Genomic DNA, 41,357 nt, shown 5'->3' with positions numbered 1-41,357 from the left:
TTGATATAATTCTTGTATCATTCTCGATTGGTAGGTCGTATTGACAATTTATGACCTATCTTTTTTTACCATAATTCGCTCAATTTAATATATATCAAGGGTTACAGGCCGCTTGTCGCCCCCCCAGCTCATTTACTCAAAGAGCGTAGGAAATTTCCGCGTCATATCACCTTACTAAATTATCAGATAGAAGGACTGATTTCAGATCAAAATGATTTAGTAGTTAATCTGAGTCAAGGCGGTGGCAAAATTTACATTAACAAACCATTAAAAACTGGGGAGCATAAAAAAATTCAGTTCTGCTTACCAGGAATAAGTTACACAGCTACTTCTATGGTGAAAATTGCCTGGCAAAGGAAAATTGGTTTAGATTCACCAGCTAAATATGAAGCAGGAGTGAAGTTTTTAGATATCTCACCAGTCAAGCTTAATACACTATTAGAACGGAAACAACTTATCTTCAGCAATCACTTTCAGTTCAAAGTATTACTGAAAACGTTTGCTGCTGCTGCCTGTATAGTTTCTGCACTTGCTCAGTCAGCTAGTAGTCAAACCGTTGCACCAGGCTCTATTCTCAGTATTTTGCTGGAGGGTCTTAATGATCGTATCTCTTGGGTAGCAAGTCAAAATCCCACTGATGAAGCTAGCTTCAGCTGGGAGCAATCTCCTAGGCAGCATCCGATTGGATTTAAGTTTAATCAATCTTTAGTGAGTGTTGATGATTTAGAGTCTGCTCCTGAGCCAATAACAATGGCTAGTTTGGTCTTATTAGGTGCTACATTTCTGATCCCATGTCGTCACCTAGAGTAATAATACCAAGTTAGATTAATTATCTATTTTGGCAGGATTATATTAAGGGTTAAGGTTATGAACTTAAGCTTTCTGTTTTTATTTGCCCTATTTTCACAAAAAATTCCTGATAAACCAATGGGGGTTGTTAAAAATTAATCATTTTAGTTATAGCAATTAATTTAGTTTAAAATTATTAATTTTAGTGAGGATGTGCCATTATTTAGCTACAATATAGATATGAGCACTTAGGTTAAATCCCCTGCCTGAAGGCAGGGGATTTCTTAATGGTATTAATTAGTTTAGAAAGTAAATACAAAATAATCAGTTAACTATTGACCCATACTCGAACATGAACACACCAGGTAGAAATTCCAGGTTGAAGCTTGTTTGCTTGTTCGCGTAGCGTGGCCGAAAGGCCAAGGTTCAGAAGATAACCTTTAACCTAGCAACCTATAGCAATCCTATCTGATTCGTGAAAGAAATGGGCTGCTTTAAGGCAGAAGGCAGAAGGCAGAAGGCAGAAGGAACAGGGTGCATCTCAATGCATGCAATTAGGCAAAAATTATAATAAAATCTCCGCGCCCCCGCCCCACACTTCCCGCGCCCCCGCCCCACACTTCCCGCGCCCCCGCCCCACACTTCCCACACTTTCCTTATTTTTTACAAATATGAGATGCACCCGAAGGAACAGGAGTTGGAGCTAGTTTTTAAAAAGTCCAGTGATTTTACAAATGATTTAGGATTGCTATAGTAACCTGGTAATAGCTTTTCCGTTTACATCTGAATTGTAAACATTGATGGAGGCATGGGGGGATGGGAAGAAAGTTAATTGAGGCAAATGCAAGTTGTAAACAATTCCGATGCTATCAGATTTGATATAGCAATCCTATCTGATTCGTGAAATAAATGGGCTGTTTTAAGGCATTTGGCAGAAGGCACCCACCCCTAACCCCTCCCAGGAGGGGAATGGCAGATGATACCGGAGTTAGAGCTAGTTTTTAATAAGTCCAGTGATTTTACAAATGATTTAGGATTGCTATATAACCTGCAACCAGTAACCTGTAACCTGTAACCTGTAACCTGTAACCTGTAACCTGCAACCAGTAACCTGCAACCAGTAACCTGCAACCAGTAACCTGTACCCTGTAACCAGTAACCTGTAACCTGTAACCTATAACCGGCTAACCTATAACCAGTAACCAGTAACCAGTAACCAGTAACCAGTAACCAGTAACCTGTAACCTGTAACCTGTAACCTGTAACCTGTAACCTGTAACCTGTAACCGGCAACCTAAACCTGCTCACCATCTATCGCTCGAATAAATCAAATTAGGATAAGGTTTACCTTATGAATAAGGTTTAAAGTTATAGCCCTAAAAATAAAGTAATTATGAATACGGATTTTGTACAAAATTTATTTATACAAAAAATCTACATTAAAAATACATTTTAACCTTTATTTAAACCTGATTAAAAACACTATTTTTGTAACTTCTCAATAACCGCTGTGGGGTGAAAAAGATAGGTATAGAGTTAGCCCCCTTGTCAAGAGTGCATAAATCTGGTTAAACAAAGGTATGCTTGAAAACTCTGTGCAAGTAAAAAATGAGCAACTCAGCGAGCTTCATGAGGTCGATGAGCTGCGTGCGCTTGTCAGACAACAGGCTGAAACGATAGCAGAATTAGCCAAGCACAATCAAGAGTTAAGCAAGCGCATCCGTGAATTGGAGGAAGAGTTACGAGCGAAAAAGAAACTGAATAAAAAGCCCCAACTGAGTGCGAGTAAGCTCAATGAAGGGAAGCATCTAGAACTTAAGCAAAGGAAAGGTAAACGTCCGGGTTCAGTCAAAGGTCGTAAGAAAGATAGCTTCGTGGTGGACACCGAATGGAAAATAGAACCCTCTCAACTGCCAGTTGGGGCAAAATTCAATGGATACCGAGAATATTTGTTCCACGAACTTCGCATAGAACGAAATAACATCCGCTTCTTGTTAGCCGAATATGTGTTACCAGATGGAGGAGTAATCAGTGGTCAATTACCGCCAGAGTATCAGCAATTCTGGACATTATGGCCCGCAACTAGTGGGATATATCTTGCACCAGTACTATCACAATCGAGTGACGCAACCAAAGATTCATGAGCAGCTACTGGAATGGGGTATCGAGATATCGGTCGGTCAAATCAATTCATACCTCAGGGCAAAGATAGATGTGTTTCACACTCTCTCAGGCATCGGTTTTAGGGGCAGGATTAAAATGCTCAGAGTATGTTCACACGGATGATACCGGAGCACGACACAGTGGGAAAAATGGGTATTGCACGGTGATTGGTAATGAATGGTTTACTTTCTTTGCGAGCACCCCCCGCAAGACTCGACGCAACTTCTTATCAGTATTACAAGGCAATGCCCCGATTTATGTACTCAATCAGGATGCCCACCAATATTTAGCTTCCTATCAGTTAGCCGACAAGCATATGAACCGATTGAGCTTTGGTTCAACGGTGCTAGGGAATAGCCCTGAGCAATGGCAGGACTATTTAGAGTCGATTGGCATTGTGCAGACCAAAGTGGCACAGAGGGTCACCGAAGCCGCTCTGCTGGGTGGATTAATCGAGAGTGGCATTAACCGAAAATTGTTGATTCATGCAGGATGGAGCCAGACAGTTCAATATTCTCATTCATGGGTTGTGTTGGGTTCATGCTGAACGAATCATCCGCAAATTAGAGGGGAGTACCGCTGAGTTTCGAGAGAACATTGAGGAAGTCCAAACCCTTCTATGGGAGTACTACCAACAGCTTATTTGCCTATCAAGATCACCCGAGTGCCGAGCAAAAGGAGTACCTATCTGTTCGCTTTGATGAAATCTTTGGTCGGTGTTATCTGCACCACCCCACTCTGAGCAACGCATTGAACCAATTTAGACAAAACAAGGAGCAATTGCTCCGGGTGCTCGACTTTCCCAATATTCCTCTGCACAATAATGCCGCCTTTTCTGACATCCGAGAATTTGTGACCCGTCGAAAAATCAGTGGTGGCACTCGCTCTGAGGCCGGACTTCAAGCCAGAGATACCATGATTGGTCTGAAAAAGACCTGTCGCAAATTAGGGATTTGTTTTTGGGCGTATTTACTGTCCCGCTTGCGAGGGGATGACAAAATCCCCCCCTTACCAGATTTGATTCGACAAAAGGCTATAGAGCGTGGACTGGTGGGTAGCCCTGCCTGATAATTTGCTGATCCAATTTATCAACCAGCGATTATTGAGAAATTGCCTATTTTTTGATGATGATTTTAGATAAAAAAAATGTAATTGACTGATTTATCCACCATGACTAACCCTATGGCTATCCCATAAAGCTACGGTTTACTCGTCCAATTGCATCACTATTATGGTCAGCTTGTAGAACTTTTTTGAGCTGGTTTGGCAAGCTCAACAGAGTCGCAGTGGTAAGTACCTGGAAATAAATCAAGTTAACGTTGTCAATAATTGTCAAGGCATTGAATCCCTTTATGTTTATTTTTGCCTTGTATTAAGTTACATTTTATTAACAGTTAAATTTAATTTAATCCTACTACTTAACCGCTTAACACCATCTATAATTACAAACCCGTACAACTCCGGTAATTCCTAAATAAATTTTCAGCTTTTTGTCGGAAATCAGGCAATTTATGCCATCGCTAGATTTGCTTAGTTCAAAGAGAGACAAATTAGCTCTCCACAGGACTTACGCAATTACGCTATATATAGCGTGTCAAGTCGAGGAAAAACAAAATTAATCCCTAAAGGGGAAAAACAGATAAAGTAAATGATAAGATCAAGGGAGAAACCAACTAAAAAAATAATGGGAATAAAGATTGGACAAGCTAGATTACTGTCAATATTTGTTGAGTAGCCAAAACAATTACACCATAACTAATTTGGCAGAGCATCTACCAAAAATAAGTATCAAATTAACCGATATTTAAAAAACGAAAAAATTAATCCTAAGACGTTGTGGTTAAATGTCAAAGAATATATTGAAGTAGATGAAAATGGCTATCTAGTATTTGACGATACAGTTTTGGATAAAAACCATTCCCCTAAAATATAATTGGTGCGAAAACAATACAGTGGAAATACTCATAGTGTGGTTCGAGGAATAGGAGTAGTAAATTGTATATACGTTAATAGTAAAACCGGTAATTTTTGGGTGATAGATTACCGGATATATGCTCCAGAACAGGATGGAAAAACCAAACTAGACCATGTAGAAGACATACTCATAAATTGTTTCATAAGAAACTCCCCTTTAAAAGAGTATTAATGGATAGTTGGTATGCCACTCAAAGACTAATGGCCTTAATTGATAACTGGGAAAAAATCTACTACTGTCCCTTAAAAAAGAATCGATTGGTGGATGAAACAGGAGGTAAGGAAAAATCCCAAATAATTGACTCATTGGAGGGTCGTGAGTTAGATGTCAAACCAGGGAAATTGATTAAACTAAAAAAGTTTCCTGACCAGAAAAAGGTGAAGTTGTTTCGGGTTACTATTTCTACCAATAGAACGGAATACATTGCCACAAATGAACTAACTGCCTCAGATATTGAACAGGTAAAATCCACTTGTTCTTACCGTTGGAAAATAGAGGAGTTTCACCGGGAACTTAAACAAGCGATGCAGCGCGGTCTTGGGGAGGCAGCGCGGTCTTGGGGGTTCCCCCCATGAGCGACTGCCGTGGTTTCCCCCATGAGCGACTGCATCAAGACATTGACTGGCAGACAATCTTGTCAGTGTCGTAAATCTCGAATCCAAAGAAACCATATTGCTTGTGCTATTTTGGTGTGGAATTTTCTGAAAAGACTAGCTTACTTGACTAAATGTACAGTTTATAAAATTAAGCCCCAAAGTTTATATTCATATTTAACTAAAGAACTTAAAAAACCTTCTTTAGTTATGAATTTAGTCTGATCAGAATCTACTCCATATCTGGTGTCTTTGCGTAAGTCCTGTCTCCAGCTAAATCCGAAGTTGGAGTGACTTTTACAGAGATATGACCAGAAGACCTTAATCACTCGTTAGTACCATGACTCAATCCACAGCAAAAACCTATTCCCGTCTGAAAGTATTTCTAGCAACTACTGCGACTACTTTGGCTGGTATGCTGGCGACTACTGGTGCAGCTAATGCAGCTAGTATCACCCATACTCAGACCATTGAATGGCGACCGACAACTGTTGATAAATTTTTCATTCTCCCCAAATTCGATGAGGCTTTGGGGACTCTCGAAAGTGTCACGATTGACCTGATCGGATTTGTCCAGGGAAATGCCCGTGCGGAAAGTCAGGAAGGCGCTCCAAGTACAGTAACCTTGGATCTGGCATCTAAAATTGCCTTAATCTTGAGTGAACCTGATATTACCCTAGTTGAGGTGAAGCCCCTAGTTTTAGAACAGGTTGGTCTCTCTAGCTATGACGGTGTACTTGATTTCGCAGGATCTTCTGGAGTCACATTGCCTGAGCGTACCGCTTCGGATAGCACAAGTAATACGTTTATGTCTGGGCTAGGAAGAGTTGAAAATTATTTATTATTGCTTTTGCCATAGTGTATCAACCGAAGTTCCACTAAACTGGAAACTTCGGTTTTATGTTGTTTAGTGATTATAGTCATTTCAAATAACAATGGAACACTTTTTCGTATGAAACCCTTTTATAGCAATAAATAGTTTTCTCAATATAAATTGAAATCACTATAGCTTCCGGCAAAAGAAGCCCCACAACGAACATGCGCAGCATGAGTGTTTAAAGTTACCGTAAGATCGGGTCGCTTTTATGGTTAGTCGGTTATGGGTAAAAGGGTTAAATCTTTTGTAATAAAGCGACCCTATCTAAGGTTTCGTCTCCAGGGATGAATTTTGCACAGAGTCTTTCACTTTAGACCAATCGATGTGTTATACTGGAAATACTGACTTTCAAAGCCGTTCGCGTAGCGTGGCCAAAGGCCATAAATGCTGGAAAGTTGGTCAAACATTATTAAACAAAAGACCAAGAAAACAGAGCGGCAGCGATGCAGCGCGGTCTTGGGGAGGCAGCGCGGTCTTGGGGGTCCCCCCCATGAGCGACTGCCGTGGTTTCCCCCACTCGCGCTTTGCATCAAGAGAGGGCAGTCCGTTCTTAAAGCCCAGCGCCTCCGCGCGCAATAGCTGGATTGGCGCTTGTTGCCCACACTGAACTCAAAGAGTCAGTGTGGGAGCTGTCACTCATCTGGTAAGCATTCAGCTATCAGCTATCAGCTATGAGCCATTGGCCTGTGGCAACGCTACTGTTCGCGCAGCGTGCGCGTAGCGCAATCGATGTTTTTGAATAAAATAACCTGTTCGCGTAGCGTGAGCCTTTGGCTCAGCGCTTACGTCATCTGACCAATGAACAATGGCTAATCACTAATCACTAATCACTAATCACTAATCACGCTTTGAAGAAACTATTCCCACTCTATGGTTCCAGGAGGTTTGGAGGTAATATCATATACTACCCGATTAACTCCCTTGACTTCATTAACAATTCGGTTGGAAATAGTTTCAAGTAAGTCATAAGGTACTCGTGACCAGTCAGCGGTCATACCATCTTCACTCGAAACAAAGCGCAATACAATCGGATGAGCGTAAGTGCGCTTGTCCCCCATTACTCCCACACTGCGTATTGGGAGCAACACGGCAAAGGCTTGCCAAAAGTCGTTATACATCCCCTGTCGGTGAATTTCATCTCGAACGATGAAATCAGCATCCCGCAGAATATTCAACCGTTCTGGGGTCACTTCACCAATGATGCGAATCGCCAATCCTGGTCCGGGGAAGGGATGTCGGCGCACAATCGATTCTGGCAAGTGGAGGTCACGACCAAGTTGGCGCACTTCGTCTTTAAATAGCTTGCGTAATGGTTCTACCAGCTTGAAGCGTAGGTTTTTGGGTAAGCCTCCGACATTGTGATGGCTCTTGATTTTCACAGCTACCCGCTCACCGGTTTTGGGATCAACGTTGGTATGGGCTGATTCAATTACATCCGGATAGAGGGTACCCTGAGCTAAATAATCAAATGGACCAAGACGTTGGGATTCTTCTTCAAAGACGCGAATGAATTCGTGACCGATGTGGCGACGCTTTTCTTCTGGGTCAGTGACACCAGCAAGGCGAGCCAAAAAGCGATCGCGAGCGTTCACATACTCTACTCGAATACAAAATTCTTCCTGAAATAGCTTCACTAACTGCTCTGGCTCGCCTTTGCGCATGAAGCCTTGGTCAATAAACATACAAGTTAGTTTATCCCCAATTGCGCGATGGAGTAAGAAGGCAAGGGTAGAGGAATCTACTCCACCAGACAAAGCCAACAGAACCCGTTTTTCCCCAACCTTGGCACGCACTTCTCGAATCGCTTCCTCAATAAAAGCAGCAGTGGTCCAAGTGGGTTCACACTCGCAGATGTTGTAAACAAAGTTACGGATTAGGGCAAGACCATCGGTTGAATGCACAACCTCTGGATGGAATTGCACGCCATAAAGTTTTTTATGATAGTTAGCGATGGTCGCACAAGGGGTATTCTGAGTATGGGCAAGGACTTCAAAGCCATCTGGCAAAGTCACACAGGAATCTCCGTGGCTCATCCACATGGTTGAGTGGTCTCGCACATTGCTCAGTAACTCAGTGGGGTGATCAATGAGTAAGGCGGCTTTACCATACTCAGCTTTCTTGGCTCTGGTAACTGTTCCGCCTAGTTGTTGCACCATCAACTGCATCCCATAGCAAACCCCTAGCACGGGTATACCGAGATTCCAAATTTCTGGGTCACATAGGGGGGCTCCATCGTCATAGACGGAATTGGGACCTCCAGAGAGAATGATGCCCTGGGGATGAAGCTGCTGTAGCTGTTGAGCTGTGGTCTGATAGGATAGCACCTCGGAGTAAACGTTAGTCTCGCGAATGCGACGAGCAATCAGTTCCGAGTATTGAGAGCCGAAGTCCAGAATCACAATCATCTGGCGATTCAACTGCTCTGCTAGAGAGGCTACAGCCAATGCCTCTTTCTGGTAAGATAGTTTGTTGGTCCTTAGGGTTACTGCTGTGTTCGTCATGTTTAGTTGTGTGAATGTACGAACAGGTCGCTGCCTAGGTGTGCTTCTGGGCAGCATAAATTGATTGCTATGAACAGATAGGTTGAAAGCTGATGGTTTCCGTAAATTAATCCTTCAACGCCCCAACACTTTGATGTGGATGGTAGCGCTGGCATTAACCAGTTAGTCTGAGTCGTAGACTCTCATCGACGATACAGAACTCAATCTGTTTACGGTTATTTCAGTTTCCACTCCCACACGCACTTCATAGACCTGCCTGGCAGTGGTATGTCTGTTGACAATCTCGTGACTTCTAGTCAGAAGATTTTTCAGGGTTTCAGTCTATATGTCCTGAAATGCGAAGTTTCAGCTGATAATCAGGTTAATTTATCATACATTGGGTTCGGCTACAAGATCCGCCCGCCAATATATTAAGATTTATAAAAATTTATCACAAATTTGAAATCAATGTCCAACCTGTGGGACTGGTAACAATAATTTTGCGTCCGCGATCGAACAATACAGAGCCCACCTGGATATGCTGCTCACTGTGTTTGCGGATGTAGTCAAAGCAGCGTTGGTCAATGGTCAATGCGATCGCATGATAAACCTGATTTACCCAATCAGTGCCCTGAGTCTGATCCCATTGACGCAGACAATTGAGAGCAGCTTCAGTGGTTTGACTGCCAAATACTTGCCTGATCAGTGGGGTTGGTACTCCTAACTGCGCACAGTGAGCGGTGAGTATTTCCAGTCGTCCATCAGCTAGGTGGTGGTGAGTATGAAAAATTCCTCCTGCCAGTTTAATTAACTTACCATGATAGCCAAATAACAAAAGTTCTGGCACCTGGGAGTATCCAGCTGCTACCAACAACGGTCCGAGCCAATTGGCTGTTTTAACCAGCCGCTCGGGATTAATCCCCAAGCCTCGCGCCAAATCTAAGCCATTTTCTCCGACACAGAACACTAGTGTTGTCGAATGTGAGGAGGCTTGCTCTTTTAGCAATTTGCTGGCTTTTGCTTTTAATTCCTCCTGGTAAGCAGCTAATTGACCAGGAGCACTCAGAGGCTGGGAAATGCCAGTAGTTCCTAGTAGGGAAAGTCCTTCTACTACACCAAAGGCAGAATTAGAAGTACGCTGTGCCAACTTCCGCCCTTCCGGCAAGATAATCGTCACCTGAATTTTCTCTGACGGTGCTAGCAGACAACTCAAGTTATGGTGCAATAGTTTCTCGGCATAAGCATAGATGGCTGGTTTGCCTCCGGCATTGATTTGTCGTCCAATTCCTTCACCCCCTAATAACTGTATCGATTCAGTTTGCTCCGAGGAACCCCATTCTACGACTGCCCAAATTGGGGTATTACGGGTAAGGTCAAGGTTATCACCAGGGTTAGAGTGAGTAATAGCTAGCGCTACCCCTTCTCGAATCCTAGCCACTTGCTCAATGGGAATGTCTACGGTTTCAGGAGGGTTAATTAAGTCCACTGAAACCGTTTCCAAGGGTTGGCCGTTGCGTAACTGATGGAGGGCGGCTATTGCTGAGGCACAGGCGAATACCGGTAAGGTATATCCAGATTGAGGTAGGGACATATCAATTGGTACTTACAACTATTTCTTTTCCTAAAATGTGAGTCCGTCAGCATATTCTAGGCATTACCCGGTGACTTTGGCTTCTGAGGTCAATCTTGCCGACCTATCCCTTGCGGCTAACTACCTACTCTAGTATCGACCTTCATCAGAGCAAATACAGAGGTTACTTCGTTCCTGATAACCATTGATTGGACTTTTAGGGCGGTACTGTTCACCGAGGATAGTATAGTGGAATCTCTAAAAGGAGTAGAACTTTTAGTCAAAATCCCATTGACTTTTGTCTGTGGCGATTGCTGCCTATTGCGCCACGTGAGCATGACGATGATTTAAACATACCTTCGGTGTGTACCCATGAGTCGAAGCCTGTTACTAACACCACATGATAGCTGGCAGTGCTTCACTACTTGACCCCGCTTTATCAGTAAGCAAGTTATGTCTTACTAATAGGGGTAAGGCTGTCACTCGGATTCCGCTCCGGCTGGGCTAACACCTGCATGGTTATCAAGTTGTAAGGGCTCATGTGTCAAGGGCAGCAAATCCCCCATACCCTGATCGGGTAAGGTTTCTAGCTAACGAATCGCACCTACTCCCTACTCCCTGTTCCCTTTGCTATCAGAAAATGTCGTGATTCATCTCACCGCTATAATCTTTGATTTAGCGGTGAGATGAATCACGACTAATAAATTAACAACGGGATAGCGTTACGGTTGAAAGTATTGGTGTATCTAATTCTACTCAGAATATCTGGTTTTGATAGAATCATGTTAAAATAGGCTAATGTTGACACTAACCTACGAGTACAAGCTAGTCCCGACAAAAGATCAGATCGCAATCATTGAAGAAATGTTAGCGGTCACAAGAAAGGTTTGGAATTATGCCTTAAGGGAGAGAAAGGACTGGTATAACAGTAGAAAGTGTTCGATAAATTCTTGTTCGTTACAGCAAGAATACATCATCCCAGCGAATGCACCTTATCCGGGATACAAAGAACAGTCAGCAGGTTTAACCAAGGCTAAAAAGTCTAACCCCGAACTGAAGCGTGTTAACGCACAAGTCCTACAACAAGTGCTTAAGACACTGGACAAAGCATTTACAAGCATGAAGAATCAGGGACATGGGTTCCCACGATTCAAAAATAAGTATCGAATGCGGTCTTTTGTCTTCCCTCAGTTTAAGGCTAATCCCGTAGTCAATGATTTGATTAAATTACCTCAAATTGGGATGGTCAAGATGCGATTATCACGACCAATACCTGAGGGGTTCAAAATCAAGCAAGTGAGAGTGGTTAGACGAGCCAGTGGTTATTTTGCAATGATTGCTTTGCAGAGTGACGTAAGTGTTCCTGATACACCAGTATGGGGGCATCCACTGGGGATTGATGTTGGGTTAGATAAGTTCTTAGCAACTTCTGATGGTGAGTTAATTGAACGTCCAAAGTTTTTAACAAAACTACACGGCGAGTTGAAATTACTGCAACGTAGACTGAAGTTAAAGAAATTGGGTTCAGCGAATCGACATAAACTCAATCATAAAATTGCTAGACTACATCAAAAAATCACAGATACCCGAAAAGACTTCCACTTTAAGTTAGCTGATCATTTGTGTGACCAAGCGGGCATGATATTTGTTGTTGGCGAAGCCTGTCCGAAGGACATAGACTTAGACTTTAGAACCTGGGCAAAAGGAATGCTGAGTAAGCATACTCTTGATGCAGGTTTTGGTCAGTTCTTCAATATTCTGGCTTGGGTGTGTTGGAAACGGGGTATATATTTTGGCAAGGTCGATTATAGGTATACGAGTCAAATTTGCCCCAATTGTGGGGCACATACAGGCAAGAAAGATTTATCTGAACGACTCCACAAATGCCCTGAATGTAGTTATGAAATTCACCGAGATGTTGCAGCCGCCCAAGTGATTTGTCAACGAGGTATCGCTGCGGTCGGGCAGACCGTGGAGGAAATTGACTGTGTAGGCGTTCTGTCAGGGGTTGGTAACAACCTAGATAAGTGCCGCAAAAGCAGTAAACCTAAGTCGTGAGGTTTAGGAATCCCTCGTTATAATCTCCGATTTAACGAGGGAGCATGTCAAAGTCCCAAGGGTTTGATATAAGGCTTGATTATGTATCCAACCTACAAAACCACTGTAGAGACAGTCTCCTTCAGGGCTAGCCACAAATACATGGTGTATTAGTAAAGGATTCTTCCAAGTCCGAATGGAAATGCCATTTTTAAATGTTATATAGGTCTTGGCTCGGTGAAAATCTCTACCATGACCATCAGTCATACCTGGGACTGAGTGTAATTGTTGAATTAAGCTAGTAATAAAGTCTCCTGGTGGAGGAGGTTGTGTGATAACTGGATTCGCCCAAAATTTCTGGATTTCTGCTGCGACTAAAGGATGATTTTTGAGAGCAGCATGATGCACATTAGGTAAACAAACGAATTGACTACGAGAAAACTTGGTTGTCTCTATTGTAATCGTGCCGTCGCTACCGTGATCACTATCACCAGCTATTACTAATGTGGGAATCACTGCGCCAATGGACTCTGCTAGTTGTCGGCGGTTGATACCTAAATCCTTTGCGATACCAATACCAATGCCCAAGGGGTCAATAATTCTAGCTACATCTGCACCACCAATAGGAGAACCAATCAACACTAAGGATTCTACTTGTGACCACCAGTCTCGGTGACGGCTGAGGAGTTCTAGCCAAATTAAGCCACCCATGGAATGACCAATAATTCGGATTGGTGTCTGGGGATAAGTGACAATGGTATCTAAGACAATGTGTTCGAGTTGGTTGATTAGGGGTTCTATCCAGAGCCAAGTTTTGAACCAACCGAGATCGGGAGTAATGATGGCAGTGCGGGATGTGGCTAAGGATTGGGCAAGGCGTGCCATCGCTTTAGAGTTATCCGCCCATCCGTGTTGTGCGTATAGAAGAAAATCTGGTTTGTCGGTCATTTCCCCTAAATCTGGAATACTGGTAGTTTCTTATCGATTTTAGGTAGGGGAGGACACCATGAGTAACCAATTGTGACACTCCCTTGAGGGACACAGAATAGGCTTTGCAAGAAAAGGAATGCACCCTAACAGTTGCAGTATCACTGGATTCTTGGAAAGAGATGCTGCATAGCATTAGCTACAAGGGCTGAGGGACATATTCCGGAATAGGTATAACCTATTAAGCAGGTACACAAAATTAATTACACATTTTCCAAAACTCAAAGCCTTGCAGGGTAAAGGTTACAGAGATTTGGAGTAGGCGATTAATTCTGTGTAAGTGCTTACTCGAGTTCCCAACACTGAAAGCCCCGCGTCTAAAGACCGGGGATGAAAGTGACTAGCGACTAAAGTCGCGTAGAAGAGAATCTTGATTGATACTTGAAAGTTTTATACGATTCTGTTAGTATAAATATATATCGAAAGAGGTCGAGATTCGTTCGGGTAGCGTGACCGTTCGGGTAGCGTGACCGAAGGTCAAGGTCAAGGTCAATGATTATACTAGAGTTTAAAGCGAAAGGTAAAGAGTCCCAATATTCAGCAATAGACGAGGCGCTCCGGACGGTTAAATTCATTCGTAATAGCTGCATTCGTCTATGGTTAGACAATAAAGGGACAGGGAAAAGTGACTTTAGTAGGTATTCTAAAATCCTGGCTAAAGAGTTTCCCTTTGCTAATGAATTGAACTCTACTGCCCGTCAGGCTGCCTCTGAGAGGGCATGGTCATCGATTGTTCGCTTCTACGATAATTGCAAGAAAAAAGTCCCAGGTAAAAAGGGTTTTCCCAAGTTCCAAAAACATGCTCGGTCTGTCGAATATAAGAAGTCAGGATGGAAATTATCCCCTGACAAGAAATCAATAACGTTCACGGACAAGAAGGGGATCGGAAAGCTTAAGCTCAAAGGTACCTGGGATTTATGGCGCTTCGACAAAAAGCAAATCAACCGAGTTCGGATAGTTAAGCGAGCTGATGGGTACTACGTTCAATTTTGCGTTGCAGTTAACGTAAAAGAGGAAATAGAGTACACAGGTGAGATGATTGGGCTGGATGTAGGACTTAAAGAGTTCTATACAGATTCCAATGGTCACTCCGAACCAAATCCCCGATTTTATAGAAAAGGGGAGAAACGCTTAAAGTTTTATCAACGTCGAGTTTCTCGAAAAAAGAAAGGCTCATCCAATCGCAGGAAAGCGGTTAACAGATTAGGCAGGCAGCACCTTAAAATAAGTAGGCAACGTGAAGAACATGCTAAGAGACTGGCACGTTGCGTAATCCGGTCTAACGACCTGGTCGCCTACGAAGATTTAAGAGTTAAAAACCTGGTTAAAAACCACTGCCTTGCTAAGTCTATTAATGACGCTGGTTGGTATCAATTCAGGAAATGGTTGGAGCACTTTGGGACTAAGTTAGGCAGGGTAACTGTCGCAGTAAACCCCGCCTATACCAGTCAAAACTGCTCTGAGTGTGGCGAAACTGTCAAGAAATCCTTATCTACTAGAACTCATGCCTGTAAATGTGGGTGTGAACTTGACAGAGACCATAATGCCGCTATCAATATCCGAAATCGAGCCATAAGTACGACGGGGCACGTCGGAACTTGGGTCATAGACCCGAAGGCTTCAGGAGATCTGACCTCTACTGTTCTTGGTTCCGGCCAGGTTCAGCAAGTCGGGTCGTTGATTGAAGAATCCCCGCGCCTTTAGGCCGGGGAGTGTCAACAAAACCCTTTGAAACCCCATGATCCGGTGCAATATATGAATACTGTAGACTATCTCCGGATTAGCTTGATTGACCGCTGCAACTTCCGTTGTCAGTACTGTATGCCTCAAGGAGCAGAGCTTGACTATATCCTACGGCAAGAATTACTCACTGATCAAGAACTGCTGACTCTGGTCAAGGAGGTGTTTATCCCGGTCGGATTTAGAAAGTTTCGCCTCACGGGAGGTGAACCCCTATTGCGTCCAGGTGTAGTGGAGTTAGTCAGAGCGATCGCATCTTTACCGGAAACACAAGATTTAGCGATGACTACCAATGCCTTTTTACTGGCTGGTATGGCAAAGGAACTCTACCAGGCGGGTTTACGGCGGATTAATATTAGTCTGGACTCCCTCAATCGAGAGACATTTGACAAAATTATCGGCAATCGGGGACGTTCGCGCTGGGAACAGACTTGGGAAGGGATAAAAGCTGCCCATCAGGTTGGATTTGACCCGTTAAAGCTGAATGTGGTGGTAATTCCAGGAGTTAATGACCAGGAAGTGCTGGATTTAGCTGCTCTAACCATTCACCGCTCCTGGCACGTTAGATTTATCGAGTTTATGCCCATCGGGAACTCCCAGCTATTTGGTCAGCGGGCGTGGGTACCTTCGGAAGAATTACGGCAACGGATTCACTTACGCTGGGGTTTGATAGAATCCAGTGTCCGGGGTAATGGCCCAGCTGATGTGTTCCAGATTCCTGGTGCCAAGGGCACCCTGGGATTTATTAGTCAGATGTCAGAATGTTTTTGCGATCGCTGCAATCGGATGCGTCTATCTGCTGATGGTTGGCTGCGTCCCTGCCTACTTAATGAACAAGGTCAAGTTGACTTAAAAACTGCTCTACGCAGCGGCGTTGATACCGCTGACTTAAGAGAGCAGGTCAGACAGTTGCTGATGATTAAACCAGAAATCAATTTCAAGGAGAGAGACTCTGGTATCGATGGTTCATATACAAGGACGATGTCACAAATCGGCGGATAGTTTTTTAGGTTGCAGGTTAGCAGGTTAGCAGGTTGAAGGTTAGTCAAGTTGAAGGTTGAAGGTTAGTCAAGTTGAAGGTTGAAGGTTAGTCAAGTTGAAGGTTGCAGGTTAGTCAGGTTGAAGGTTGCAGGTTAGTCAGGTTGAAGGTTCCAGGTTACAGGTTAGCAGGTTAGCAGGTTACAGGTTACAGGTTAGCAGGTTCCAGGTTATAACCTTCAACCTACCCTACAGGAACGCCACAGGCGAACAACCTGTTAACTTTCAACCGTTGTCAACCTTCAACCTGTTAACTTTCAACCGTTGTCAACCTTCAACCTGTTAACTTTCAACCGTTGTCAACCTTCAACCTGTTAACTTTCAACCGTTGTCAACCTTCAACTCGGGTTAGACTTTCCTGGAGTAGTACTCAACCACCAGTAGCTCGTTAATTTGTAATGCCACCCATTCCCGATCAATAATCCCATTCACCTTCCCGGTGAAGGTGTTCTTATCAAACTCTAAATGGCTAGGAAGGTTTGCTAAGCCAGGAAATTCCAAGTTACGTTCTACTAGACGGCGGGATTGATCACGGTTTCTAACCGCAATCACATCGCCAGGGCGACACTGATAGCTAGGAATATTGACTACTGTACCATTTACTGTAACATGACCGTGACTCACGAGCTGACGAGCCGCTGGGATGGTACCTCCCATACCCATGCGGAAGACTGTGTTATCCAGTCGCATTTCTAGCAGTTGCAGCAAAGCTTGTCCAGTGGAACCGGTGGCTCGACGAGCTTTACGGACATAGCGAATTAACTGCTTTTCAGTCACTCCGTAGTTATAGCGCAGTTTCTGCTTTTCTTCGAGACGGATCGCATATTCTGAGCGTTTCCGACGGTTTTGACCATGTTGACCTGGGGGATAGGCACGGCGCGGCGTTTTACGACTTAAACCGGGCAAATCACCCAGACGGCGAACGACCCGCAGACGCGGGCCTCTATATCGAGCCATATAACTTCCTCTTTACTATTTTGTGTACTATCTTGACTAAAGATTTCCCAAAACTATTATCATACAATTTATTAGGGCCGTGGGCATAAGGAAATTGCCATGGGGAAGATTCCGGGCAGGTGTTAGCTCAATAGCCCTATCTACGGGAATTTCCATAGTGCAAACCACCTGAGAAGGTCAGCTATCAGCATTCAGCTATCAGCATTCAGCATTCAGCGATTGGCCTGTGGCCACGGTACTGTTCGCGCAGCGTGCGCGTAGCGCAATCGGTGCTTTTAGGTGCGACCCGTGGCGAATTTAATAATTAGATGCGGAAAGCGCACCTTTGAATAAAATAAGCTGACCGCTCAATGATTATGACACAACTACCATAAATAATCACTTCTAGGGTTATATCATGTCCGGATAATTAGTGATAAAAAACCATCTCCGATTAAACCTTATTCCTTTACTTGTGCCACATGCCTTCGATTGGGCCAAGGGTGTAAGTATTCAACCGGACATGATATTAGTGACCCAGGACGTAAGTAAAAATCAGCGGAGCTACAATTGATGCATCCGATTCAATCACGTAACTAGGGGTGTCCGTATCAAGTTTGCCCCAACTAATCTTTTCACTAGGTAGTGCGCCACTGTAGGAACCGTATGAGGTGGTACAATCGCTAATTTGGGCGAAGTAACTCCACAACTTACAGTCTTCCTTGAGATCCTGGTGGATCAGTGGCACAACGCAGATGGGAAAATCTCCAGCAATTCCACCCCCAATTTGAAAGAACCCCATGGAAAAATCTCTAGTATTTTCCTGATACCAATTCACAAGAAATACCATCAGCTCCAGACCGCTCCGCACAACATTCAAGCGACTGATATTGCCTTTGATAACTTCAGAAACAAAGGAATTTCCCAGAGTTGAATCCTCCCATCCAGGAACAAAAATAGGAATTTGTTTCTGCCATGCTGCCATCACCCATGAGTCACAAGGATCAATTTCATAAGAGTCTTTAAGCTCTTGACTTTCAATAAGTTGATAAATGAACTCGTATGGGAAAAAGCTTTTGCCAGATTGATCAGCTGCTTGCCACAGTTTCACCATATGCCGATCAATTTTCCTCATCGCTTCTTCTTCAGGGATACAGGTATCAGTAACTCGATTCATACCGGACTCAAAAAGAACCTTTTCCTCTTCTGGTTTCAGTGAACGATAATCCGGTACTCTCTTATATTGAGAGTGGGCAACCAGATTGAAGATATCCTCTTCAAGATTCGCTCCGGTACAGCAAATGGCATGTACCTTGTCTTGGCGAATCATTTCAGCCAGAGAGATACCCAGCTCTCCTGTACTCATGGCACCAGCCATAGTCAGAAACATTTTATTACCAGATTCCAGGTGTTTCACCCATCCTTCAGCCGCCTCAACACACACAGCTGCATTAAAGTGTCGAAAATTTCTCTTCATGAACTCTCGAATCATAGTTTTTCCTCCAATAGTGGGTCTTACAGTTGAGTACTTTACAGAACTATAGATAAACGTTTTAGAAACAGCAGAATCACCCATTGATAAAATGGTAAAAAAACGGAAGCAGCAGTTAGTTAACAGCCTTGATTAAAAACCTGCTAGTGCGAACTTGAACTCTCCCTCAGTTAAAGCAGGAAGAAAACAAGCTAGGAGATCAAGTCTTCATATAATTTAAAACATAGTACCGTTGGCTCCGGAGCAAAACTCCCAGGGCTGACTTTGACTATACTTAAGCCTTGATGCAGTCTCTCAGGGGGAAGCAGCTAGGGTTTTTTTCACCACCAAACACTGCTATAAAATCCTGATCTAGTAAACTAGCTTTTGACGTTTATGATTCCTCGCCACAAATTTCGTAGACAAGGAAAATAACGCCCCTAAGTTGTTTTTATCCCCGCCGCTTGTACACAAGGGGTTTCAACTGCGTTTGAGATCAAGAAATGCCTGATCACCAGCAACGGTTCTCTATTTGGTGTTGTTTTTAACAATTATCACAATCTCTTATTGTATATCAATCCGGTAACACCTGTCTTGAAGGTCACTGGTGGAGCGGACAGGGAAATAAGTGACCTCCCTCATCTGGCGTTGCTTTTGTTGTAGGATGATTGAAGGGAATGGACAGCTAGTAAGTGTTTTGCTATGGTTAGTCTAAAATCTAGAGTAGAATCGGCTGTGGGTTTGAGGCACTGATTGCCTGTTCATCCACTACTCCTACCTCAGTCCTGATACAATTAACGCCATGACAGACTTGATTAGTGAAATTTTAAGTAAAGTAGGGTCAGTTGCTCCTCAAGTACCGCCATACTTTGAGTCCCTAGAAACCTACGCTGTTAAGAAAGTTTCCGATGCTGACACTATTGATGTGATTGATGCCTCCGGAGAAGACATTACAGTGCGGTTCGTTTACATTGATGCACCAGAAACTCCTAAGGGGTGGGGTTACAAAAAACTTGAGGATAAAAATCAGGACAATGCGTTCTATCAAAGTCAATTTAAGTGGGGCAACGAAGGGAAAGACTGGGTCAAACAGTTGGTAGAAGAAAACAGGAATAAAGTTAAATTGAGAATTACCGACATCGACACTCGCTACAATCGTAGAATTGGCGAAGTTTACTTATTGGATGGCACGTTTATTCAGCATAGTTTAGTAAAAGAAGGATTAGCACTGATTTATTACGATTATTTTAGTAAGTGCCCTCGTGAGATGGCTATTTCCCTTCTGTTGGCAGAGGCAGATGCGGAACGCCAAGGAAAAGGGTTATGGCAAGAACCGAAGTCCGGATTTATCGAGCCTTGGTTGTTTCGTCCCCTTAAGAAAAAGCAAAAAGCCCTACTTGCAGACCCAGATGAATATCAGCAGCTTACAGAAAAAATTCAAACCCTCTGTGAAGACCTAGAAGCTGGAAATCTTACTAAAGATCAGTTTGAGGATACCTTTAAGCAGACGCTGAAGTAATATAGCAGTTCTCAATTGGTTGAGGTACTTTTGTTCTGGGTTTTAGGGAGTAGGGAGTAGGAAGTAGGGAGTAGGGTTAAGAACATTGAATGTAGGTCATATAGCCATTGGCAGATAAGTTAATTAATAAAATTGGACAAAAAAGATACAGTCCACTTATATATTGGCAATAATCAATACTTAGGTTGAATGCCAAGTGCTCTATTCCCTATTCCCTATTCCCTATTCCCTATTCCCTATTCCCTATTCCGAAGTTACCTAAAAACTTTTATATCCAAAATATTAGCATAATTAAGGGCAAAAAAAGGATTAACTTAGAAACCGCTCCAGCTCCAGATGTAGTATAAATTGATATTACCAGTAGTTCTATGAACCGTTTGGCAGTATAGCACTACGCATTAAGATTAGGACATTTATAAACTCCGAAACCTAGTCCTAGCTTACTTTTGAATTCTGACTTCTCACTTCTGACGCTAAGCGTAGCGCTATATATGCCGAGTTAGGGGTTTCAGAAGTTTGGCATTATGATGGTGAATCTTTTGAGATTTATCAGTTACGAGATCGAGAATATAGTCAATAAAGTTTGGCTTTTCCTGGTTTACCTATAGGGGAAATTGAGGGATTTTTAGCAGAGGTGGACACCAAAGATTATTTGCAGTTGGTAGCAGAATTTCGGAATTGGGTGAGGAAGGGTTAAACTCGTCTAAATTCTCAACATCCCCTTTGAGATCAGAAGATGTTGAGGAACGTTTCTAAAGCATTAGATTGCAGAGTCTAAGCAACCGTGCCAGTAATAGAGTATTGTCCTAAGCTGCCGTAATCACTGTATCCGGTAGCTAAGTTTCCTTGACCCGTACCATCAATGCTTAGATAATACTGCCCTGGACTGAGATCAAGATTAAAGCTAGCGGACAGAGAACCGATGGGATTAGAAGAGCTAATCAGTTGACCGGAAGCATTATATAGCTTAGCCAGAATGTCTAAATTAGGTCCTCGCTCAAAAGGCTTAATATCTAGGGCTATGTTGCCCGTTGTTGAATTGAACTCAAACCAGTCAATGTCGTTATTTTTTTCAATGATGCCATAATTTTCCACCTGACCATCATTGATCGATAGCGCTGCTGCACTGGTTAGCTGGTTACTATAATCGTCCCGGCGATAGCCAAAACCATTTTGCCCAGTGATGATGTCTAGGTCATCTTCTTGGTTGCTGGCACCGGTATACTCACCTTTGCTCCATTGACTGAGATTTCGATCGTTGCCCTCTCCCATAATAGGAGCCCACCCGGTTTCGACACTGCCATTGCCATGACCATAGTAGTAGTCGTTGGTGGAATCACCCTCATGAGACAAACCCAAGGTATGACCTACCTCATGGCTAATAGCTTCAGCCACCGATTTCTCACTGCCTCCAGCGCGATTCTCTGAAAAAATAAAGGCGGGGGTATCACTGTCCCAGTTGAATGAATCCATATAAGCCAAACCACCGGTACCTTTTTGATACCAGGAACCATCTCCCCCAATGACAACGCGAATGCCCCATTGGGAATCACTACCGCTGGTTTTTTTGAGTTGGTCATCGGAAGGTTGGGCAGTAGTCACATTCACATCAAAGGGACTAAAGTCTTCTGCCACCCGTTGCCAAATGCGCCAAATAGTCTCTCTCTCAGCAGTGGAGAAATTGGAAGTATTCCCATCCGTGTCATAGGCAGGGGTCACAATGGAACTCCCGAAGTTCTTGTTCCATGAGGTACCTGTGGTAGTATGACCATCAAAGTCAAGGTAGATAATGTGGTCTGCCTCTAAGTTACTGTTGAGGGAAAAGACTTGGTTCGGGCTCAAGGGCTGATAGGTATTTGGTTTGCTAGTTCCAGACAACTCTAAATTATAGGAAACAATTCCATTGCTACTAGGAGCGTAGCGTTTTACCTGGGCAAAGTAAGTGCCACTGGTAGCACTGTAGTTGATAACATCGTTAGCATTGCCACCCTGTAAAGAGCTAGCCACTTGTTGGTCGCCCAAGTCAAAGATGCCATTGTTGTTAGTGTCCCGGTAGAGTCTGAGGTTAGCATCATCTCCCGCACTGATATTGTGTAGATTTAGGTTAATTTGACGGTTGTTTGAGACCCTAAACTTAAACACATCAGTGGCGTCTGAGGTAGTGAGTGTGTACCGATTGCGGCTGATGGGATTGCCGCTGAAAGTGCCTAAATTGAAAGTACCCATGATTAACTACTTGTTTCTTTTCTGTGAAAAGCACTGTAAATTAGCCCAAAAACTGGATTTTACTGGCGCTTTCCTACATCTACAGGGTAATAAACCACACCTAGTTTTTTAAGATTTGTAAGCAAAGTTTATCAGCTCTTAATTTTGAACGAAATTAGCTGAATTATCACAGCGGTCAGAGCTGATTGGTAAAAGAAGCTATAACCATGGCGCTGAAAGGCTTTCAATAATTCGGGCGCTTGTGCACGCCCTGTTCCCGGAAATCCATGTCTGTCAAAGGATTTGAGCTCTTTATATTTACTTTATAAATTAGCTCTGCTGGATTACTCTAAATTCTCAACATCCCCTTTGAGTCCGGAAAATGTTGAGGCAATGTTGAGGAAAGTTTCTAAGCCTAGTCGCTCTAAAGCCCAACGGTCAACTCTCCTACTATAGCTATAGTGGTCTACCGGATCCTAACAACTTTCATAATCAGGGTGCGGAAAAGGTTATTTAAAACGGTTGGAATCAATACCATAATATCTTCTATGGTCAGCCAGGTTTATAGCTTATAATCCCCTCTTTCAAATAGTTTTAAATCATAATTATTACTTTTCAATTGTTCAATAAAAGTAGATCCTTGAGTTTCAGTAAGTTCATGTAGGGTGGGCAGTGCACCAGACAGATCAGATCAGCTGTTAATAGGCTTGATAGGCACTGCCCACCTAGGATTCATGACTGTGAAGTTTGAACTTTGAAGTTTGAAGTTTGAACTTTCAACTTTCAACTTTCAACTTTCAACAAACGTTCAGACTGCCATGCCCCGTTCCACAGCGGGTCGCTGCTGCATTGTCTCGACCCAGCGTTTGAGGTGGGGATGGTTATCTAGGGTGACTCCCAAATAGTCATAGGCAGCTACCCAAGGATAGGTAGCTATGTCGGCAATGGAGTAATCTCCAACAATGAATTCTTGTTTTGCTAATTGCTGATCTAAGACACCAAACAGACGTAGGGTTTCTTTTTCATAGCGATCGATAGCATAGGGAATCTGTTCTGGAGCAAAGCGTCGGAAGTGACTCAGTTGACCAAACATTGGTCCAACGCTTGCCATCTGGAACATCAACCATTCAATCACTTGTATTCTTGCTGCTGTATCGGTTGGCAACAACTTGCCTGTCTTTTCTGCTAAATAAATTAGGATTGCTCCTGACTCGAAAACTTTTATACCAGTATCCTGGTCAATGATAGCAGGAATTTTACTATTGGGATTGATTGCTACATATTCGGGAGTAAACTGTTCTCCCTTTGCTATGTTAATTGTGTGAACGGTGTAGGGAAGTCCTACTTCTTCGAGCATGATAGCAGGTTTGCGTCCGTTAGGCGTGGAAAAGGTATATAGATCAATCATGATTATTTTATAGGAACTCTCAATTGGGTGATGGACTTTATTTCTGGATTTTAGGGAGTAGGGAGTAGGGAGTAGGGAGTAGTGGTAATAAATTAAATTTACCTGATAAGTATGCTCAACAGTATGAGCAACGCGCTGATCTAAATTCCTCCCTGAATTTCTCCCTGATTTTATCTAAGTGCGTGCCACAATTTTTGACTCTATAAAGGTAATTTGTAATGGGCAATTAGCTATTACCAATAAAGTTTTCCCGATTACCCATTACCGATTACCCATTATCCGAGAATCGTTATCACATCCTTAAACATAAATGAGATTAGTTAGGGCATTAATTTTGTCAACTAGAGTCGGTTTACGCACAAGACCTTCCAACCGCTCAACTACTTTACCTTGGTTGAATAAAAATAGGGAAGGAATTGCTTCAATGTGATAGTGGCTGGCTAGTTGTTCGTAGTCATCAACATTTAATTTGCCTACTTTGACAACCCCATCAAATTCTGTGGCTAATTCAGTGACGATTGGATTCATTACCCGACAAGGTCCACACCATGGTGCCCAAAAATCTACTATGACTGGAATGGAACTGTTGAGGATTTCGGTTTCAAAGTTATCGTCATTTAGGGTAATATATTTGGCTGTTTCTGACATAGTTTAATTCCTCCTAAACTAGGAATGATTGTTGAGTGTTGACTGACAGTTATCAGCTATCAGCGCGTCGCGTATCAGCTTAAGCGCTACGCCCACGCTACTTGAGGTGCTATCAGCTATCAGCTTAAGCGCTACGCCCACGCTACTTGAGGTGCTATCAGCTATCAGCTATGAGTCATTGACCGTAGGCCAGGCTAATTGAGGTGCTACTTGAGGTGCTAATGCGCTACGCCCACGCTACTTGAGGTGCTTTTGAATAAAACAGGTAAGCATTGGTTTAATCTGAGTTACTTGAGCTTTTAGCTGACGGCTGACGGCTGACGGCTTAATGCTTACGATTTTTATTGAGCTACTTATACCGCTACAGCCAGGGTTTGTAATGCGCTGACAATCTCTTCTGGGTCAAGTCGCTTGGTGTAATCTAGGTCAACTAAGGCATGGGTGATGGTTCCATCGGGATTAATTACATAGGTGGCGGCAATGGGTAATTCAAAGGTTTCATCACCGTTGTGGGCAGGTAAATCAATGCCAAAGTTTTGGTAAACTGGTCGGAGTTCTTCTGGTACGGTAAAGACTAGACCAAACTCTTTGGCAATCTTATTCCCAACATCGCTTAGTACTTCAAAGGTTAGGTGGTTTTTCTCTGTAGTGGACAGGGAATTATCGGGAGTTTGAGGGGAAATAGCGACTAGGGTTGCACCTAATTTCTGAATTTGTGGTAAGATTTGCTGCAATGCTCGTAATTCTAGGTTGCAGTAAGGACACCACTGACCCCGGTAGAAGGAAATGACTACGGCTCCGGTGGCTAGTAGGTCTTGCAATTCTACCAGTTTACCTACGGCATTAGGCAGAGTAAAGTTAGGGGCTTTGTCGCCAACATTGAGGCTATTGTCTACAATGCCAGAATTAGCGAGGTCTTCCCCTGCTTTTGCCATGATGAGTTTGGCTTCTTCTGGTTGCTGAGCGCGAAGCTGGGTATTTAGGTTAATCAAGTCTTGGCTTAAGGTCATGATTTACTCCTAGTTAGGTTATATTTGAACAATCGTTCCAATTAAGAGCCAAAAAAATTACTCTGTCAATTTACTGTCTCAATTTACTCTGTCAATCGAGAACGGAAAGTATGACCTTGACAATAGCTCTTAGGGTTTCTGGGTCTGGGTTGACTTTGGAGATAACCCGCAACCCTTGTATACTACTGGTGAAATATTGGGCTAATGCCTGAAGGTCATGGTTGGTTGTGATTTCCCCTTGCTCCCTTGCTGTGGATAAGGCTTTTTTAAAGGCGTTTTCCACTGAGCGCAGATTAGCAGCAATCCGGGATTTAGTCTGTGGATCGTGGGGACACAGTTCAACAGCGGTGTTGGTGAGCAAGCAGCCTCGATGGTCTTTATCGTCTACAGCCCCTTCGATCAGGTTGTAGAAAAAGTCGATAATGGCTTGCTTTGAAGCTGTGGGTGCTTCTAGGGATGCGATCGCATTTTTTACACAGGTATCATTGTAATGAGCGATCGCAGCCATGAATAGGGAACGTTTGTCACCAAAGGTGTCGTATAGACTGCCTCGGTTAATCCCCATGCTTTTGACCAAGTCCTGCATTGAGGTTCCTTCATAGCCATAAAGCCAAAAGGTTTCCATGGCTTTTTCTAGAACATCTTCTGGGTCAAAGGTTTTGTGCCTTGCCATCACCTTTGCTTAACTCGTATCTTTACTATAACAATTCTGGAACGATTGGTCAAGTAATCCAGTTGCTTCGCTGACACTGCTGGGATTTGCAGTAACTATAAGTATGTCATAAATAAATGTAATAATTTGGATGTCAGTGCAGGAGTGGACTATTGAATAACGCAGGTCTCCCGGGCGAACCAGCAAACCTTTCAGAGGTAACAGAGGTAACAGTAGATGATATTCCCGAGGCAGTAAGGGATAGACAAGATATAAAACCCCGGTCTCGTTGGCAGGTCACCTTACTAATTATTGGACTATTAGCAATAGGAGGAATCGCCTTTAGCCTGATTCCAATGGAACCAACTCCTGAAGCTCAGTCCAATCTTACCCCGTCGGGTAAAGCAACATCGACTCAAAGTCAGACAGAAGCTAGTTCACAGGGGAATAATGCTGATAACATTCTGGGACACTTACCCTACTCTGAAGTCTTAAGCTCACAACTGCAACCAATTACCCGCGATGGCCGGATTAAATTGGAGGCTGCAGCAGCTCAGAAATACAAAGCAATGGCAGCCGCAGCAAGAAGACAGGGGGTAACTTTAGTGCCAATTTCCGGTTTCCGTTCTGTGGATCAGCAAAAGTACCTGTTTTTTCAAGTAAAGGAACAGCGAGGACAGGTGGCTAGTAAACGGGCTGAGGTAAGTGCTCCTCCTGGCTACAGTGAGCATCACACTGGTTATGCGATCGATATTGGGGATGCCATGACACCAGCTACCAACCTGAGTCCTGAGTTTGAGAATACGGCAGCCTTTAAGTGGTTGGAAAAGAATGCGGCTTTCTACAGCTTTGAGTTGTCTTTTCCTAGAGACAATCCCCAAGGAATTAGTTATGAGCCTTGGCACTGGAGGTTTGTGGGAGATACCAAGAGCTTGGAAACGTTCTACAAAGGTAAGAAACCTACTCCTCTTCCTCTTCCATCGGAAACACCAAAGTTTGAGGATGAAGTATGAAGTATGAAGGTTAGCTGGTTGAAGGTTAGCTGGTTGAAGGTTAGCTGGTTGAAGGTTAGCTGGTTGAAGGTTAGCTGGTTGAAGGTTAGCTGGTTGAAGGTTAGCTGGTTATCTGGTTGAAAGGCTTGGATACTTGGATGGATCGACAGTAAAAATGGCAATTAATAATTAACAATTAACCAAGTATAATTAATAACTAACTAACAAGTAACCAAGAACAAATGCAACAAATTGCGCTGAATTTAATTGCTATTGGTGTTTTTGGCATGACCCTTTCGGTTTTGCTAGGACCACTGTTGAATATTTCTCCGGCAATCCCTGCGGTAACTACTTTTGGTGTCTTGAGTCTTGTTACTTTAGATGGCTTCAGCTTCCAAGGCAAAGGGTTAACGCTGCTGTTAGATGTATTGGCGAGTACTAATCCTGAACATCGCGGACGCATAATTCGCCATGAAGCGGGTCATTTTCTGGTGGCTTACTTACTTGGTATTCCAATCACTGGTTACACCTTAAGTGCTTGGGAAGCTTTGAAGGAGGGACAACTGGGTAATGGTGGTGTGAGCTTTGATACTGAAGCACTATCGGCTAAGGCTTATAATCTTCGAGAAATGCGATTAACCTTAGATCGATTTTGCACGGTTTGGATGGCAGGGATTGCTGCGGAAACTATAGTCTATGAGAATGTTGAGGGCGGAGCAGAAGACTGCGAAAAACTCCGAGATGCTTTGGAAGGGTTAGGTTTTTCTGGTAGTGAGTACTCAGTGAAAGCACGATGGGCTGAGCGTCAGGCGACTAGTATGATTACTGAACACTGGGAATCTTATGAAGCACTGGTGGCTGCTATGGAAAAACGGGCATCTGTGGCAGAGTGCTGTGAGGTGATTCAGTAACTATAGCGCTTTGGTTAGGGAGTCGGGAGTCGGGAGTCGGGAATCGGGAGTCGGGAATCGGGAAAGAGAAGGAGGTGTGGTAGGTGATCGGAGGTGTGAAGAGAGGGAATTATTATTATAGTTATTAAGGTTTTTCAAAGATACTTAGCACAACGGGTCCGAGGAGATGGTGATGTCCTAAGCATGACAAACCTGCTACCTGGCCAAATTCTTCGCGTTGCTGTGGGCTATAGAAACGAATGCGGTTAGGGGAAATTGGTAAAGACTTTTTTCGCTTTCTCACAGTATAGTCTACTAGGTAATAATGTCCTTTAGGGCGCAAGACCCGACTAACTTCTAAGAAAACTTGTTGAGGATTGAGGTAGTTTGACACTCCCCGCCCTAGAAGAGCGGAGATTCTTCACTCAACGACTCGACTTGCTCAACCAGGTCGGAACCAAGAAGAGTAGAGGCCAAATCTCCTGAAGCGTTTGGATTTAAAATCCAAGTTCCGACGTGCCCCGTCGTACTTATGGCTCTATTTCGGATATTAATGGCGGCATTATGGTCTCTGTCTAGTTCACATCCGCACTTGCAGACATGAGTCCTAGTTGATAGAGACTTTTTCACTACCTCACCACAACTAGAGCAATTCTGGCTAGTATAGGCAGGATTTACTGCAACGGTTATCCTGCCAAACTTTACACCAAAATACTCCAACCATTTTCTGAATTGATACCAACCTGCGTCATTAATAGACTTAGCGAGACAATGATTTTTTGCTAGGTTTTTAACTCTCAAGTCTTCGTAAGCGACCAGATCGTTAGATCGGATTACGCAACGTGCCGGAGACGAAACCTTAGAAGAGTGCAGCCTTACAACAAAACCTGCCACCTTTGATGCATAGCCTACCAACTATAAAGGCTGCACTCTTCTTGCGGTAACTTCTAACCAGTCTCTTAGCATGTTCTTCACGCTGCCTACTTATTTTGAGATGTTGCCTTCCTAGTCTATTAATGGCTTTCCTGCGATTGGATGAGGCTTTCTTTTTTCGAGAAACCCGACGCTGATAAAATTTTAGGCGTTTTTCTCCTGTCCTGTAAAAGCGGGGATTTGGTTCACTGTGTCCTTCAGAATCTGTATAGAACTCCTTGAGTCCTACATCTAGTCCGATAGTCCGGCCAGTTGTGTTTAGATCTTCTTTGACCTCGACTGCAATGCAGAACTGGACATAGTAACCATCAGCTCGACGAATTATCCGAACCCGATTAATTTGCTTCTTGTCGAAACGCCACAAGTCCCAGGTACCTTTGAGTTTAAGCTTTCCGATCGCGAAGCGTGACCGAAGGTCAATCCCTTTTTTGTCTGTGAACGTTATCGATTTCTTGTCAGGAGCTAATTTCCATCCTGATTTTTTGTATTCGACAGAACGACCACATTTTTGGAATTTCGGAAAGCCTTTTTTTCCTGGCACCTTTTTCTTGCAGTTCTCGTAGAATCGACCAATCGATGACCATGCCCTTTCAGACGCAGCCTGACGGGCTGTAGAGTTTAGTTTGTTAGCAAAGGGGAACTCTTTGGCTAGTATCTTAGAGTATTTACTAAGGTCATTTTTGCCCGTGCCTTTATTGTCCATCCATAAACGAATACAGCTATTTCTTATGAACCTAACAGTCCGAATAGCTTCGTTTATAGCTGAATATTGAGATGGCTTACCCTTGGCTTTCAACTCTAATACTATCATTGACATTTGGTCACGATACGCGAAGAAAATTAACCTACTTTTGAAACACTTTTATATTATTACAATTCATCTAAAAGTGTCAATATTAACCTAATAAAAAGCCGTCCTATAAGGACGGGGCTTTAAACCCAATATTTTTGGTAAAAGCTGATGGTATTAAAGACTGCTTCAAATTCCCTGTCAGCAAAGGGGAGAGATTCAGCATTGCCTTTTCTATAGATTATTCGCTGCCGATGCTGGTTTTGCTGTCGGGCTTGAGCGAGCATTTTAGTAGATAAATCTACCCCAGTGCCTCGAAGATTGGGAAACTCTTGAGCAAGACGATTCAGTAAACGACCTGTGCCACAGCCAAGATCTAATACATTGGGCTGATTTGTGAGTTCTACAAACTCTAACAGTCGTTTATGGAGTGCTTGATAAAATACTGTGGTGAACAGGATGTCGTAGTTTGGTGCCCACAGATCAAAGAACTTTTCTTTTGTGCTAAAAAAATTACTAGTCATTATCAAGGTTGAAGGGTTGTTCGCTTAGCGTGGCCTTTTGGCCAAGGTTGAAGGGTTGTTCGCCAAAGGCGTTTGGTGTAGGGTAGTTTGAATGGTAAAATGGTAGAAGAGGGAGCAAGTTTAATGATTAATAAAAAAATTAGTCTTGAGTAAGTTGAAAATTTACCCCCTCGTAAATATCTTGAAAAGAAACGCTTAACTCTAAGGAGTTTAGAGAAATAACGGAATTTTCTGATTCATACTCAGTGAACTGCCATTGATTGGTAGCAGTTTTATTATATTGCAGTAGACGATACTCACTTTGTTCGATTAGAATATAGTCTTTGAACTCTGAGATGGAACGATAGTATAAAAACTTATCACCTTGGTCATAGTTTTTAGTAGAGTTTGATAAAACTTCGACAATTAACATCGGGTTCGTTACTGTAGTTGTACCCTTACCTGTGTAAACTGGTTCACCCTGAATCACCATAACATCTGGATAGGTATACTGACGGTAACGAGGTATCCACAAACGTACATCACCAATGTAAACTTTGTACTGTTTTCCCTTTAATCCGAGTTTAAAAAGGGTAGCAATATTAAGGGCAATTTGATTATGATTGGTAGTGCCACCAGTCATTGGTATAATTTCTCCATCCCGATATTCACTCTTGTATTCTGCTGTTTCTTCTAGTTTTAAATAGTCTTCTGGAGAATAATATTTGGGTTCAGATATTAGTTGCATAGGTATTTAAAATTTGCTTTTGTTATTCTGTTTACCGTAAGTAGAATTATTAGTTGTTAATCATCGTATTGCCTTTTGCCTTTTACCTGAAGCAAGCTAGGTACCTAGCGCCAAATTTTGATGGTGTTGTCGAAACTACCACTGGCAAGAGTTCTGTTATTCGGACCAAAAGCAAGAGCATGAATGGTGTCTGAATGACCGTTGAGAGTGCCAATTTCTTGAGTTGTATCAACATCCCATAGCTTTATAGTAGTATCTGCACTACCACTAGCAAGGATTTTGCCACTACGGTCAAATGCGATCGCATAAACCCAACCATTATGTCCGTGAAGGGTGGTGATTTCCTGGGCAGTGCTAATATCCCAAAGCTTGATAGTACCGTCAGCACTAGCACTGGCTAGGGTCTGTCCATCGGGAGTGAACGCGATCGCAAGCACCTGGTCTGAATGCCCTTCAAAGGTGTGAATTTCCTGACCACTTAAAGCATCCCACAGCTTGATGGTAGCGTCAGCACTACCACTAGCAAGGATTTGGCCATCTGGCCTAAAGGCTACTGAATGAATCAATGATGAATGTCCGGTCAGAGTAGTGAGCTGCTTTAGGGTGCGAACATCCCATAGCTTAATGGTGCGATCACTAGCGCCACTGGCAAGGTGGTATCCTTGGGGGTGAAAGGCAATGGAATTCACCTCACCCGAATGCCCTGTGAAGGTGAAAATCTCTTTACCATTACGGACATTCCAGAGTTTGATGGTCTCGTCAGCGCTACCGCTAGCAACACTCTTTCCCTGAGGACTAAATGCCACAGCACGCACTTCAGCGGAATGCTTAGAAAACCAACCTCCAAAGGTAAGGATTTCCCAGGCTGTTTTCAACTCCCACAACTTGATAGTTTTGTCCCTACACCCACTGGCTAGAGTACGTCCATCAGGGCTAAAGGCTACAGAATAAATTTCATCGGAATGACCGTTGAGAGTGGTTGCTGCAAAAACGATAATCCTGGGATTACCTCTTGGTGGCCGAGAGTTGCTTGTTACATTAGTTTTACCAGTTTTACCAGTTTTACCAGTTTTACCAGTAGATTGGGGAGTTTGTTGATTACGGTGGAATTGCCCCCAGGTCAGACCAGCTTCGGTTTCTTGGGTGATTCCTAAATCGTCCATCACTGCGATCGCGGATTGATACCTGAGCTTGATGGAACTCTGAATCATTTTGTCGAGAATCCGACTCAATTGTCTACTGACGGGATTATGGAGCAAAAAATCCCGCCAGACAAAGCCATTTTCCATCGGATCGTATAAATTAAATGGCTGAGTTTGGGTCAATAAATGAATGCAGGTGACCCCTAAACTATAGATGTCACTGGCAAATACTGCTTTACCAAAGATTTGTTCCGGGGCCGCATAACCAGCACTACCAATAGTTGTGCCAGTTTTGGCTAAGGTAGTGCGTGTGGCATACTTGGCTGCACCAAAATCTACCAATACCAGGTCTGGGGGAGTGATAATGCCTTGGCCAGCACTGGGGCGGAGGATACCACGACGAATGATATTCTCTGGCTTGATATCCCGATGAATTACCTTACCTTGGTGGATAAAGTTGAGCACTGGTAACAACTGACTCAGGAGTCTACGAATCTGACTTTCTCGGAATGGTTCAGTTGCTGCCAACTCTTGAGCTAAATTTTGCCCATGGATAAATTCCTGCACAATGTACCAGTGATGATCTTGTTCAAAATGGGCGAAGAGTTCAGGAATCTGGGGGTGTTTGCCCAACTGTTCCAAGCGCAAGGCTTCCTGGTGAAATAATCGAGCAGCTCTGGTAGGATAATTGTTACCTTGATTGTTAGCTTGATTGTTAGCTTGATTGTTAGCTTGATTATTACCTTGGGGGTAAAACTGCTTAATCACACAGTAGGATTTAGAGGCTTTTCCCTCGTCGATGGCCAAAAGGGTTCTGCCAAAGCCTCCTGCTGCAATCAGCTTAATAGCTCGGTATTGCTGTCCTAACAAGAGTTTAGTGCCGCAAGTTTGGCAAAACTTGTTGCCATCAGGATTGTAAGGCTTAGGACAGTTGGGATTGAGACAGTAGCTCACAGAAACAACTGGTTAGATTACTTGTGTAAGCATTCAGCCGTCAGCTGTCAGCCGTCAGCTAATCAAGGGGAGGTAGTAAACAAGCTTACGGGCTGGTACGGCTGCTTGAAAATCTCTGCTAGTCTTACTGATCCGACCCCGTCCAGTTAAAGCCCCTGATAGCACCTCAAGTACCGTGCGCGTAGTGCATCAGCTGATACGCGACACGCTGATAGCTGAATACTTACTTACTTGTATTGTTTCATAACCCAGAAATAGGTTTAAAATTCCGTAATCGCAACGCATTAGTTACCACAGATACTGAACTAAATGCCATCGCTGCACCAGCAATAATGGGATTGAGTAACCAGCCAAAGATCGGGAATAACACACCAGCCGCAATCGGAATTCCTAATACATTGTAGATAAAGGCAAAAAAGAGGTTAGTGCGAATAGTGCGGAAGGTAGCACGACTTAGTTGAATGGCTGTAATGATGCCTTGTAAATCTCCCGAGATTAGGGTAAGGTCAGAGGCTGCGATCGCAACATCAGTACCTGTACCAATGGCAATTCCCACATCTGCTTGAGCCAGAGCTGGGGCATCATTAATTCCATCCCCTACCATGGCTACAGTTTTGCCTTCTTTTTGGAGAGTGGAGATCATGCTAGCTTTTTGATCTGGTCGGACTTGAGCAAATACCCGATGGATGCCAACCTCGTTTGCGATCGCATCAGCAGTTTGTTGATTATCTCCGGTTAGCATTACTACCTCTAATCCCAACCGCTTCAAGGCTTTCACCACCTCAGCTGAAGCAGGTTTTAGGGCATCAGCAATGCCCACAATGCCTTCAACTTTACCATCAACTGCGATCCAAACTACCGTTTTACGGCTCGCCTCCCAATCCCCCTGATAGTCTGCTAAAGACCGATCCGGTTGCACCGTCACATCTGTGTCAATCCCTAATTCTTCCATCCATCGTTTTGTCCCAATCTGCACCAATCTCTTGCCCTTGAGCCCATCATCTGTCGGTTCGGAAGAGAAGAAGGGATGATCATGATCAACAATTGCCTGTACCCCACTGCCAGCAACAGCAGTAAAATTCTCTGGTGTTGGTAACTGCAATCCTATTCCCTGAGATTGGGCATAGCGCACCACTGCTTCAGCTAAGGGATGTTCCGAATGACTCTCTACCACTGCCGCTAGTTGCAACAAGTTGATTTCATTGCTGCCGGTAAAGCTGCCCAGTTCTGAGGAGGAGTCATAGATGCCTCCAACTGTAATAAAATCCGTTACCGTAGGTTTCCCTTCCGTTAGGGTTCCGGTTTTATCTAGGACGATGGTTTGCAGTTGATGAATCAATTCCAGACTTTCGGCATTTTTAATTAAAATCCCGTTTTCTGCGCCTTTACCAGTCCCTACCATCACTGCCGTTGGAGTAGCTAGACCTAAAGCACAGGGACAAGCAATGACTAACACCGCCACCATATTAATCATCGCTAGGGTAGGATTTCCTGTGGTCATCCACCAAACTCCAAAGGTGACCATTGCGATCGCAATCACTACCGGCACAAACCAACCTGTCACCTGATCCGCTAAGGTTTCAATCGGTGCTTTAGACCCTTGAGCCTGGTGTACTAACTTAACAATCTGTGCTAGTACAGTATCTTTCCCGACCCGAGTCGCCTGGAACTGGAAGCTACCGGTTTTATTAATGGTTGCTCCAATCACTTCATCCCCTGGCTGTTTCTTGACCGCAACACTTTCTCCTGTGACCATGGCCTCATCTACAGTAGAAGCCCCTTCCATAACTATGCCGTCTACCGGAATAGTTTCTCCTGGACGCACTAATACCACATCCCCAACTTGCACCTGGGCCAAGGGAATATCCTGGGCTTGACCATGGCGAATCACACGAGCCGTTTTAGCTTGTAATCCCATCAACTTACGAATTGCTTGAGATGTCTGTCCTTTAGCCCGGTGTTCCAGCAATCGCCCTAGCAAAATCAGGGTAATCACTACAGCAGTGGTTTCATAGTACACAGGGAGAGTGAACCCTTGGGGTAGGAAAGATTTCAAAACAACCGGGGGCAACACTGTGGGAAACAGAGAATAGACATAGGCAGCACTAGTCCCAAGGGTGACTAAGGTATTCATATCTGCTGTTTTGTGTTTCCAGGCTTTCCATGCTCCAATCAAAAAGGACTGTCCACACCAAAACAGAACCGGTGTGGTTAATACCAGTTGTAGCCAAGGGTGATGTAACCAAGATGGAATCCACGGAATAGATAATCCTGTCATCATCGGTAGTGAACCAATCACTAAGACAGTACTGATCACAGCACCGACAATGAATTTTCGTTTTAGGTCAAGGGTTTCCGCTTGACGTTGCGATTCGATATCATCAGGCTCATCACTGATCTCCTCGATCGGGTAAGCTTGGTAGCCAGCATCACTGATTACCTGTTGAATCAGTTTGGTTAGTTGCTGGTTAGTTTTTTGGGGGTTAGTTTCCTCGGTATTGTAGGTAATACTAGCTTCTTCTGTACCAAAATTGACGCTGCACTCTACCACACCTGGAACGGCTTGAATCACCGTTTCAATGCGTCTGGCGCAACCAGCGCAGCTCATTCCTTGTAAACGAAAGTTTTGTTGTTTCATGATTGACCCTCACCCTACAGTTAAAGGATAAACTCTCTAGTTTAGTGGAGAGTCAAGGGGATAAGTGTTAGTGGGTAAGGATTCAGCTTAAGCGCTACGCGCACGCTACGCGAACAGCCTTCAGCCGTCAGCCGTCAGCTGACGTAACAGAAATTAAACCAATGCTTAGGGAGTAGCCAAAAAATAAAATACCAGATTTTAGCTTGTAGGGTGGGCAAAAACATTTTGGTTCAAATGAGTCTTATAGATAAGATAACTTTGCCCACCCTACTTTAATTGGTATTTTTTTTACATGCAAGTCCCTTACCTGTTTTATTCAAAAGCTGTGAGCTGATAGCTGATAGCTGATAGCTGATAGCTGACCGCTGACCGCTGATAGCTTACATTTACTTTGTCTTATTTCCCCCAATCAGTTCACGAGCACGCAGTTTTACCAGAACTTTTATTCGGCGCTTGAATTCTTCAAAATCCTCTGCACTCATGTCTGTCTTCTGCCATGGTTCCCGTTGCATCAATCTTTTAAACCACTGATCCATGTTAGGATAATCAGTAAGATTAATCTCTAACTTCGGCAATAACGATATTGCTGCGACCGCAACGATATCTCCTAAGGTTAACTGGTCCGAAGCAAAGTAAGGGCTGTTTCCTAGCAAGTCTGATAAAAATTTGAGTACTCTATCTAGCTTCCGCTTGGCTAGTTTAAATTGTGGTGAATCTTCCTTTTGACAGATTAGTTGAATTACTGGGGAAAATAGCTCATTAGCAGTCAACAATTGTACCATCCTTACCTTGGCTAATGCCTCTGGTGAAGTTGGCAGCAGTGCAGGTGTGGGATATTTGGCTTCCAAGTAGTCCATAATTGCCAAGGATTCTACTAACCGCAAACCGTTATCTTCCAGAACGGGAATGTGATGAAAGGGATTAATTTCTAAAAACTCTGGTTTAAATTGATCGCCATCTAATTTAAGTAATACTGTTTCAAAGGTAAGGTTTTTTTCTAGTAACGTGAGCCAGACACGACGAGCATTTGGGGAGAGGGGATTGTAGTAGAATTTGAGCATCGATTATTTATCCGGAAGTTTACCTTTGAAGTTTAGCTTAAGTTTACCGAAAAAAAACTTTTGGTTGGTTGTTATAGCGCTACGCGCAAGGCATGCTAGCAATAGGCATGCTAGCAACAGTTGACTACAACAGCTTAGGTGCGCTCTTACCATTAAGAATTAAATTCGCCACGGGTCGCACTTTTGCTGCTTGTATCAATGTCCTAACTTTAATGCGTAGTGCTATATAGAGGTTCTAGCATTTATGAGGTACACTTTTCAAACTCAAAGTCCCCCTTATTAAGGGAAACGGGGGATCAATTTGTACCTTATGGGATAGATAATTGCTATAAAAGGTAAGATTAGTTCTGAAACTTCAGGGTCTGTGAACTCAAAAAGTTAGCTAGTGTAACGGGAGGGAAATTAAGAAACTAATGGGGATCGCAACAACCCAACCCTGGCACCACAAGTTCACCAAAACTAGCCCATCAGAGAATTTTCCCATGCCTGAGTGATAGTCTGTCGGACATCAGCAAAGGCGGAAGCTAACCTAATGGGCTTACTATTGTTGGCAGTTCGTGTGATCGGCTGCTACTGTTTTGGGATCACTGAATTGAGGAGATTATAAATGTTGTGTATTTTTTATAATAAATAATGGTGGGTTACGGCTTGGCCTAACCCACCCTACAAGATCACAATGATTGCGCTATGCCTGTTGTCTTGCGAGTTAAAGGATATAAGTTTTCGTTCTATATGGCTGATCTAGCTGAACCACCTCATATTCATGTCAACAAGGATAAGCATGAGGCAAAATTTTGGTTAGAACCAATCGCACTTGCTAAGTCAGTTGGGTTCAAACAACATGAACTTAACGAAATTGAACGTATCTTAAAAGCAAATCAGAGCTTTATTTTAGAAGTTTGGTATAAGGAGCTGAAAAAAAGTGATAGCAACTAAAGTTCAACTCCAGATTGACGACAACTACAATCCGATTATTCCCATTTACATTCCCAATCTGGATGAAGTTCGTATATTTGCCCACCAACTCCATGCCCAAGGGCTAACCTGGACAGGGGAAGCATTTAGCTGGTCAGCGGAATATACCTCTGAGCAAGCTAATCCACCATTAGACTCTCAAATGGAGTTTACCCCTGCTAGCTTTTGTATTGGTGAAAGTGGTATCTGGTTTTTCTCACTAACCTGGGAAAATGGCAAAGATCAAGAACCTGTTGAATTTCTAGACGATCGAAACCTTGTTTGAGAAATCGACTGAATGGCACTTACCTAAAAAGTCAGCCCTGAGATGATTGATGGTGCGTTACGGCTTCGCCTAACGCACCCTACGATATCTACAATATCAAATTATCGAACTTAGAAAGAACCGAAAAGATAATTACCAGGAGAATCTGGGTCATCACTTTTGTGAAATTGTTCAAGCAAGTCTTTAAACTGATCCTTAGACAAAGTGTTACCTGCTTTCAGATTTAGCTTAGAGCAAGCAATCTCTAATTCTTCATCGCTAACTCCCCAGGCTTTGAGCAAATTATAAAATTCTTCAGGACTTATAACACCATCCCCATTCTGATCAAACAGCCATACAGAAATACCAGCAGGGTTGCCCACCCTCCGAGCTTCTCAACGCAACTGATCAGGCAACTTGATCCGACTGATTGCCTGCTCTTGTTCCTGTAGTAATACTTCCTGTTGGGCTATAATTTTTTCCTGTTCCAGAAATTTTTTATAGAGGGCTTGAACCGCAGCCATTATGATGCCATTATCATCAATTGACACATCCTTGTGACCGACATTCAATCTATTATAAGCAGTATCAAGCATTAGTCTATTCCCTCACTTTGCTCCGACACCAAATCGGCAAGTTTTTCCAGCAAGCGGGCGTTTTTCTCCAGCTTTTCCTGATTTTGTGCAATGCGATGGTTTTGCTCTTCAATCAGCTGATTTAGCCCCTTGATGGAAGCCAGACAAACACCAATGGCGTCCATATGAAATATGTGCTTGTCCGTGTTGCCAAGACCGAACGCTCCGTAAAAATCCTGTGCCATTGGCCCCATATGACGGATTGCAGGATCCTCAGATTTATAGTTCCAGGTTTGGATGGGGATGTCTGCTAATTTTTTCAAAACCACTTGAGGATTGGTCGCCTCTACATTTTCCACAAACTCCGGATCAGCCGACAATGGAATTGCCCGCCGCGATAAACGCTTCATGATGTCGTTAACAATGCTCATGTTTTATTTGAGAACATAATGGTCATTCTGGAACAAATCTATGGTCAAAACGAAAGCAGAGCCCCTGTCGAGATCTCCGCTTTCCTAAAGTTTACGGCCAAGCCAACATTCAGAGCAAAGAGGCCAAAACCTGATCTACATCAACATCGGCAATGTTTTGCTTGAGGTGGCGATCGCTACGAGTACGAGCTAGTGCAGGCTCTGCGATCATCAAAAATGTGATGACAATGGGAAATACCACAACCAGGACAGATATTGCAGTAGTTAGCCACTTTTTCAGGTTCATTGGATTTCTCCTTAGATAGATTTTTAGGTAAAGTTGAAAGCCAAGCCAACATTCAGAGCAAAGAGGCCAAAACCTGATCTACATCAACATCGGCAATGTTTTGCTTGAGGTTGCGATCGCTACGCTGAGCTAGTGCAGGCTCTGCGATCATCAAAAATGTGATTACAATGGGAAATACCACAACCAGGACAGATATTGCAGTAGTTAGCCACTTTTTCAGGTTCATTGGATTTCTCCTTAGATAGTTGATTGTTAACGCCAAAACACAGATATCTCCAAACTACATAGAAATTATTTATGGGTTCTTAGCCAGTAAGGGTTGCACCTGTGTTTAGGCGTAGCAAGTCACGGGGTTATTCTATAGGAGACCGATCTAAGCTGTCAATAACAGCACCTGTAGATTCATAAGTTGTATCAAATGTTAACACAAGTTCATTTAGCTACAGCAGTGTCTTAGGATGGCTTAGACAGGGCGACATTTTCTTATCCAATAAAAATCCTATAGTTAATAGTTTACTCTACGGCTAAACTTAACCTTAAGTCCATCTCGGGGATGGGGAGTTGGAATCACCACCATTTCTAAATCTTGATCGGGCACTAATTTCCAGTCATAATCCCGGAGCAATTGAGCCGCAAAAATCCTCATTTCTAATTTGGCAAACTCCCTGCCTAAACATTCCCGTAAACCACCACCAAAGGGGATATATCCAAAGGTTTTTTGTTTATCTTCTGTTCTATCTCGGCCAAACCGATCTGGGTCAAAGCGTTGATGATATTGATAAATTTCCTCATCTTTGTGGGTTTCGGTAATTTGGCACAGTATAGTCCAACCTTGAGGAATCAAGTAACCGTTAAATTCAAAAGACTGAATAACCTTCCGAAAAATACCACTAACAGGAGGAATTATGCGCAGCACTTCTTTGAGCACTTGCTCTAGATACGTCATCTGCTTGAGATGTTCCATGGTTAGGGGTTCTGAAGCAGAAAACTGCTGTTGTTCAGCACGGAGATGGGCAAGAACATCTGGATGCTGCGCTGTCAACAGACAAAAGGATGCGATCGCAGAGGTTAAGGTTTCGTGACCTGCAAACAACAACAGAAGCACTTGGTCTTGGATGTCATCTAAACTCAAGGAATTCCCCTCGTCATCCCGGGCTTGTAACAATAATCCTAAGGCGTCCTGTCCGGGATTTTTCTGTTGCTGTCGCTGTCGCACAATGGTTTCGATATGGGTCAGCAATCCTTGACGAGCACCCAAGGCTTTACCAAACCTTGTCCAAGGTAGAGAGATCGGGATAGTGAACAATCCCTCACAAAAGTTCTTAAATACTTGAGCCAGAGCGGTTTGGGAACCTGCATCAGTTCCCATCAGCAAGGTACTAGCGATATCAAAGGTATAGTCCCGCAGTTCAGGATACCAGGTTAAGGTTCCCATCTGTTCCCATTTCTGGAGATAGTTGGTAGTAATGTTGGCCATGGTGGGAATATAACTCGCTAATGCTCTCGGTTGAAACGCTTGGGACATTAACTTGCGGCGCTTCTGGTGGAATTCTCCAATTTGGTTGCTCAGTGAGGTAGCTCCAAGTAAGGTTTCTGTGCTTTTGGGCCAGGTAGCAGCAACATACTTATTTTCGTTAGTAAACAGAAATTGATTCGCTTCTGCAGTATTCATAATCACCGCAGGACTACCAAAAATGTGGGTTTTGTAGATGCGCCCATACTTTTCTGACCGCTTTTTGTGGAAATTTCGATCGGTTAAAAAGCTGATCGTTTCACCGATAATGGGTAAACAGACGTTACCAGGGGGCAATGGAAGCGAACGCATATCTTGAGTAGTGGTTTCCATGGAAATAAGCAAGCTGCAGGGTCAATGCTTATTATCTCTTGGCTGATCCAGGGTAAACCCATCTTATAATGCAATACTTCAGATCGGAGTAGCCCGCAACCTTAGAGGTGCAACTATTAGCCATATATCTTACTAAGCCTTAGCAAACTTTACTAAAGTTAAGTATACTAGATTTAGTAAGGTTCACGGTCAATGAAAAAATATGTCACTCCAAAAGAGGCAGCCGAGCACCTCGGAGTCTCGATCTCAAC

The 41,357-nt window shown here is 43.4% G+C and carries 39 protein-coding genes and 2 pseudogenes; 15 read left to right on the top strand and 26 right to left on the bottom strand.

Annotation, left to right across the window (positions count from 1 at the left end):
- Nucleotides 1-57 precede the first annotated feature (57 nt).
- From F6K63_RS29930 to F6K63_RS29915, 4 genes are all read left to right on the top strand, one after another.
- Nucleotides 58-810, top strand: coding sequence for a PilZ domain-containing protein (locus tag F6K63_RS29930; protein WP_353813124.1), 753 nt, complete (start codon nucleotides 58-60; stop codon nucleotides 808-810).
- A gap of 1,559 nt (nucleotides 811-2,369) precedes the next feature.
- A complete protein-coding gene (locus F6K63_RS29925; RefSeq protein WP_287313981.1) occupies nucleotides 2,370-2,933 on the top strand; it encodes a hypothetical protein in 564 nt (187 codons plus the stop codon).
- Nucleotides 2,934-3,001: 68 nt separating this feature from the next.
- A complete protein-coding gene (locus tag F6K63_RS29920) occupies nucleotides 3,002-3,499 on the top strand; it encodes a hypothetical protein (protein WP_048815169.1) in 498 nt (165 codons plus the stop codon).
- A gap of 50 nt (nucleotides 3,500-3,549) precedes the next feature.
- On the top strand, nucleotides 3,550-4,020 hold the full coding sequence (locus F6K63_RS29915; protein WP_008179902.1) for an IS66 family transposase: 471 nt from the start codon (nucleotides 3,550-3,552) through the stop codon (nucleotides 4,018-4,020).
- A 118-nt stretch (nucleotides 4,021-4,138) separates the two neighbouring features.
- Here the strand turns inward: F6K63_RS29915 and F6K63_RS29910 are convergent, their stop codons facing one another.
- Nucleotides 4,139-4,288 carry a hypothetical protein gene (locus F6K63_RS29910; protein WP_287313979.1) on the bottom strand — a complete coding sequence of 50 codons (150 nt, stop codon included), beginning with the start codon at nucleotides 4,286-4,288 and terminating at the stop codon, nucleotides 4,139-4,141.
- Nucleotides 4,289-4,649: 361 nt separating this feature from the next.
- On the opposite strand from F6K63_RS29910, the pseudogene F6K63_RS29905 reads away from it, so the two are divergent.
- A pseudogene (locus F6K63_RS29905) lies at nucleotides 4,650-5,745 on the top strand (IS701 family transposase).
- A 115-nt stretch (nucleotides 5,746-5,860) separates the two neighbouring features.
- Entirely contained in the window at nucleotides 5,861-6,379 is a 519-nt protein-coding gene (locus F6K63_RS29900; protein ID WP_008179897.1) for a choice-of-anchor E domain-containing protein, read from the top strand.
- An 875-nt stretch (nucleotides 6,380-7,254) separates the two neighbouring features.
- On the opposite strand, the gene guaA is transcribed toward F6K63_RS29900, so the two are convergent.
- Nucleotides 7,255-8,898, bottom strand: a complete 1,644-nt coding sequence (gene guaA, locus F6K63_RS29895) for a glutamine-hydrolyzing GMP synthase (RefSeq protein ID WP_008179893.1) — start codon at nucleotides 8,896-8,898, stop codon at nucleotides 7,255-7,257.
- 430 nt (nucleotides 8,899-9,328) lie between these two features.
- Nucleotides 9,329-10,468 (bottom strand): cobalt-precorrin-5B (C(1))-methyltransferase CbiD, encoded by a 1,140-nt coding sequence (gene cbiD / locus F6K63_RS29890; protein ID WP_008179892.1) that lies wholly within the window; start codon nucleotides 10,466-10,468, stop codon nucleotides 9,329-9,331.
- A 777-nt stretch (nucleotides 10,469-11,245) separates the two neighbouring features.
- Here cbiD and F6K63_RS29885 point away from each other — a divergent pair.
- Nucleotides 11,246-12,505, top strand: a complete 1,260-nt coding sequence (locus F6K63_RS29885) for an RNA-guided endonuclease InsQ/TnpB family protein (protein WP_008179890.1) — start codon at nucleotides 11,246-11,248, stop codon at nucleotides 12,503-12,505.
- 3 nt (nucleotides 12,506-12,508) lie between these two features.
- Here the strand turns inward: F6K63_RS29885 and F6K63_RS29880 are convergent, their stop codons facing one another.
- Nucleotides 12,509-13,432 carry an alpha/beta hydrolase gene (locus tag F6K63_RS29880; protein ID WP_008179887.1) on the bottom strand — a complete coding sequence of 308 codons (924 nt, stop codon included), beginning with the start codon at nucleotides 13,430-13,432 and terminating at the stop codon, nucleotides 12,509-12,511.
- A 531-nt stretch (nucleotides 13,433-13,963) separates the two neighbouring features.
- Between F6K63_RS29880 and F6K63_RS29875 the strand changes: the two genes are divergently transcribed.
- The gene (locus tag F6K63_RS29875) at nucleotides 13,964-15,175 is read left to right on the top strand and encodes an RNA-guided endonuclease InsQ/TnpB family protein (RefSeq protein ID WP_008179885.1); all 1,212 of its coding nucleotides are present in this window, start codon (nucleotides 13,964-13,966) and stop codon (nucleotides 15,173-15,175) included.
- Nucleotides 15,176-15,226: 51 nt separating this feature from the next.
- Nucleotides 15,227-16,213 (top strand): GTP 3',8-cyclase MoaA, encoded by a 987-nt coding sequence (gene moaA, locus F6K63_RS29870; RefSeq protein WP_008179882.1) that lies wholly within the window; start codon nucleotides 15,227-15,229, stop codon nucleotides 16,211-16,213.
- Between the two features lie 384 nt (nucleotides 16,214-16,597).
- On the opposite strand, the gene rpsD is transcribed toward moaA, so the two are convergent.
- Nucleotides 16,598-17,206, bottom strand: a complete 609-nt coding sequence (gene rpsD / locus F6K63_RS29865; protein WP_008179879.1) for a 30S ribosomal protein S4 — start codon at nucleotides 17,204-17,206, stop codon at nucleotides 16,598-16,600.
- A 508-nt stretch (nucleotides 17,207-17,714) separates the two neighbouring features.
- Nucleotides 17,715-18,677, bottom strand: a complete 963-nt coding sequence (locus tag F6K63_RS29860; protein WP_287251123.1) for a deoxyhypusine synthase family protein — start codon at nucleotides 18,675-18,677, stop codon at nucleotides 17,715-17,717.
- Between the two features lie 781 nt (nucleotides 18,678-19,458).
- Between F6K63_RS29860 and F6K63_RS29855 the strand changes: the two genes are divergently transcribed.
- Together F6K63_RS29855 and F6K63_RS29850 are read left to right on the top strand one after the other, a co-directional pair.
- The gene (locus F6K63_RS29855; RefSeq protein ID WP_008179877.1) at nucleotides 19,459-20,175 is read left to right on the top strand and encodes a thermonuclease family protein; all 717 of its coding nucleotides are present in this window, start codon (nucleotides 19,459-19,461) and stop codon (nucleotides 20,173-20,175) included.
- A 185-nt stretch (nucleotides 20,176-20,360) separates the two neighbouring features.
- Nucleotides 20,361-20,522: a hypothetical protein gene (locus F6K63_RS29850; RefSeq protein ID WP_287313978.1), complete on the top strand. Its 162-nt coding sequence runs from the start codon at nucleotides 20,361-20,363 to the stop codon at nucleotides 20,520-20,522.
- 427 nt (nucleotides 20,523-20,949) lie between these two features.
- Here F6K63_RS29850 and F6K63_RS29845 read toward each other — a convergent pair whose 3' ends face one another.
- From F6K63_RS29845 to F6K63_RS29825, 5 genes are all read right to left on the bottom strand, one after another.
- Entirely contained in the window at nucleotides 20,950-22,401 is a 1,452-nt protein-coding gene (locus F6K63_RS29845; protein ID WP_008179870.1) for a pre-peptidase C-terminal domain-containing protein, read from the bottom strand.
- 787 nt (nucleotides 22,402-23,188) lie between these two features.
- Nucleotides 23,189-23,788 carry a glutathione binding-like protein gene (locus F6K63_RS29840; RefSeq protein WP_008179868.1) on the bottom strand — a complete coding sequence of 200 codons (600 nt, stop codon included), beginning with the start codon at nucleotides 23,786-23,788 and terminating at the stop codon, nucleotides 23,189-23,191.
- A 300-nt stretch (nucleotides 23,789-24,088) separates the two neighbouring features.
- The gene (gene trxA / locus F6K63_RS29835) at nucleotides 24,089-24,436 is read right to left on the bottom strand and encodes a thioredoxin (RefSeq protein ID WP_008179866.1); all 348 of its coding nucleotides are present in this window, start codon (nucleotides 24,434-24,436) and stop codon (nucleotides 24,089-24,091) included.
- Nucleotides 24,437-24,789: 353 nt separating this feature from the next.
- Nucleotides 24,790-25,446 (bottom strand): peroxiredoxin-like family protein, encoded by a 657-nt coding sequence (locus tag F6K63_RS29830; RefSeq protein WP_287313977.1) that lies wholly within the window; start codon nucleotides 25,444-25,446, stop codon nucleotides 24,790-24,792.
- Between the two features lie 91 nt (nucleotides 25,447-25,537).
- Entirely contained in the window at nucleotides 25,538-26,119 is a 582-nt protein-coding gene (locus F6K63_RS29825) for a TetR/AcrR family transcriptional regulator (protein ID WP_008179862.1), read from the bottom strand.
- 152 nt (nucleotides 26,120-26,271) lie between these two features.
- Here F6K63_RS29825 and F6K63_RS29820 point away from each other — a divergent pair, with 152 nt between their 5' ends.
- Both F6K63_RS29820 and F6K63_RS29815 read left to right on the top strand, forming a co-directional pair.
- On the top strand, nucleotides 26,272-27,111 hold the full coding sequence (locus tag F6K63_RS29820) for a M15 family metallopeptidase (protein WP_287313976.1): 840 nt from the start codon (nucleotides 26,272-26,274) through the stop codon (nucleotides 27,109-27,111).
- Nucleotides 27,112-27,332: 221 nt separating this feature from the next.
- Nucleotides 27,333-28,001, top strand: a complete 669-nt coding sequence (locus F6K63_RS29815; RefSeq protein WP_008179856.1) for a hypothetical protein — start codon at nucleotides 27,333-27,335, stop codon at nucleotides 27,999-28,001.
- Here F6K63_RS29815 and F6K63_RS29810 read toward each other — a convergent pair whose 3' ends face one another.
- The 9 genes and pseudogenes from F6K63_RS29810 to F6K63_RS29770 all read right to left on the bottom strand — a co-directional run bounded on the left by F6K63_RS29810 (nucleotide 28,002) and on the right by F6K63_RS29770 (nucleotide 36,749).
- Nucleotides 28,002-28,139 carry a hypothetical protein gene (locus F6K63_RS29810; RefSeq protein WP_287313975.1) on the bottom strand — a complete coding sequence of 46 codons (138 nt, stop codon included), beginning with the start codon at nucleotides 28,137-28,139 and terminating at the stop codon, nucleotides 28,002-28,004.
- Nucleotides 28,126-28,374 carry a hypothetical protein gene (locus F6K63_RS29805; RefSeq protein ID WP_287313974.1) on the bottom strand — a complete coding sequence of 83 codons (249 nt, stop codon included), beginning with the start codon at nucleotides 28,372-28,374 and terminating at the stop codon, nucleotides 28,126-28,128. The genes F6K63_RS29810 and F6K63_RS29805 overlap by 14 nt, the downstream gene beginning before the upstream one ends.
- A gap of 8 nt (nucleotides 28,375-28,382) precedes the next feature.
- The gene (locus F6K63_RS29800; RefSeq protein WP_287313972.1) at nucleotides 28,383-28,874 is read right to left on the bottom strand and encodes an RNA-guided endonuclease InsQ/TnpB family protein; all 492 of its coding nucleotides are present in this window, start codon (nucleotides 28,872-28,874) and stop codon (nucleotides 28,383-28,385) included.
- Entirely contained in the window at nucleotides 28,840-29,724 is an 885-nt protein-coding gene (locus F6K63_RS29795; protein ID WP_287313971.1) for an RNA-guided endonuclease InsQ/TnpB family protein, read from the bottom strand. Before F6K63_RS29795 ends, F6K63_RS29800 begins: the two co-directional genes overlap by 35 nt.
- Nucleotides 29,725-29,867: 143 nt before the next feature.
- Nucleotides 29,868-30,227 (bottom strand): annotated as a pseudogene (locus F6K63_RS29790) (class I SAM-dependent methyltransferase); the annotation flags it as partial.
- Nucleotides 30,228-30,366: 139 nt separating this feature from the next.
- Nucleotides 30,367-30,954, bottom strand: coding sequence for a Uma2 family endonuclease (locus F6K63_RS29785; protein ID WP_287313969.1), 588 nt, complete (start codon nucleotides 30,952-30,954; stop codon nucleotides 30,367-30,369).
- 104 nt (nucleotides 30,955-31,058) lie between these two features.
- Entirely contained in the window at nucleotides 31,059-33,050 is a 1,992-nt protein-coding gene (locus F6K63_RS29780; RefSeq protein ID WP_287313968.1) for a WD40 domain-containing protein, read from the bottom strand.
- 241 nt (nucleotides 33,051-33,291) lie between these two features.
- The gene (locus tag F6K63_RS29775) at nucleotides 33,292-35,688 is read right to left on the bottom strand and encodes a heavy metal translocating P-type ATPase (RefSeq protein ID WP_287313967.1); all 2,397 of its coding nucleotides are present in this window, start codon (nucleotides 35,686-35,688) and stop codon (nucleotides 33,292-33,294) included.
- Nucleotides 35,689-36,074: 386 nt separating this feature from the next.
- A complete protein-coding gene (locus F6K63_RS29770; RefSeq protein ID WP_008179848.1) occupies nucleotides 36,075-36,749 on the bottom strand; it encodes a glutathione S-transferase family protein in 675 nt (224 codons plus the stop codon).
- Between the two features lie 687 nt (nucleotides 36,750-37,436).
- On the opposite strand from F6K63_RS29770, the gene F6K63_RS29765 reads away from it, so the two are divergent.
- Together F6K63_RS29765 and F6K63_RS29760 are read left to right on the top strand one after the other, a co-directional pair.
- Nucleotides 37,437-37,685 carry a DUF4160 domain-containing protein gene (locus F6K63_RS29765; protein WP_044492297.1) on the top strand — a complete coding sequence of 83 codons (249 nt, stop codon included), beginning with the start codon at nucleotides 37,437-37,439 and terminating at the stop codon, nucleotides 37,683-37,685.
- On the top strand, nucleotides 37,672-37,989 hold the full coding sequence (locus tag F6K63_RS29760; protein WP_008179846.1) for a hypothetical protein: 318 nt from the start codon (nucleotides 37,672-37,674) through the stop codon (nucleotides 37,987-37,989). Before F6K63_RS29765 ends, F6K63_RS29760 begins: the two co-directional genes overlap by 14 nt.
- 110 nt (nucleotides 37,990-38,099) lie before the next feature.
- On the opposite strand, the gene F6K63_RS29755 is transcribed toward F6K63_RS29760, so the two are convergent.
- The 6 genes from F6K63_RS29755 to F6K63_RS29730 form a co-directional block, all read right to left on the bottom strand.
- Nucleotides 38,100-38,351, bottom strand: a complete 252-nt coding sequence (locus F6K63_RS29755; RefSeq protein WP_008179845.1) for an EF-hand domain-containing protein — start codon at nucleotides 38,349-38,351, stop codon at nucleotides 38,100-38,102.
- A gap of 12 nt (nucleotides 38,352-38,363) precedes the next feature.
- Nucleotides 38,364-38,564 carry a hypothetical protein gene (locus F6K63_RS29750; RefSeq protein WP_287313966.1) on the bottom strand — a complete coding sequence of 67 codons (201 nt, stop codon included), beginning with the start codon at nucleotides 38,562-38,564 and terminating at the stop codon, nucleotides 38,364-38,366.
- A complete protein-coding gene (locus F6K63_RS29745; RefSeq protein ID WP_143764191.1) occupies nucleotides 38,564-38,953 on the bottom strand; it encodes a tail fiber domain-containing protein in 390 nt (129 codons plus the stop codon). The genes F6K63_RS29750 and F6K63_RS29745 overlap by 1 nt, the downstream gene beginning before the upstream one ends.
- Before the next feature lie 130 nt (nucleotides 38,954-39,083).
- Complete coding sequence (locus F6K63_RS29740) at nucleotides 39,084-39,260, bottom strand: hypothetical protein (protein ID WP_154659679.1); 177 nt, start codon at nucleotides 39,258-39,260, stop codon at nucleotides 39,084-39,086.
- 52 nt (nucleotides 39,261-39,312) lie between these two features.
- Nucleotides 39,313-39,486: a hypothetical protein gene (locus F6K63_RS29735; RefSeq protein WP_271968735.1), complete on the bottom strand. Its 174-nt coding sequence runs from the start codon at nucleotides 39,484-39,486 to the stop codon at nucleotides 39,313-39,315.
- A gap of 279 nt (nucleotides 39,487-39,765) precedes the next feature.
- The gene (locus tag F6K63_RS29730; RefSeq protein WP_193431498.1) at nucleotides 39,766-41,106 is read right to left on the bottom strand and encodes a cytochrome P450; all 1,341 of its coding nucleotides are present in this window, start codon (nucleotides 41,104-41,106) and stop codon (nucleotides 39,766-39,768) included.
- Between the last annotated feature and the right edge of the window lie 251 nt (nucleotides 41,107-41,357).

The sequence above is a fragment of the Moorena sp. SIO1G6 genome, assembly GCF_010672795.1.
In the GTDB taxonomy this organism is placed as follows: Bacteria; Cyanobacteriota; Cyanobacteriia; order Cyanobacteriales; family Coleofasciculaceae; genus Moorena; species Moorena producens.
The sequence above is the reverse complement of the archived record's forward strand: the minus strand, read 5'-3'. Positions and strand labels throughout refer to the sequence as shown.

Excerpts from the sequence above, each read along its gene's own strand:
- F6K63_RS29925 (WP_287313981.1), top strand. The coding sequence starts at position 2,370 with ATGCTTGAAAACTCTGTGCAAGTAAAAAATGAGCAACTCAGCGAGCTT.
- F6K63_RS29750 (WP_287313966.1), bottom strand. The coding sequence starts at position 38,564 with ATGCTTGATACTGCTTATAATAGATTGAATGTCGGTCACAAGGATGTG.
- F6K63_RS29770 (WP_008179848.1), bottom strand. The coding sequence starts at position 36,749 with ATGCTCAAATTCTACTACAATCCCCTCTCCCCAAATGCTCGTCGTGTC.
- guaA (WP_008179893.1), bottom strand. The coding sequence starts at position 8,898 with ATGACGAACACAGCAGTAACCCTAAGGACCAACAAACTATCTTACCAG.
- rpsD (WP_008179879.1), bottom strand. The coding sequence starts at position 17,206 with ATGGCTCGATATAGAGGCCCGCGTCTGCGGGTCGTTCGCCGTCTGGGT.
- F6K63_RS29845 (WP_008179870.1), bottom strand. The coding sequence starts at position 22,401 with ATGGGTACTTTCAATTTAGGCACTTTCAGCGGCAATCCCATCAGCCGC.
- F6K63_RS29815 (WP_008179856.1), top strand. The coding sequence starts at position 27,333 with ATGCAACAAATTGCGCTGAATTTAATTGCTATTGGTGTTTTTGGCATG.
- F6K63_RS29875 (WP_008179885.1), top strand. The coding sequence starts at position 13,964 with ATGATTATACTAGAGTTTAAAGCGAAAGGTAAAGAGTCCCAATATTCA.
- F6K63_RS29740 (WP_154659679.1), bottom strand. The coding sequence starts at position 39,260 with ATGAACCTGAAAAAGTGGCTAACTACTGCAATATCTGTCCTGGTTGTG.
- F6K63_RS29900 (WP_008179897.1), top strand. The coding sequence starts at position 5,861 with ATGACTCAATCCACAGCAAAAACCTATTCCCGTCTGAAAGTATTTCTA.
- F6K63_RS29795 (WP_287313971.1), bottom strand. The coding sequence starts at position 29,724 with ATGATAGTATTAGAGTTGAAAGCCAAGGGTAAGCCATCTCAATATTCA.
- F6K63_RS29885 (WP_008179890.1), top strand. The coding sequence starts at position 11,246 with ATGTTGACACTAACCTACGAGTACAAGCTAGTCCCGACAAAAGATCAG.
- F6K63_RS29840 (WP_008179868.1), bottom strand. The coding sequence starts at position 23,788 with ATGATTGATCTATATACCTTTTCCACGCCTAACGGACGCAAACCTGCT.
- F6K63_RS29745 (WP_143764191.1), bottom strand. The coding sequence starts at position 38,953 with ATGAAGCGTTTATCGCGGCGGGCAATTCCATTGTCGGCTGATCCGGAG.
- F6K63_RS29855 (WP_008179877.1), top strand. The coding sequence starts at position 19,459 with ATGACAGACTTGATTAGTGAAATTTTAAGTAAAGTAGGGTCAGTTGCT.
- F6K63_RS29775 (WP_287313967.1), bottom strand. The coding sequence starts at position 35,688 with ATGAAACAACAAAACTTTCGTTTACAAGGAATGAGCTGCGCTGGTTGC.
- F6K63_RS29730 (WP_193431498.1), bottom strand. The coding sequence starts at position 41,106 with ATGGAAACCACTACTCAAGATATGCGTTCGCTTCCATTGCCCCCTGGT.
- F6K63_RS29785 (WP_287313969.1), bottom strand. The coding sequence starts at position 30,954 with ATGCAACTAATATCTGAACCCAAATATTATTCTCCAGAAGACTATTTA.
- F6K63_RS29735 (WP_271968735.1), bottom strand. The coding sequence starts at position 39,486 with ATGAACCTGAAAAAGTGGCTAACTACTGCAATATCTGTCCTGGTTGTG.
- F6K63_RS29860 (WP_287251123.1), bottom strand. The coding sequence starts at position 18,677 with ATGATTCGAGAGTTCATGAAGAGAAATTTTCGACACTTTAATGCAGCT.
- F6K63_RS29920 (WP_048815169.1), top strand. The coding sequence starts at position 3,002 with ATGTGTTTCACACTCTCTCAGGCATCGGTTTTAGGGGCAGGATTAAAA.
- F6K63_RS29765 (WP_044492297.1), top strand. The coding sequence starts at position 37,437 with ATGCCTGTTGTCTTGCGAGTTAAAGGATATAAGTTTTCGTTCTATATG.
- F6K63_RS29825 (WP_008179862.1), bottom strand. The coding sequence starts at position 26,119 with ATGGCAAGGCACAAAACCTTTGACCCAGAAGATGTTCTAGAAAAAGCC.
- F6K63_RS29880 (WP_008179887.1), bottom strand. The coding sequence starts at position 13,432 with ATGACCGACAAACCAGATTTTCTTCTATACGCACAACACGGATGGGCG.
- trxA (WP_008179866.1), bottom strand. The coding sequence starts at position 24,436 with ATGTCAGAAACAGCCAAATATATTACCCTAAATGACGATAACTTTGAA.
- F6K63_RS29830 (WP_287313977.1), bottom strand. The coding sequence starts at position 25,446 with ATGACCTTAAGCCAAGACTTGATTAACCTAAATACCCAGCTTCGCGCT.
- moaA (WP_008179882.1), top strand. The coding sequence starts at position 15,227 with ATGAATACTGTAGACTATCTCCGGATTAGCTTGATTGACCGCTGCAAC.
- cbiD (WP_008179892.1), bottom strand. The coding sequence starts at position 10,468 with ATGTCCCTACCTCAATCTGGATATACCTTACCGGTATTCGCCTGTGCC.